The 55,443-nt window shown below is 69.6% G+C and carries 57 protein-coding genes and 1 pseudogene (1 of these 58 only partly in view); 34 read left to right on the forward strand and 24 right to left on the reverse strand.

What is annotated here, in order from left to right; all coding sequences use genetic code 11:
- Positions 1–156 precede the first annotated feature (156 nt).
- The 5 genes from ACWEIJ_RS19795 (at position 157) to ACWEIJ_RS19815 (ending at position 3,828) form a co-directional block, all read left to right on the forward strand.
- Positions 157–1,056, forward strand: coding sequence for an NADP-dependent oxidoreductase (locus ACWEIJ_RS19795; protein ID WP_449838632.1), 900 nt, complete (start codon positions 157–159; stop codon positions 1,054–1,056).
- A gap of 76 nt (positions 1,057–1,132) precedes the next feature.
- The gene (locus ACWEIJ_RS19800; protein WP_449838633.1) at positions 1,133–1,897 is read left to right on the forward strand and encodes a trypsin-like serine protease; all 765 of its coding nucleotides are present in this window, start codon (positions 1,133–1,135) and stop codon (positions 1,895–1,897) included.
- A gap of 204 nt (positions 1,898–2,101) precedes the next feature.
- Positions 2,102–2,743: an RNA polymerase sigma factor gene (locus tag ACWEIJ_RS19805; RefSeq protein WP_449838634.1), complete on the forward strand. Its 642-nt coding sequence runs from the start codon at positions 2,102–2,104 to the stop codon at positions 2,741–2,743.
- 34 nt (positions 2,744–2,777) lie between these two features.
- Positions 2,778–3,428, forward strand: a complete 651-nt coding sequence (locus ACWEIJ_RS19810) for a hypothetical protein (RefSeq protein ID WP_449838635.1) — start codon at positions 2,778–2,780, stop codon at positions 3,426–3,428.
- A 130-nt stretch (positions 3,429–3,558) separates the two neighbouring features.
- The gene (locus ACWEIJ_RS19815; protein ID WP_449838636.1) at positions 3,559–3,828 is read left to right on the forward strand and encodes a hypothetical protein; all 270 of its coding nucleotides are present in this window, start codon (positions 3,559–3,561) and stop codon (positions 3,826–3,828) included.
- Positions 3,829–3,859: 31 nt separating this feature from the next.
- On the opposite strand, the gene ACWEIJ_RS19820 is transcribed toward ACWEIJ_RS19815, so the two are convergent.
- A complete protein-coding gene (locus tag ACWEIJ_RS19820; RefSeq protein WP_449838637.1) occupies positions 3,860–4,882 on the reverse strand; it encodes an LLM class flavin-dependent oxidoreductase in 1,023 nt (340 codons plus the stop codon).
- Positions 4,883–5,091: 209 nt separating this feature from the next.
- Between ACWEIJ_RS19820 and rph the strand changes: the two genes are divergently transcribed.
- Complete coding sequence (gene rph, locus ACWEIJ_RS19825) at positions 5,092–7,692, forward strand: rifamycin-inactivating phosphotransferase (protein WP_449838638.1); 2,601 nt, start codon at positions 5,092–5,094, stop codon at positions 7,690–7,692.
- A gap of 211 nt (positions 7,693–7,903) precedes the next feature.
- On the opposite strand, the gene ACWEIJ_RS19830 is transcribed toward rph, so the two are convergent.
- On the reverse strand, positions 7,904–8,464 hold the full coding sequence (locus tag ACWEIJ_RS19830; protein ID WP_449838927.1) for a TetR/AcrR family transcriptional regulator: 561 nt from the start codon (positions 8,462–8,464) through the stop codon (positions 7,904–7,906).
- Positions 8,465–8,576: 112 nt separating this feature from the next.
- Between ACWEIJ_RS19830 and ACWEIJ_RS19835 the strand changes: the two genes are divergently transcribed.
- Positions 8,577–9,122 (forward strand): hypothetical protein, encoded by a 546-nt coding sequence (locus ACWEIJ_RS19835; protein WP_449838639.1) that lies wholly within the window; start codon positions 8,577–8,579, stop codon positions 9,120–9,122.
- Positions 9,123–9,145: 23 nt separating this feature from the next.
- On the opposite strand, the gene ACWEIJ_RS19840 is transcribed toward ACWEIJ_RS19835, so the two are convergent.
- The 4 genes from ACWEIJ_RS19840 to ACWEIJ_RS19855 all read right to left on the reverse strand — a co-directional run bounded on the left by ACWEIJ_RS19840 (position 9,146) and on the right by ACWEIJ_RS19855 (position 11,607).
- Positions 9,146–9,757, reverse strand: coding sequence for a CBS domain-containing protein (locus tag ACWEIJ_RS19840; protein WP_449838640.1), 612 nt, complete (start codon positions 9,755–9,757; stop codon positions 9,146–9,148).
- A complete protein-coding gene (locus tag ACWEIJ_RS19845; protein WP_449838641.1) occupies positions 9,754–10,026 on the reverse strand; it encodes a universal stress protein in 273 nt (90 codons plus the stop codon). The genes ACWEIJ_RS19840 and ACWEIJ_RS19845 overlap by 4 nt, the downstream gene beginning before the upstream one ends.
- A 136-nt stretch (positions 10,027–10,162) precedes the next feature.
- Positions 10,163–11,041, reverse strand: coding sequence for a universal stress protein (locus ACWEIJ_RS19850; RefSeq protein ID WP_449838642.1), 879 nt, complete (start codon positions 11,039–11,041; stop codon positions 10,163–10,165).
- Entirely contained in the window at positions 11,038–11,607 is a 570-nt protein-coding gene (locus ACWEIJ_RS19855) for a CBS domain-containing protein (protein WP_449838643.1), read from the reverse strand. The genes ACWEIJ_RS19850 and ACWEIJ_RS19855 overlap by 4 nt, the downstream gene beginning before the upstream one ends.
- A 205-nt stretch (positions 11,608–11,812) precedes the next feature.
- Here ACWEIJ_RS19855 and ACWEIJ_RS19860 point away from each other — a divergent pair, with 205 nt between their 5' ends.
- Positions 11,813–12,040 (forward strand): SHOCT domain-containing protein, encoded by a 228-nt coding sequence (locus ACWEIJ_RS19860; protein WP_449838644.1) that lies wholly within the window; start codon positions 11,813–11,815, stop codon positions 12,038–12,040.
- A gap of 157 nt (positions 12,041–12,197) precedes the next feature.
- Here ACWEIJ_RS19860 and ACWEIJ_RS19865 read toward each other — a convergent pair whose 3' ends face one another.
- From ACWEIJ_RS19865 to ACWEIJ_RS19875, 3 genes are all read right to left on the reverse strand, one after another.
- Positions 12,198–13,571, reverse strand: a complete 1,374-nt coding sequence (locus tag ACWEIJ_RS19865) for an MBL fold metallo-hydrolase RNA specificity domain-containing protein (protein ID WP_449838645.1) — start codon at positions 13,569–13,571, stop codon at positions 12,198–12,200.
- A gap of 149 nt (positions 13,572–13,720) precedes the next feature.
- The gene (locus ACWEIJ_RS19870) at positions 13,721–16,471 is read right to left on the reverse strand and encodes an RICIN domain-containing protein (RefSeq protein WP_449838646.1); all 2,751 of its coding nucleotides are present in this window, start codon (positions 16,469–16,471) and stop codon (positions 13,721–13,723) included.
- 79 nt (positions 16,472–16,550) lie between these two features.
- Complete coding sequence (locus tag ACWEIJ_RS19875; RefSeq protein WP_449838647.1) at positions 16,551–17,999, reverse strand: arabinofuranosidase catalytic domain-containing protein; 1,449 nt, start codon at positions 17,997–17,999, stop codon at positions 16,551–16,553.
- Between the two features lie 257 nt (positions 18,000–18,256).
- On the opposite strand from ACWEIJ_RS19875, the gene ACWEIJ_RS19880 reads away from it, so the two are divergent.
- Positions 18,257–19,069, forward strand: a complete 813-nt coding sequence (locus ACWEIJ_RS19880; RefSeq protein WP_449838648.1) for a Kae1-like domain-containing protein — start codon at positions 18,257–18,259, stop codon at positions 19,067–19,069.
- A gap of 21 nt (positions 19,070–19,090) precedes the next feature.
- Here the strand turns inward: ACWEIJ_RS19880 and ACWEIJ_RS19885 are convergent, their stop codons facing one another.
- A complete protein-coding gene (locus ACWEIJ_RS19885) occupies positions 19,091–19,501 on the reverse strand; it encodes an Hsp20/alpha crystallin family protein (RefSeq protein WP_449838649.1) in 411 nt (136 codons plus the stop codon).
- 220 nt (positions 19,502–19,721) lie between these two features.
- On the opposite strand from ACWEIJ_RS19885, the gene ACWEIJ_RS19890 reads away from it, so the two are divergent.
- Positions 19,722–20,057, forward strand: coding sequence for a spore germination protein GerW family protein (locus ACWEIJ_RS19890; protein WP_449838650.1), 336 nt, complete (start codon positions 19,722–19,724; stop codon positions 20,055–20,057).
- A gap of 72 nt (positions 20,058–20,129) precedes the next feature.
- Positions 20,130–20,384, forward strand: a complete 255-nt coding sequence (locus ACWEIJ_RS19895) for a hypothetical protein (protein WP_449838651.1) — start codon at positions 20,130–20,132, stop codon at positions 20,382–20,384.
- Here ACWEIJ_RS19895 and ACWEIJ_RS19900 read toward each other — a convergent pair whose 3' ends face one another.
- Positions 20,385–20,879: a glutathione peroxidase gene (locus ACWEIJ_RS19900; RefSeq protein WP_449838652.1), complete on the reverse strand. Its 495-nt coding sequence runs from the start codon at positions 20,877–20,879 to the stop codon at positions 20,385–20,387. It abuts the gene before it with no gap.
- A gap of 90 nt (positions 20,880–20,969) precedes the next feature.
- Between ACWEIJ_RS19900 and ACWEIJ_RS19905 the strand changes: the two are divergent.
- Together ACWEIJ_RS19905 and ACWEIJ_RS19910 are read left to right on the forward strand one after the other, a co-directional pair.
- Positions 20,970–21,083: pseudogene (locus tag ACWEIJ_RS19905) on the forward strand (respiratory nitrate reductase subunit gamma); the annotation flags it as partial.
- A gap of 121 nt (positions 21,084–21,204) precedes the next feature.
- Positions 21,205–22,332 carry a globin domain-containing protein gene (locus tag ACWEIJ_RS19910; protein WP_449838653.1) on the forward strand — a complete coding sequence of 376 codons (1,128 nt, stop codon included), beginning with the start codon at positions 21,205–21,207 and terminating at the stop codon, positions 22,330–22,332.
- A 114-nt stretch (positions 22,333–22,446) separates the two neighbouring features.
- On the opposite strand, the gene ACWEIJ_RS19915 is transcribed toward ACWEIJ_RS19910, so the two are convergent.
- Together ACWEIJ_RS19915 and ACWEIJ_RS19920 are read right to left on the reverse strand one after the other, a co-directional pair.
- Positions 22,447–24,405, reverse strand: coding sequence for a condensation domain-containing protein (locus ACWEIJ_RS19915; RefSeq protein WP_449838654.1), 1,959 nt, complete (start codon positions 24,403–24,405; stop codon positions 22,447–22,449).
- 36 nt (positions 24,406–24,441) lie between these two features.
- Positions 24,442–25,182, reverse strand: coding sequence for a TylF/MycF/NovP-related O-methyltransferase (locus ACWEIJ_RS19920; RefSeq protein WP_449838655.1), 741 nt, complete (start codon positions 25,180–25,182; stop codon positions 24,442–24,444).
- 680 nt (positions 25,183–25,862) lie between these two features.
- On the opposite strand from ACWEIJ_RS19920, the gene ACWEIJ_RS19925 reads away from it, so the two are divergent.
- The gene (locus ACWEIJ_RS19925) at positions 25,863–26,180 is read left to right on the forward strand and encodes an aminotransferase class V-fold PLP-dependent enzyme (RefSeq protein ID WP_449838656.1); all 318 of its coding nucleotides are present in this window, start codon (positions 25,863–25,865) and stop codon (positions 26,178–26,180) included.
- A 181-nt stretch (positions 26,181–26,361) separates the two neighbouring features.
- On the opposite strand, the gene ACWEIJ_RS19930 is transcribed toward ACWEIJ_RS19925, so the two are convergent.
- Together ACWEIJ_RS19930 and ACWEIJ_RS19935 are read right to left on the reverse strand one after the other, a co-directional pair.
- Entirely contained in the window at positions 26,362–26,772 is a 411-nt protein-coding gene (locus tag ACWEIJ_RS19930) for a hypothetical protein (RefSeq protein ID WP_449838657.1), read from the reverse strand.
- Between the two features lie 199 nt (positions 26,773–26,971).
- Positions 26,972–27,244, reverse strand: a complete 273-nt coding sequence (locus ACWEIJ_RS19935) for a hypothetical protein (protein WP_449838658.1) — start codon at positions 27,242–27,244, stop codon at positions 26,972–26,974.
- 114 nt (positions 27,245–27,358) lie between these two features.
- On the opposite strand from ACWEIJ_RS19935, the gene ACWEIJ_RS19940 reads away from it, so the two are divergent.
- Positions 27,359–28,276: an NADP-dependent oxidoreductase gene (locus tag ACWEIJ_RS19940; RefSeq protein WP_449838659.1), complete on the forward strand. Its 918-nt coding sequence runs from the start codon at positions 27,359–27,361 to the stop codon at positions 28,274–28,276.
- 6 nt (positions 28,277–28,282) lie between these two features.
- Here ACWEIJ_RS19940 and ACWEIJ_RS19945 read toward each other — a convergent pair whose 3' ends face one another.
- Positions 28,283–28,678, reverse strand: a complete 396-nt coding sequence (locus ACWEIJ_RS19945) for a MerR family transcriptional regulator (protein ID WP_449838660.1) — start codon at positions 28,676–28,678, stop codon at positions 28,283–28,285.
- A 182-nt stretch (positions 28,679–28,860) separates the two neighbouring features.
- Between ACWEIJ_RS19945 and ACWEIJ_RS19950 the strand changes: the two genes are divergently transcribed.
- Both ACWEIJ_RS19950 and ACWEIJ_RS19955 read left to right on the forward strand, forming a co-directional pair.
- Positions 28,861–31,749 carry a TIR domain-containing protein gene (locus tag ACWEIJ_RS19950; RefSeq protein ID WP_449838661.1) on the forward strand — a complete coding sequence of 963 codons (2,889 nt, stop codon included), beginning with the start codon at positions 28,861–28,863 and terminating at the stop codon, positions 31,747–31,749.
- Positions 31,750–32,068: 319 nt separating this feature from the next.
- Complete coding sequence (locus tag ACWEIJ_RS19955; RefSeq protein WP_449838662.1) at positions 32,069–32,638, forward strand: DNA-binding response regulator; 570 nt, start codon at positions 32,069–32,071, stop codon at positions 32,636–32,638.
- Between the two features lies 1 nt (position 32,639).
- On the opposite strand, the gene ACWEIJ_RS19960 is transcribed toward ACWEIJ_RS19955, so the two are convergent.
- Complete coding sequence (locus ACWEIJ_RS19960; RefSeq protein ID WP_449838663.1) at positions 32,640–33,176, reverse strand: toll/interleukin-1 receptor domain-containing protein; 537 nt, start codon at positions 33,174–33,176, stop codon at positions 32,640–32,642.
- Positions 33,177–33,531: 355 nt separating this feature from the next.
- On the opposite strand from ACWEIJ_RS19960, the gene pdxY reads away from it, so the two are divergent.
- The 5 genes from pdxY to ACWEIJ_RS19985 all read left to right on the forward strand — a co-directional run bounded on the left by pdxY (position 33,532) and on the right by ACWEIJ_RS19985 (position 38,429).
- The gene (pdxY, locus tag ACWEIJ_RS19965; RefSeq protein WP_449838664.1) at positions 33,532–34,383 is read left to right on the forward strand and encodes a pyridoxal kinase PdxY; all 852 of its coding nucleotides are present in this window, start codon (positions 33,532–33,534) and stop codon (positions 34,381–34,383) included.
- 587 nt (positions 34,384–34,970) lie between these two features.
- A complete protein-coding gene (locus ACWEIJ_RS19970) occupies positions 34,971–35,219 on the forward strand; it encodes a response regulator transcription factor (protein ID WP_449838928.1) in 249 nt (82 codons plus the stop codon).
- Positions 35,220–35,393: 174 nt separating this feature from the next.
- Positions 35,394–36,572 (forward strand): HesA/MoeB/ThiF family protein, encoded by a 1,179-nt coding sequence (locus ACWEIJ_RS19975; protein WP_449838665.1) that lies wholly within the window; start codon positions 35,394–35,396, stop codon positions 36,570–36,572.
- Between the two features lie 4 nt (positions 36,573–36,576).
- Entirely contained in the window at positions 36,577–37,836 is a 1,260-nt protein-coding gene (locus ACWEIJ_RS19980) for a hypothetical protein (protein ID WP_449838666.1), read from the forward strand.
- Positions 37,833–38,429: a DUF3105 domain-containing protein gene (locus ACWEIJ_RS19985; protein ID WP_449838667.1), complete on the forward strand. Its 597-nt coding sequence runs from the start codon at positions 37,833–37,835 to the stop codon at positions 38,427–38,429. Before ACWEIJ_RS19980 ends, ACWEIJ_RS19985 begins: the two co-directional genes overlap by 4 nt.
- A gap of 35 nt (positions 38,430–38,464) precedes the next feature.
- Here the strand turns inward: ACWEIJ_RS19985 and ACWEIJ_RS19990 are convergent, their stop codons facing one another.
- From ACWEIJ_RS19990 to ACWEIJ_RS20000, 3 genes are all read right to left on the reverse strand, one after another.
- Positions 38,465–38,881, reverse strand: a complete 417-nt coding sequence (locus tag ACWEIJ_RS19990) for a Rieske (2Fe-2S) protein (protein WP_449838668.1) — start codon at positions 38,879–38,881, stop codon at positions 38,465–38,467.
- A 202-nt stretch (positions 38,882–39,083) separates the two neighbouring features.
- Positions 39,084–40,838, reverse strand: coding sequence for a sensor histidine kinase (locus ACWEIJ_RS19995; protein WP_449838669.1), 1,755 nt, complete (start codon positions 40,836–40,838; stop codon positions 39,084–39,086).
- Entirely contained in the window at positions 40,828–41,520 is a 693-nt protein-coding gene (locus ACWEIJ_RS20000; protein WP_449838670.1) for a response regulator, read from the reverse strand. The genes ACWEIJ_RS19995 and ACWEIJ_RS20000 overlap by 11 nt, the downstream gene beginning before the upstream one ends.
- 90 nt (positions 41,521–41,610) lie before the next feature.
- Here ACWEIJ_RS20000 and ACWEIJ_RS20005 point away from each other — a divergent pair, with 90 nt between their 5' ends.
- The 4 genes from ACWEIJ_RS20005 to ACWEIJ_RS20020 are packed head-to-tail and all read left to right on the forward strand — an operon-like array spanning position 41,611 to position 45,082.
- Positions 41,611–42,204: a hypothetical protein gene (locus ACWEIJ_RS20005; protein ID WP_449838671.1), complete on the forward strand. Its 594-nt coding sequence runs from the start codon at positions 41,611–41,613 to the stop codon at positions 42,202–42,204.
- Positions 42,194–43,252 carry a peptidoglycan-binding protein gene (locus ACWEIJ_RS20010; protein ID WP_449838672.1) on the forward strand — a complete coding sequence of 353 codons (1,059 nt, stop codon included), beginning with the start codon at positions 42,194–42,196 and terminating at the stop codon, positions 43,250–43,252. Before ACWEIJ_RS20005 ends, ACWEIJ_RS20010 begins: the two co-directional genes overlap by 11 nt.
- Positions 43,249–43,932 (forward strand): ABC transporter ATP-binding protein, encoded by a 684-nt coding sequence (locus ACWEIJ_RS20015; RefSeq protein WP_449838673.1) that lies wholly within the window; start codon positions 43,249–43,251, stop codon positions 43,930–43,932. The genes ACWEIJ_RS20010 and ACWEIJ_RS20015 overlap by 4 nt, the downstream gene beginning before the upstream one ends.
- On the forward strand, positions 43,925–45,082 hold the full coding sequence (locus tag ACWEIJ_RS20020; RefSeq protein ID WP_449838674.1) for an ABC transporter permease: 1,158 nt from the start codon (positions 43,925–43,927) through the stop codon (positions 45,080–45,082). The genes ACWEIJ_RS20015 and ACWEIJ_RS20020 overlap by 8 nt, the downstream gene beginning before the upstream one ends.
- 69 nt (positions 45,083–45,151) lie before the next feature.
- Here ACWEIJ_RS20020 and ACWEIJ_RS20025 read toward each other — a convergent pair whose 3' ends face one another.
- Entirely contained in the window at positions 45,152–45,931 is a 780-nt protein-coding gene (locus ACWEIJ_RS20025) for a spherulation-specific family 4 protein (RefSeq protein WP_449838675.1), read from the reverse strand.
- 274 nt (positions 45,932–46,205) lie between these two features.
- Between ACWEIJ_RS20025 and ACWEIJ_RS20030 the strand changes: the two genes are divergently transcribed.
- Genes ACWEIJ_RS20030 through ACWEIJ_RS20050 form a run of 5 tightly spaced genes read left to right on the forward strand, consistent with a single transcriptional unit; the run spans position 46,206 to position 50,679 of the window.
- Positions 46,206–47,417, forward strand: coding sequence for a cytochrome P450 (locus ACWEIJ_RS20030; protein WP_449838676.1), 1,212 nt, complete (start codon positions 46,206–46,208; stop codon positions 47,415–47,417).
- A 7-nt stretch (positions 47,418–47,424) separates the two neighbouring features.
- Positions 47,425–48,108: a TetR/AcrR family transcriptional regulator gene (locus tag ACWEIJ_RS20035; RefSeq protein ID WP_449838677.1), complete on the forward strand. Its 684-nt coding sequence runs from the start codon at positions 47,425–47,427 to the stop codon at positions 48,106–48,108.
- On the forward strand, positions 48,105–48,299 hold the full coding sequence (locus ACWEIJ_RS20040) for a ferredoxin (protein ID WP_449838678.1): 195 nt from the start codon (positions 48,105–48,107) through the stop codon (positions 48,297–48,299). The genes ACWEIJ_RS20035 and ACWEIJ_RS20040 overlap by 4 nt, the downstream gene beginning before the upstream one ends.
- Positions 48,296–49,480: an NAD(P)/FAD-dependent oxidoreductase gene (locus ACWEIJ_RS20045; RefSeq protein ID WP_449838679.1), complete on the forward strand. Its 1,185-nt coding sequence runs from the start codon at positions 48,296–48,298 to the stop codon at positions 49,478–49,480. The genes ACWEIJ_RS20040 and ACWEIJ_RS20045 overlap by 4 nt, the downstream gene beginning before the upstream one ends.
- Positions 49,477–50,679, forward strand: a complete 1,203-nt coding sequence (locus ACWEIJ_RS20050; protein WP_449838680.1) for a cytochrome P450 — start codon at positions 49,477–49,479, stop codon at positions 50,677–50,679. Before ACWEIJ_RS20045 ends, ACWEIJ_RS20050 begins: the two co-directional genes overlap by 4 nt.
- A gap of 190 nt (positions 50,680–50,869) precedes the next feature.
- Here the strand turns inward: ACWEIJ_RS20050 and ACWEIJ_RS20055 are convergent, their stop codons facing one another.
- A complete protein-coding gene (locus ACWEIJ_RS20055; protein WP_449838681.1) occupies positions 50,870–51,322 on the reverse strand; it encodes a radical SAM protein in 453 nt (150 codons plus the stop codon).
- A 93-nt stretch (positions 51,323–51,415) separates the two neighbouring features.
- Between ACWEIJ_RS20055 and ACWEIJ_RS20060 the strand changes: the two genes are divergently transcribed.
- Entirely contained in the window at positions 51,416–52,117 is a 702-nt protein-coding gene (locus tag ACWEIJ_RS20060) for a hypothetical protein (RefSeq protein WP_449838682.1), read from the forward strand.
- A 46-nt stretch (positions 52,118–52,163) separates the two neighbouring features.
- Here ACWEIJ_RS20060 and ACWEIJ_RS20065 read toward each other — a convergent pair whose 3' ends face one another.
- On the reverse strand, positions 52,164–52,652 hold the full coding sequence (locus tag ACWEIJ_RS20065; RefSeq protein WP_449838683.1) for a MarR family winged helix-turn-helix transcriptional regulator: 489 nt from the start codon (positions 52,650–52,652) through the stop codon (positions 52,164–52,166).
- Positions 52,653–52,784: 132 nt separating this feature from the next.
- On the opposite strand from ACWEIJ_RS20065, the gene ACWEIJ_RS20070 reads away from it, so the two are divergent.
- Entirely contained in the window at positions 52,785–53,918 is a 1,134-nt protein-coding gene (locus tag ACWEIJ_RS20070; protein WP_449838684.1) for an ABC transporter substrate-binding protein, read from the forward strand.
- A gap of 134 nt (positions 53,919–54,052) precedes the next feature.
- Positions 54,053–54,688: a TetR/AcrR family transcriptional regulator gene (locus ACWEIJ_RS20075; RefSeq protein WP_449838685.1), complete on the forward strand. Its 636-nt coding sequence runs from the start codon at positions 54,053–54,055 to the stop codon at positions 54,686–54,688.
- Between the two features lie 24 nt (positions 54,689–54,712).
- Here the strand turns inward: ACWEIJ_RS20075 and ACWEIJ_RS20080 are convergent, their stop codons facing one another.
- Positions 54,713–55,443, reverse strand: partial view of an alpha/beta fold hydrolase gene (locus ACWEIJ_RS20080; RefSeq protein ID WP_449838686.1) — the 3' portion only. 151 nt of this gene lie beyond the right edge of the window; the window shows 731 of its 882 coding nt (coding positions 152–882); its start codon lies beyond the right edge, outside the window; its stop codon occupies positions 54,713–54,715.

Genomic DNA, 55,443 nt, shown 5'->3' on the forward strand with positions numbered 1-55,443 from the left:
GCGGAACCGTGGAAGCGCAGACCCGCCGAGTGCGAGCCGGGAATGGTGAAGTCGCTGCCCACCGTGTACATCGCTTCACTGGGGCCGAAGCCGGTATGGACCTGCCCGCCCTGCAGGGGTGTTCTCCCGATCCCTACCCCTGAAAGGTGCACCGCCATGCGCGCTGTTCGTTTCCACGAGTTCGGCGACCCGCACGTCCTCAAAGTCGAGGAGGCGCCGGAGCCGCACGCCGGGTCCGGCGAGGTCCGGATCAGGGTCCAGGCCGCCAGCGTGAACCCGGTCGACTGGAAGATCCGGGCCGGCTACCTGGCCGAGTACATGCCGACGACGTTCCCCGCGATCACCGGCAGCGACGCGGCCGGTGTCGTCGACGAGGTCGGTGCCGGCGTCACCGGTGTCGCGGCCGGTGATCGCGTGTTCGGCCTGTCGCAGGGCACGGCCGCCGAGTACGCGGTGCTCACGGCGTGGGCGCCGGTGCCGGACAACTGGACGGTCGAGCAGGCCGCCGCGGCCGGTCTGGTCTCCGCGACCGCGATCGAGGGCCTCAACGCCCTCGGCGACCTCTCCGGCAGGACCGTGCTGGTCGAGGGCGCGGCGGGTGGCGTCGGGTCGGCCGCCGTGCAGGTCGCGGTCGCCCGCGGCGCCGCGGTGGTCGGCACGGCGAGCGAGGCCAACCACGACTTCCTGCGCGACCTCGGCGCACTGCCCGTCACCTACGGCGAGGGGCTGGCCGGGCGGGTCGCCGCCGTCGCGCCGGACGGGGTCGACGCCGCGCTCGACACCGCGGGCTCGGGCTCGCTGGCCGACATCGTCGCGCTGGTCGGCGACGCCTCGCGCGTCGCGACCGTGGCGGACTTCGGCGCCGCCGCCCTCGGTGTCGCGCTCGTCGCCGGCAACGCGAACGCCGCCGCGAACCTCGCCGAGGCGTCCCGGCTCGGGGCGGCCGGTGCCTACACGCCGCACGTGGAGGCGAGCTACCCCCTGGAGAAGGCCGCCGACGCGCACGCGCACGTCCAGGGCGGGCACACTCGGGGAAAGGTGCTCATCACGCTGTGAGCCGTCATCTGTGAAGCCTGTTCTCGCAGCGTGTGCGGAGGTTGAATCCGCGCACGCCGTCGAAGGAGGCATCACCATGCGTCTGATCAGAGCAGCCGCGGTCACCACCGCGGTTCTCGTCGCGTCCGTGCTGCCCGCGTCCGCGATCAACTCCTACAACGCCGCTCCCGCACCCGAGCGCACCGAGGTCGGTGCCCTCATCGCGACCTGGGACGACGACGACAACCCGGCCACCCCGGACCGCGTCGACTGGGTCTGCAGCGGGACCATGATCGACGCCGGCACGTTCCTCACCGCCGCGCACTGCACCAGCGACTGGCCGGCGAACGTGCACTTCTTCGTGTCGCTGGACCAGGACGTCCAGGCCGCACTGGACCACGCCACCGGCACCCCGGCGCAGATCGCCGCCGCGGTCGCGGTGCCCGGCACCGCGCACACCCATCCCGCCTACCCCGGCCCGGCGGACGACCCGCACGACATCGCCGTGGTGGAGGTGTCCGCGCAGCAGATGAAGGCGCGCTGGTCGTTCACCCCGGCGACGCTGCCCACCGCGAACCGGCTGGGCGAGCTCGGCCCGCGGGGACTCGACGACACGCCGTGGCTGGTCGCCGGCTACGGCACGCAGGAGGCCCACCGCGGCCCCGGCGGTCAGACCCACCCCGGGTGGTGGCGTCCGGATGAAGGCGCCGGTGACCTTCAACGCGCTGAACAACGCCTGGGTGCGGCTCGCCATGACCGCTCCGCAGGGCAACGGCGGTGCCTGCTACGGCGACTCGGGCGGCCCGAACTTCGCCACGATCAACGGCAGGCTGATCCTCGCGGCCACGACGATCACGGGTGACACGCCCTGCTACGCGACGAACGTCGTCTACCGGCTCGACACCCCGGGAGCGAGGGACTTCCTGCGCCCGTTCGTCACCCTGCCCTGATCCCACACCGTCCACACCGGACCGAAGCGCGCGTCCGGTGTGGACGGTGATCGGGTTCCATCGCACACATCCGGCCCGATCGCAAGGGCTTGGCACAGCGCGAAGGTTCGTTCAGGATGCCGCGCGTGCAGAGTGCGGCCGGGTTCGGCGACAGCGGTGAGATGTCCGGTCTCGCATGGTCACCGCGGCGCACCAGAGCGGAGATCTCCACCGCGGACGCGGTTCTCGCCGCGGCACGGCGCGGTGACGAGGACGCCTTCCGAGCCCTCTACCGGGACGTCCAGCCGAAGCTGCTGCGGTACCTCCAGGTGCTGGTCGGGGCCGACGCCGAGGACGTGGCGTCCGACGCCTGGCTGCAGATCGCGCGGGACCTGGGCTCGTTCCGCGGTGACCTCGACGGGTTCCGCGGCTGGGCGACCACCATCGCCCGCAACCGCGCACTCGACCACCTGCGCAAACAGCAGCGCCGGCCGGTCGTGGGCGCGGCCGTGGAGGACGTGGCCGAACCCGCCGCACCGGCGGACACCGCCCAGGCGGCACTGGACTCGGCGGCCACCGGCGCCGCGCTGGCCATGATCGCCAGGCTGCCGCGCGACCAGGCGGAAGCCGTGCTGTTGCGGGTCGTCGTCGGTCTCGACGCGAAGTCCGCCGCCAAGGTGCTCGGCAAGCGGCCGGGAGCCGTCCGCACGGCGGCGTACCGGGGCCTGCGCGCACTGGCAGAGCACCTCACCCCACCAGGGAAAACACCTTCGGAGTGACAAAAAACGGAGCCCTGACGCTGAAGGACGTGAGATGAGCACCGACCGTTCCCGCCGCATCGACCGGCGCACCGCGGAGCATCTGCTGCGCGGCGCACCGGTTCCCGGGCACGACCGCGTGAGCGACCTGCTCGCGGCGGCGTCCGCCCCGGCCCGCGACCGGGAGCTGGCCGGTGAGCAGGTCGCCGTGGCGGCGTTCCGCGACGCTCGTCTCGCCGCAGCCCCTCAGCGACGGAGACCCCGGATGCTCAAGATCGCCCTGGCCAACCTGCTCTCGGTGAAGATCGCCGGGGCCGCGGCGCTCACCGCCGGTGGCATCGCACTGGCCGCCGCCACGGGCACGTTGCCAGGTCAGCACCGCGTGGAGCCCACGACCCCGGTGAACACGAACGTCGTCAGCACGACGTCCGTCACCAGCCCTGCGACGTCGAAGGCGCAGGAGGAGAAGCGGGACGACCACCCGTCTCCCACCCCGTCGCTCAAGGGCCTGTGCCAGGCCTACACCGCGGGCGCCGGCGCCGAGCACGGCAAGGCGCACGACAACCCCGCGTTCAGCGCGTTGGAATCGGCGGCGGGCGGCGCCGACCGGGTCCCCGCCTTCTGCGCCGACCTGCTCTCGGACCAGCCGGGCAAGCCCGGCCACGCGCAGGACAAGCCCGGCCGTCCCACGCACCCGAACCGCTGACCAGCACCGGAACCTCCGGCGACCCCGCACTCCCCCACCGGGGTCGCCCGCTCCGGGACGGGCGGCGGCCTGCCCCTCACGCCGCCGCTCGTCCACCCCTTCCCGCCGCACCAGACGTGGAGAGAAGCCCGTGCCCGACGCCTGTCCGCACGCCCTGTCCGCCGGCAGCTACCTGCTCGGTCTGCTCACCACCGAGGAGACCGACGAGTTCCGGCGGCACAGCACGCGCTGCACGACGTGCCAGCGGGAGATCGTGGCGCTGATGCCGGGCGCCCTCTTCCTGCAGGAGCTCAAGGCCGACGTCCTGGCGGCCGAACAGCGACTGTGCGCGGATCGGCCGTTCCTGTCCACCGTCGCGGCGCGGGAACCGCGGTGGGTTCCCGGCTGCCGCGCCGTCTGACTCGGCCGCACGTGCTGTCCGGAGTGGACTGTCAGCGCCAGCCGAGTGCCGGTGCCACGTGCACGAGGATGTTCTCGATGACGTGCGCGCAGTAGTCCGGCCCGAGCTGGTTCGGCACGGTGAGCAGCAGCGTGTCGGCCTCCGCGATCGCCTCGTCGCCGGCCAGCTGCTCGACCAGCACGTCCGGCTCGGCCGCGTACGAGCGCCCGAAGATCGCCCGGTTCGGTCCGTCGATGAACCCGACCTGGTCGGTGCTCTCGCCGTCATCACCGAAGTACGCGTGGTCGAGGTCCGTGGTGAGCGCGAAGATGCTGCGCGACACCGACACCCGCGGCTCGTGCTCCCACCCGGCCTCGGTCCAGGCCTTGCGGAACGCCCGGATCTGCTCCGCCTGCTGCACGTGGAACGGCGCACCGCCCTCGTCGTACTTCAGCGTCGAGCTCATGAGGTTCATGCCCTGCTCGGCCGCCCACACGGCGGTGCCGTTGGAGCCGGCGCCCCACCAGATGCGGTCGCGCAGGCCGGGTGAGTGCGGTTCGAGCCGCAGCAGGCCGGGCGGGTTCGGGAACATCGGCCGCGGGTTGGGCCGCGCGAACCCGTCGCCTTCCAGCGCCTTCAGGAAGACCTCCGCGTGCCGGCGGGCCATGTCGGCCTCGGTCTCGCCCTCGGCGGGCTGGTAGCCGAAGTGCCGCCACCCGTCGACGACCTGCTCGGGTGATCCCCGGGAGATGCCGAGCTGCAGCCTGCCGCCGGCGATGAGGTCGGCAGACCCGGCGTCCTCGACCATGTACAGCGGGTTCTCGTAGCGCATGTCGATCACGCCGGTGCCGATCTCAATGCGCTCCGTCCTCGCCCCGATCGCCGCCAGCAGCGGGAACGGCGACGCGAGCTGCCTGGCGAAGTGATGCACCCGGAAGTAGGCGCCGTCCGCGCCCAGCTCCTCGGCGGCCACGGCCAGGTCGATCGACTGCAACAGCGTGTCCGCCGCGGACCTCGTCTGCGAGTGCGGGCTGTCCGACCAGTGCCCGAACGACAGAAACCCGATCTTCTTCATACCGAGCACAACGCTTCCGGTGTGCTCCGGCATTCCAGGCTGCACGGGCTCCACAAACGACAAAGGGAAGGAGATCCGCTCTCCCTCCCACTTCAACATATAGCGCACCCCGGGGCTTGCGGCAAGACCCGTGTCGTGCCGCAGAATCTCCCGCCTTGGCGCACAGTGGGTTGCGTCGCGCACAGGGATTCATCGGGGGAAGGCAGCAGATGACCAGCTATGTCCTGGGTTTCGACGAGGTCGACCGGACGCGGATCGAGGTGGCCGGAGGCAAGGGAGCACACCTGGGGGAACTGTCGCGCATCGCCGAAGTCCAGGTACCGCCGGGCTTCTGCGTCACCACGGACGCGTTCCGGCGAGTGGTGCGGGACACACCGTCCATCGAGGACGGTCTGCGCCGGCTTGAGCTGCACGACGCGGCCGACCAGCAGGCGATCCGCGCGACGAACGCGCAGCTCCGGCAGGCGATCGAGGAGGCCGTGATCCCCGGCGACGTGGTGGCGGAGATCACCGCCGCCGTCGCCCGCCTCGGTGAGCAGGCCGCCTGCGCCGTGCGGTCGAGCGCGACGGCGGAGGACCTGCCGACGGCGTCGTTCGCGGGACAGCAGGACACGTACCTCAACGTCGTGGGCCCCGAGGAGATCCTGCGGCACGTGAGCCGGTGCTGGGCCTCGCTGTTCACCGAGCGGGCCGTGACCTACCGGCTGCGCAACGGCTTCGACCACCGCAGGGTCCACATGGCCGTGGTCGTGCAACGAATGGTGTTCCCGCGGGCGGCCGGGGTGCTCTTCACCGCCGACCCCGCCACGTCCAATCGCAAGGTCGTCTGCGTCGAGGCCGGCTTCGGTCTCGGTGAGGCCCTGGTGTCGGGGCTGATCAACCCGGACGTCTACCGGCTCAGGGACGGCGAGATCGTCGAACGGACGGTCGGCGCGAAGAAGCTCGCCATCCGCGCCCTGCCCTCCGGCGGCACGCAGGAGCAGGCGGTCGACCCGGCGCAGCGGGAGCAGGCGGCGCTGACCGACGACGAGGTCCTGCGGCTGGCCGCGCTGGGCAGGCGGATCGAGCAGCACTTCGGGCGGCCGCAGGACATCGAGTGGTGCCTGGACGACGACGGGTTCCACGTCGTGCAGAGCCGGGCGATCACCACGCTGTTCCCCGTGCCGGAGACCGACGACCAGGAGAACCACGTCTACGTCTCCGTCGGCCACCAGCAGATGATGACCGACGCCATGAAGCCCCTGGGCCTGTCCGTGTGGCAGCTGACCACGCCCCGTCCCATGGCCGTGGCGGGCGGGCGCCTGTTCGTCGACGTCACCCCGATCCTGAGCAGGCCCGCCAGCCGCGCCGGGTTCCTCGGGGTCGCGGGCAACTCCGACACGTTGATGGGTGACGCGCTGCGGACCGTGCTCGACCGCGACGGCTTCGTCCCGTCGCTGCCGGACGAGGGCCCCGGCCAGGCGATCCCCGGTGTCGCGCCGGCCACCATCGAGACCGATCCGGACGTCGTCACCGAGCTGATCGCCAACGCGGAGGCGTCCATCGCGGTGCTGAAGCGCGAGATCGGGCAGAAGTCCGGGACCGAGCTGCTCGACTTCGTCCTGGCGGACTTCCAGGAGCTGCGGCGGATCCTGTTCGACCCGCGCAGCAGCCAGGCGGTCATGGCGGGCATGCAGGCGACCTGGTGGCTCAACGACAACCTGCGGGAGTGGCTCGGCGAGAAGAACGCGGCCGACACCCTCACGCTGTCGGCTCCGCACAACGTCACGTCGGAGATGGGCCTCGCGCTGCTCGACGTCGCGGACGCGATCCGCCCGCACGCGGAAGTCGTCGCGTTCCTGCAGAACGTCTCGGACGACGACTTCCTGGACGACCTCGGCAAGCTGCCGGGCGGACCGGAGGCACGCGCCGCCATCGAGGGCTACCTCGACAGGTACGGCATGCGCTGCGTCGGCGAGATCGACATCACCAGGCCGCGGTGGAGCGAGCGCCCGGCCGCGCTGCTGCCGATGATCCTCACCAACGTCCGCAACTTCGAGCCCGGTGAGAGTGCGCGTCGCTTCGAGGACGGACGGCAGCAGGCGTCGCGCAAGGAACAGGAGCTGCTGGAGCGCCTGCGTCTCCTCCCCGACGGTGACCGGAAGGCCGACGAGACCAAGCAGATGATCGACCGGGTGCGGACGTTCATCGGCTACCGCGAGTACCCGAAGTACGCCATGATCAGCCGCTACTTCGTCTACAAGCAGGCCGTGCTGCGCGAGGCCGACCGGCTCGTGCGGTCCGGCGTGATCGACGAGACGGAGGACGTCTTCTTCCTGACGTTCCAGGAACTCCAGGACGTCGTGCGGACCGGAGAGGCCGATCGCGAGCTCATCCGCGGGCGCCGCGAGGCGTTCCGGTCCTACGAGTCGCTGACGCCACCGCGGGTGCTCACGTCGGACGGCGAGGCGATCACCGGCACGTACCGGCGCGACGACGTGCCCGCCGGGGCGCTGGTCGGGCTGGCGGTGTCCGGCGGCACGGTCGAGGGCCGGGCCCGCGTGGTCCTGGACATGGCCGACGCCGACCTCGAACCGGGCGACATCCTCGTCACCGCGCACACGGACCCCAGCTGGTCGCCGTTGTTCGTCGCGATCTCGGGTTTGGTGACGGAGGTCGGCGGCCTGATGACGCACGGCGCGGTGGTCGCGCGGGAGTACGGCCTGCCGGCCGTGGTCGGGATGGAGCACGCCACCCGCCTGATCGCCGACGGGCAGCGGATCCGGGTCAACGGCACGGACGGGTACGTGGAGATCCTCGCCGAGGCGTGAGGCTCAGGCGGCCAGGCGTGAACGCCGACCGGTCCGGGGCCGGGGCGTGAGGCTCACGCGGCCAGGCGTGGCCTCAGGATGCCCTCCACCGCGGCGACCAACATGTCTCGGTGAAGCGCGAGGTACAGGCGGCCAGGCGCGACCGCAGGATGCCCTCGACCGCGCCGACGAACGTGCCGCCCACCGGTCCGGAGTCGGCGAGGCGCGAGGCTCACGCGGCCAGGCGTGACCGCAGAATGCCCTCCACCGCGGCGACGAACGTGTCACCGACCGGTCCGGGGTCGGTGAGGCAGCCCGCCGCCATCGCCCCGTCGCGCAGCATGACGAAGTGCCTGCCGTCGGGCTCGGCGGGAGCCTCGCCGACCCGCGCGAGCAGGCTCGTCACGGTGTCCTGGAACCACTGGCGGTGTGCCAGCACCGCCTGGTGCACGGGATGGGCGGGGTCGGGGTACTCGGCCGCGGCGTTGAGGAAGGCGCAGCCGCGGAAACCCGCCGTGCGGATGTGCTCGGCGATTCCACGCGCGACCCCCCGCACGGCGTCGGCGTCGTCCGCGGCTGCGGCCACGGCGGCGTCGACCTGTGCGCGGGTCGCGCGGTCCGCCTCCCCGAGGTAGGCGACGACCAGCTCCTCCTTGCCGGCGAAGTGCCGGTACATCGTCGCGCGGGTCACCTTCGCCTCGGCGAGGACGCGGTCCACCCCGACGGAGTGCAGCCCCTCCGCGTAGAACAGCCGGGCGGCGGTGCCGAGCAGGCGCAGGCGGGCGTCGGACACGGTGCGGGTCACCCGGCCACGCTAGCAGAGAGAACGTTCGTTCTTGACAACCGCGGCGGCCGCTGACAGCCTCCAGGTAGAAAGAACGTTCTCCCTACCCCAAGGACGACCCGTGAGCCTCGGCACCGCCAACCTCGCCCCCGCCCTCCGCACGCTGTACCTCGTCCGCTTCGGTTTCGCCCTGGCCTGGGCGGTGCTGCTGTTCTTCACCGGAACCGGAACCGCGACCGGGATCGGCCCGGTCAGCGGCGCGCTGCTGGTCCTCTACCCGCTCTTCGACGTGGCCGCGATCGTCGTCGACAGCCGCCGGTCGGGGGCCGGACGAGCATCGGCGGCCCTCTACGCCAACATCGCCGTCAGCACCCTGGCGGGAGCGGGCCTGGCCTTCGCCGTGACGTCCGGCATCCCGGCCGTGCTGCGCGTGTGGGGTGCCTGGGCGATCGTGTCCGGGCTCGCGCAGCTGGCCGCGGGCCTGGTTCGCCGGAGCCTCGGCGGGCAGTGGCCGATGATCGTCAGCGGCGCGATCTCCACGCTCGCGGGCACGTCGTTCATCGTGCAGGCCGGTGGCGCGGACGCGACGTTGCGCAACCTCGCGGGCTACGCGGCGATCGGCGGCGTGTTCTTCCTGGTGTCGGCACTGCGGCTCGGTCGCGCGTAGCTCGGCCCCCGTCCACCAACGGCTCAGACCCGTTCCGGTGCGGTGAAGCGGACGTCGGTCACCCCGGCGACCGCGCGCGCCAGCACCTCGGCCACGTGCCGGTCGGTCGCGTCGTCCATGCTGTCCACAATGGACACGCGACCGGCGTGCACCTCGACCTGCCACCGGTGCGCGGCGCCCAGGACGCCGAGGCGGTGCCGGATCTCCGCCTCGATGATCCAGTCCTCGCGGCTGATCGAGCGGAGCAGGTCGCGGCGGGTCACGATGCCGGCGAGGCGGCCCTCGTGCACGACCGGGACGCTGCGCACGCCGTGCTCCAGCATCAGGTCGGCGACCTCCGCGAGGTCGGTGTTCGGGGTGACCGTCACGGTCGGCTTCGTCATCACCTGCGCCACGACATCGCCGGGCGCGTGCCGCGGCACGGGCGGTTCGCCGTGCACCAGCCGGCGGGGGTCCTCCGGAAGCCGGTCGCGCAGCAGTTCGGCCTCGCTCACGACGCCGACGAACGTGCCGGCGGGGTCGACCACCGGCAGCGCGGTGAAGCCGCGGCCGGCCAGCAGCCGGGCCGCGTCACGGGCACCGGTCTCCGGGCCGACCACCACGACCTCGGTCGTCATCACGTCTCTGGTCCTCATGTGCGTGCTCCTTCAGCCGAAGATCTCGGTCTGGCGCGGGTGGCGAGCACTCTCTCCTGGGCGGCCTTGAACGCCTGCGGCGAGAGCTCCCGCCAGACCTCGGCGGGCAGCGGCCCGACGATCCCGCCGTAGTCCGCGCGCCAGGCGCAGACCGCGTCGACGCGGCACCCGCGCCGACGTGCGTCCTGCACGGCCCATTCCAACGCCGCCCGCGCGGCCGCCGATCCGTCCACACCGACCACCACGGGCCGGGACTCGTTGTCGCTCATGCACTTCAGCCTCTCGGCCGGCGTGCTCACCGGCGAGTGGCCGGAGGCCTGCGGCACTCGGGACCTTCGTCCCACCCGGCCGCGGACAGGCCGGGGCGGCCTTCCCCACCACGGGAAGGCCGCCCCGGTGTTCCTCTCACTCTGCCGGTCGGACGATCGCCAGCGGGCACGGCGCGTTGTAGACGAGCGCCTGGCTCGTCGACCCGAGCAACATACCGGCGAACCCGCCGTGCCCATGGCTACCCACCACCACGAGCTGCGCCTCCGCGCCATAACGCATGAGCGCCCGCACCGGACGGTCCCGCAGCACCACGCGGTGGACGGCGACGTCCGGGTACTTCTCCTGCCACCCGGCCAGGTGCTGGGCCAGCAACCGCTGTTCGTCCGCCTCGACCTGGCCCCAGCCCACGGTGAACCGCGACGCGCTGTACGCGCTTTCCACCATGAAGTCCTGCCAGCACATGACCGCCGTCAGCGGGCAGCCGCGCATCGAGGCGGCCTCGAAGGCGAACGCCAGTGCGGCCTCGCTCGTCGGCGAGCCGTCCACACCGACCACCACCGGGCCATCGGGCACCGAGGTGCCGCGGACGACCGCGGTCGGGCACTTGCCGTGCGAGGCGAGGGCGAGCGCGACCGAGCCGACCAGCAGGCCGGTGACGTCGCCGAGTCCCTGCGAACCGAGCACCAGCAGCCGCGCGTCGTAGGACTCGTGGATCAGCGTGTGCGCCGCGTTGTCGCTGACGACCTCGGTGCTCACCTCGACGTCCGGTGCCACGGCACGGGCGGCGGCGACGGCCTCGGCCAGCCACGTCCGCGCCTGGTCCTCGATCGCCTGGCGGATCTCGTTGCCGGTCAGGATGATCTCCGGATATCCCCGCACGGGCACGGAGTACGCGTGCACCAGCCGCAACGGGGCGTGGTGGCGGGCGCAGTCGTCGGCGGCCCACTTCACGGCGGCCAGCGCCGACGACGAGCCGTCCACACCGACCACGACCGGGGCGTCGGGTCCCTTCATCGCTTTCCCTCCGTCACCACGCGGACGCGCAGCACTCCGGGCACGGCACCCGTGAGCGCGGTGAGCACGCGTTCGGTCTCGTCGTCGGCGTTGCCGGCACCGACCACGGCCTCGCCGTCGGTGACCACGACCGTCCACTTGCGACCTCCGCCGTAGAGGTCGAGCACGCGTTGTGCCTCCGCCGCAACGGTCGTGTCGGTGCGGGCGAGCGCACGGACGAGGTCGCGGCGGGTCACGACGCCGACGACCGCGGAGCCGTCGACGATCGGCAGGCACCGGATGCGGTCGTCCACGAGCACACGGGCGATCACGCTCCCCCGCGCGTCCGCGTCCATCGCCACGGCGGGGCTGCTCATCACCTCGCCCGCGGTCCTGCCGCCGTTCTCGTCGAGGTAGCCGTTGCGCAGCAGGTCCGCTTCGGTGACGACGCCGATCAACCTCTTGTCGTCGTCCACGACCGGCAACGCGGTGAACCCGTGCGACACGAGCAACGCCGCGACGCCGCGCACCGGCACCTCCGGTGTCACCGTGATCGCCGGACTGGTCATGATGTCGCGAGCACGCATGGCGTCTCTCCTTTCCGCGTCCCGACCCTAGGAACGGCTCAGGCCGGTGTACGCGGCCGTTGGTCCCGCACCGCCCGGGCCCTTGGTGCGTGTTCCCGCGATCAGGGCGAAGGGACTCACTCGGCGCGGGCCGTTGGACTCTGCGAGCGGACCTGGGCGGCGCTCCACGCTGGAGTCCCGGAGCTCAGCGAGTGAGGAGCACACCGTGCACTGGTACTACGACACCCCGATGGGCTGGGGCGGCTTCCTGATGATGGCGCTGTTCACGCTGCTGTTCTTCGGCGGCCTGATCGCGGTCGGCGTGACCCTGCTGCGCCGCAACGGTGACCGCGACGACGGCTCCGCGCTGCGGATCCTGGAGGAACGGCTGGCCAGGGGCGAGATCGACACCGACGAGTTCGAGCGGGTCCGCAGGACCCTGCGCTCCCGCTGACGGACGGAGGTGACGGCACGCCACCGGACACCGGCCGGGCGCCGCCCGCCTCCGCCGTTTCCGGCCGCAAGCGCAGGACGAGTGGACTTTCCACGACTTCCGGCCCGGCCTGGAGCACGACCGCCCGGCCCGTCCGCGTCGTTCCTGTCCCAGCCGGTCACACCACGACCCGCTCCCCGTCCCGCGGCACCACGGCCGTCCACCCGAGCCCGGTCTCCAGCCGGTCCGCCAGGGTCGCGGCGCTCTCCGGTTCGCCGTGCACGACGTAGGTGGTCGCCGGCGCGGGTCCGGTGGCCGCCCACGCCACCAGCTCGTCCGCGTCGGCGTGCGCGCTGAACGCGTCCAGCACCTGGACCTCGGCCTTCACCGGCACGTACCGGCCGTGGATCTTGATCTCGCGGGCGCCGTCGACGAGCGAGCGGGCCCGCGTGCCCACCGCCGCGTATCCGACGACGAGGACGGTGTGCTTGTCGTTGGGCAGCATGTGCTTGAGGTGGTGCAGCACGCGGCCACCGGTGGCCATGCCCGACGCGGAGATGATGATCGACGGTCGCTTCGGGTCGTTGGCCTGCATCGACTGGGTGGCCGTGTGCAGCTCCGCCAGCTGACCGGGGTCGAACGCGTCCTCGCCGCCCATCAGCTCCGGCCGGATCTCCGGCCAGCTCTTCGCGACGGCTTTGCGGTAGATCCGCAGGGACGCCAGCGCCATGGGGCTGTCGACGAACACCGGCAGGTCCGGGATCTGCCCCGACCGCACCAGCTTCGCGAGCTCGATCAGGACGACCTCGGTGCGGTCCACCGCGAACGCCGGGATCAGCACGCTGCCACCACGGGCGGCCGTGCGCCGGACGGTCTCCGCGAACAACGCCGTCGTGGCGGCGTCGTCGTGCGGGCGATCGCCGTAGGTCGACTCGATCAGCAACGCGTCGCAGGCGGGCCTGGGCTCGGGTGCGCGCAGCACCCGGTGCGCGGGCCTGCCCAGGTCGCCGCTGACCACGACGCTCCGGTCGCCCAGCGTCAGGTGTGCCCAGGCCGAGCCGAGGATGTGGCCCGCACGCCCGAACTCCAGGTCCACGCCGTCGGCGATCGAGCGCGCGGCCCCGAAGTCGATGGGCCGGAACAGCTTCGTGGCGCGCTCCGCGTCGGCCGCGTCGTACAGGGGCAGGGCAGGCTCGTGCTTGGACCAGCCGAACTCGTTGGCCTGCCTGGCCTCCTCCACCATCAGGTGCGCGCTGTCGGCGAGCACGATCGCGGCCAGATCGGCCGTGCCCTCGGTGGTGAACACCGGGCCGCGCCACCCGTGCCGCACCAGCACCGGCAGGTAGCCGCTGTGGTCGAGGTGCGCGTGGGTGAGCACGACGGCGTCGAGGCGGTCCAGGTCGAGCGGCGGCCGCCGCCAGTTGCGCCGCCGCAGCGGGGCGAGGCCCTGGAACAGACCGCAGTCCACCAGCACCTGGGACTTCCCGGTGTCGAACAGGAACTTGCTGCCGGTGACCGTGCCGGTGCCACCGAGGAACGTCAGGGTGCTCATCTCTCGTGCCTCCTCGTGCTGGACCCACACGGTCCTTCGCCGGCCGCCGGTGATCACAGCGGCGCGAGGCCCTGCGGCACGAGGACTTTCGTCCCGCACGCGGTTGACGCGTGGAGCTCCTCGTGACGGCTGCCGAGGGGAGGCAAGGTTCAGTTGCGCAGACTCCATTGCTGGTTCGGGCCGCCGTTGCACGACCACAGGATGATCTTCGTGCCGTTCGCGGTTCCGGCTCCGCTGGCGTCCAGGCACAGTCCGGACTGGCCGTTGGTGATGGTGCCGTTCGCGTTGACGTTCCACTGCTGGTTGGGCCGGCCGGTGCAGTCCCAGATGATCACCTGGGTGCCGTTCGCGGTTCCGGCTCCGCTGGCATCGAGGCACTTGGTGCCGTACACCTGCAACTGCTTGCCGGAGGTGCTGCTCCAGCGCTGGTTGCTGCCGGTGCCGCAGTCCTGCAGCTGGACCTGCGTCCCGTTCGCGGTGCTGGAGTTCGGCACCTCCACGCACCGGCCGGACTGGCCGCCGACGATTCGCGAGCCGGGTCCGGACGGGCCTGACCAGAGCGACGAGTCGCCGAAGCCGGGCGGTTCGGGTTCGGTGCCGGAGCCGACGGTGTCGGTGGTCGTGACCGTGATGGTGGCGTCGGGCAGTCCCGCCGAACTGGCCGTGATGGTGGTCGTGCCGGCGTAGTAGGAGCGGAACTCGATGGCGGCCTTCCCGTCGAACGCCTGGCGGCCGGGGGTGAAGGTGTACGACTTGCCGCCGGGCAGGACGCCCGGACCGCTGGTGACGGTCAGCTTCACGGTGCGGGTGTCGTTGACCCACGCGCCCGACGCGTTGCGCATGGTCACCACGAGCTGGGTGTCCGTGCTGCCGTCGTCGGTGACGGTCGCCGACGAGTTCCTGCCCGTTTCCAGCGTCATGGCGGTCGCGGTGCCCCTTGTGGACTGTTCGCGGCCGACCGGTGCGGGGTCGGCGATGTTCGTGGTACCCGACCACTTCGCCTTGTTGGCCCGGTACCAGTACCACTGGTCCTTGGGCAGCCGGTAGTAGTCGATCATGCCCATGCGGGCGAAGCCCGGGTCCAGGATCGTGCCGTGGTCGAAGCCCGCCCAGATGGCCAGTCCGGCGCTGCCGGTGGTGAGCTTGAACCTGGTCGGGTCGGCGGGATCCTTGACGTCGCCGTAGGTGGGATCGTACGCACCGGGCCGGTCGGAGGTGTACGACCCGTACTCGGACACCACGTTCGGCATCCACGTGTTGGTCATCTTTCCGCCGTCACCGTTGTAGCCGGCGACGTCGCAGACCGAGAGCTGGTCGAGCGAGTTGCGTTGCACGCCGCCCAGGGCCGCCTTGCGGGTCGGGTCGAGCTGGTGCGAGTAGTCGCGCATCCGGCTCGCCAGCGCCCTGGCCTTGTCCGCCGTGGCCGAGGAGGTGAAGAACACCTCGTTGCCCATGGACCAGTTGATGACCGAGGGGTGGTTGCGGTTGACCCTGATCATGTCGCGCAGGGCGTCCAGGGCGCTCTGCTCGAAACCGGCCTGATCGGCGGCCTTCTGCGGGTAGCCGTCGGCCTCGTAGTCGCTGACCGTGCCGGTCGGGGTGGGCTCCCGGCCGGCGGTCGCGGTGGCCCAGAAGGGGGCTTCCGACCAGAACATGACGCCGAGCCTGTCCGCGGCGTCGGCGAAGGACGGGTCGTGCGGGTAGTGCGAGCCGCGGATGAAGTTCATGCCCGCCTCGCGGATGGAGCGCACGTCGCGCTCGAAACCCGAGTCGGTGACGGCGTTGCCCCACCCGCCGTGGTCCTGGTGGACGTCGGCTCCGACGAGCAGGGTCCTGACACCGTTGAGGTAGAAGCCGTCCACCTTCCACTGAGCGCTGCGGAAGCCGAACGTCGTGGTGTAGGTGTCGACGACGGTTCCGCCGGCCACGACGGAGGTGGTCACCGTGTACAGCACGGGGTTGTTCGGCGCCCACAGGTTCAGCCCCTGCATCATCGCGGCGGTGTCGGAGACCGATCCGCTGAGCGCGTCGAGGGTGGCCGTGCTCGCGGCACCGATCGTCCGCGCGGGTGAGGTGAACGTGGCGAGGACGGTGCTCGAACCCTGCCCGCGCACCTCCTGCCGAGCCTGCACGTCGACCGGCGCGGAGCTGTCGTTGCGCACCTCCGTCTGCACCCGCACGTTCGAACGGCGGGCCGCGACGTTCGCCCGCAGCTCGCTGTCGCTCGGGTACTGCGACAGGTCGATGTTGCGGTAGTAGGCCGCATTGCTCGTGTCCCACAAAGGATTCGTGAGCGCGGGCGTCGTGACGAACGTGCCGGACCAGGCGACGTGGACGTTGCCGGTGACGTTCAGGAAGACGTCCCGGTAGATGCCCCCGGCGAACTGGTGGTCGCCGGTCCGCGGGGCGAGGTCGGCCCGCCACCGGTTGTCCACGCGCACCGCGATCACGTTGTCGCCGGTGCGGACGGCGTTCGTGATGTCGAAGACGAACCCGGTGTACCCACCGCGATGCGTACCGATCGTCGTGCCGTTGACCCACACGTCGGTGACCGAGAACGCTCCCTCGAACTCCAGCTCCACCCGCTGTCCGCTCCAGGACTGGGGAGCCGCGAAATGCTTGCGGTACCAGCCCGTCCCCACGTAGAAGGACCGCCCGCCGTTCGTGCCGCCCACGTCATAGGGAGCGTCGAAGCCGTGCGGCAGAGCCACCGGCCCCCACTTCGAGTCGTCGAAACCGGGATTCTGAGCTCCCGCCGCATCGGAGCGGAGGAACCTCCACTCGCGGTTGAAGTTGATCTTCTGCCGAGGGCCGGCGTCGGCCTGGGCCGGCGCGGGTGTCACCAGCACCACCGCGACACCCACCAGCACAACGGTCAGGAAGAAAGCGCATCTCTTCACGATGTCTCCACACGAGCCAGGGCGGCGGGGTGAGCACCGTCGGCCAGCGGCCGGCTCGGACTCGCCCCGCCGCGGACCGTCATCCGCGCAGGCTCCACTTCTGGTTCGCGCCGCCGTTGCACGACCAGAGGATGATCTTCGTACCGGCCGCGGTCCCGGCACCGTTGGCGTCCACGCACAGGCCCGACTGCACGCCGGTGATCGTGCCGTCCGCGTTGACGTTCCACTGCTGGTTCGCACCGCCGTGGCAGTCCCAGACGATGACCTGGGTGCCGTTGCTCGTGCCCTGCCCGTTGGCGTCGAGACACTTGTTGCCGTAGACCTGAAGCCGCTTGTCGGACGTGTAGGTCCAGCGCTGCCGATCGGCGGTCTGGCAGTCGCCCAGCTGGACCTGGGTCCCGTTGGAGCTGTTCGGCGCCTCGGCGCACCGGCCGGACTGGGCACCCACGATCTGGACCCCCGGCTGCGGGTTGCCGCCTCCGGGCGGGGCGTAGCCCGCGGCGACGATGTTGGCCTGAACCGCCGCCTCGGTGGCGTCCGACGGATAGCCGGCGGTGAGCACGCCCTCGAAGAACGTACCGGCGCCGGAAACGCTGTTGTCGCCACCGATGCCGAGCAGGATCGCACCCTGTTTGCGCATCGGGTTGTAGCCGTTGGGACGCCGTCCGTTGAACACGGTGGTCAGCCCGCCCGACTGCGCGTCCCCGCTGCGGATCGCCCAGTGGTTCGGCTCGCCCTTGACGATCCCCGTCACGAACCGGTGGTTGATGGTGGGATTCGGGTTGTAACCCTGGTTCACGCCCGAGAACAGCCCGAACTCCAGGTCGCCCATGACCCACGGGCCCGGGCCGTCGCCGTAGCCCCACTGCCGGTCCGCGCCGAAGTAGACGGTCTCCATGATGGCCGGGCCGTCGGCGCTGTTGGTCGTCTGCGCGTTGCCGTAGTCGAAGCAGCACCAGTTGCTGTAGTGGGTGCCGTCGACGACGGCGTAGATGCCCTCCGGTTGGTCACCGGTCGCGATGCCGTTCGTCTTGTTGTTGCGGTAGCCGGTGCCGGGCGACACGTAGACGCCGTAAGCCTTCTTGCCGCTGATCACGACCGGGGCCGCGGTCGCGACGGCGAGGTTGTCCCAGCCACCGGGGGCGGGGCCCTTCCAGGTGCCGGGCGGTGCCTGGGTGAGGTGGTTGCCCCGGCCGGACTGGTCGTAGATGACGCTGATGAGGCAGGTCGTACCGGTGCAGAACGAGTCCTGGGCGGCCGCGTCGGCCACCGCGCCCGCGCTGAGCACGCCGATGTCGCGCGTAGCACCGTCCGAGGAGCGTTTCACCTGATAGAGCGGTCCGTTGTAGGCGCCGTACAGCGCCCTGGTCGTACTGTGCGCGGCTACACATGGCGTACCACCCGAGGCGTAGATGTCGCACGGTCCGGTGGTGGCTGCCTGACTGCTTGGGGCGTCGGAGAGCACTGCGACGACGAGGGTCAGCGAGGTGATGACGGCCGCCGCGGTGCGGCCTGATCGTTTTCTCATCTGTCGGCCCTTCCTGATCGAACCGGTTCGCGGCGGCTGGATGGGATTCTCCCCAGCTCCACTGGGTGGCAATACCGCCGTCATTACTCTTTTGACCGGGAATTCGAACCGGTTCGACGATTTCGACGAAATGCTTGAGCTCGGATCGACCGACGTCGTGTCTGGGGTCCCTGCTCGCGCGGGACCTAGTCCCCTCACCACACCCCGGTGCCGGTGCCAGGTTCAGGGGACAGGCCATCGGCGAGGGCGGGAGAACCGTGATCACGACCGAACGCATCGAGGTGCACGGCGCCGTGCAGGGCGTCGGGTTCCGGCCGCACGTGCTGCGGCTCGGTGTCCGCGCGGCGCTCGGTCCGCACACTGGTGACCAGGACTTCGGCGCACCGTCCATTCCGGACACACGGCCGACGCCGGAGACCGCTCTCGTGCGGCGGATGATCGAACTGCAGGCCAACAGCCCGCTCGCGTCCCGCGCCGGCAGGTTGTTCGACGCCGCCGCCGCGTTGCTGGGCGTGTGCGACGAGAACTCCTACGAGGGTGAAGCGGCTGTTCTGCTGGAAGCGGCGGCTGCCGGTCACCGCGGTCCGTCGTTCGACTGGACGCTGCACCGCCGCGACGGCATGTGGGTGTACGACCCGGTGCCGACGCTGCGCGACCTCGTCACGTGCGGCGACTCGACGGGCGTGGCCGCGGCTCGGTTCCACACCACGATCGCCGAGGTCACCGCCGCGCTCGTGCGGGAGGCCGCGGGCGGAGTGCGGACCGTGTGCCTGGGCGGCGGGGTGTTCCAGAACCGCCGGCTCGTCGACGCCGTCACGCGCGAGCTGGGCGAGTTCCAGGTGCTCGTCGGCGAGCGCGTGCCGGTCAACGACGGCGGGATCAGCTACGGACAGGCCGCCGTGGCGGCGGCCCTGCTGGCGGCGATGCGCGCGCTGCCGGAGGGGGCGGAGGCCACGAACATCGGCGAGGTGACGCACGGCGCACCGGGCCGCGTTCTCGCGCACACGCTGGCCGGGTCGTCGCGCGTGGCGGACGTGCTGGTCGGCGAGCAGCTGCCCCGGATCTGCTGATCCGGGACAGCGGGCGTGCGGTCAGTCCTCCTGGACGTCGATCTGGATCTTGCGCTCGCTCGGTGGCGCGGCGACCGGCACGCGGACCTCGAGGATGCCCCTGCGGTACTCGGCGGAGATCTTCGAGGTGTCCGCGCCGGGCGGCAGCGACACGCTGCGGGAGAACGAGCCGTAGCGGAACTCGGAACGGTGCTGGTCCTTCTTCGTCTCCTCCCGCTGGGCGGTGATGGTGAGAGTGCCCTCGGTGGCGCTCACGTCGATGTCCTTCGCGGCGTCCAGGCCGGGCAGCTCCGCGCGGACGACGTAGGCGCCCTCCTCGATGAAGTCCTCGATGTGCATCGGGTGGCGGGTGCCGAACGGCCACGTGGCGTCGAACATCTCCCACAGGTCGGGCAGCAGAGAGCTTGCCTGACGGCGAGCCGGCGAGGTCATGTCGTCTCCTTTCCTGTTGCCCTGCAGCGTTTTCAGCCCATCACCGGGGGTGCCCCGCCGGACAGGGAGCCAAGCGCACGACAGGAAGGCCCTTCGTCACTGGGGTCCGCGTGGCGCTCCGAGTGCCTTCGGACTCCACTCGCACCGGGACCTGAGGCCCTGTCGTGTCACGGTCTCGGGCTCGACGCTGGCAGCATCCACACGACTCCCAGGAGCGCTGATGAAGGTCGACGAGCTGATCGCGAGGACGAGGGACTCCCTGGAGGCGAAGAAGGTCTACGCCGAGCCGTACGAGAAGGACGGGATCACCGTGATCGCCGCCGCCACCGTCTCCGGCGGGTCGGGCGGCGGCACGGGACGCGACGACAAGGGCCAGGAGGGCGAGGGCGGCGGCTTCGGCCTGACCGCGAAGCCCACCGGGGCGTTCGTCATCTCCGGCGGCGAGGTGCGCTGGGAGCCGGCGATCGACGTGAACCGCCTGATCGCCACCAGCGGCGCGATCGCCATCGCCGCTCTGTTCGTGGCTTTGCGCATCGTCAAGGCGAAGGCGCGGTGACCCCGCTACCCCGGTGACACCTCCCCCGTTCCCGGCTCGTCGCCGCCCGCGCCGAACCGGAACGGCGGGTAGGTGTCCGTCATCAGCGCGGTGCTCGGCGCGGCGCAGTGGTTGGCGCTCCGCCACCTCGACGGATCGTCCACGTGGGTGTGGGCCGACGCGTTCGCCCGGTGCGGTGGCCTGGCCGTGGTCACCGCCTTCACGACGCCCCTGTGGCAGCCGGGCCGGCCGCCCGCGCTCATCGGCGCCGCCGGCGGCCTGCTGATGGCGGCCACGATGGCCGCCATCACCGGTATCGCGCTCGTGCGCCTCAGGCACGGCCGCTGATCAGCCGGTCTGGCGCAACGCGGCCTCGATCGCCTCGGTGATCGCCGCGTCCTCCGGCTCGACCCTCGGCCGGAACCGCGCCAGCACCTGCCCGTCCCTGGACACCAGGAACTTCTCGAAGTTCCACTGCACGTCGCCCGCCGCGCCCTCGGCGTCGGCGTGCCGCACCAGCTCCTGGTACACGGCGTGCCGCCCGGGACCGTTGACCTCCACCTTCTCGTACAGGGGGAACGACACCCCGTAGGTCGTCGAGCAGAACGTGGCGATCTCCTCGGACGTGCCCGGCTCCTGGCCCGCGAACTGGTTGCACGGGAAGCCGACCACGGAGAAGCCCTCCGCGCCGTACTTCTCCTGCAGCCGCTCCAGGCCCGCGTACTGAGGGGTGAGGCCGCAGCGCGAGGCCACGTTGACGATGAGGGACACCTTGCCCCGCACGGCGCTCAGGTCGCCCGGCTCGCCCGCGAGGGTGGCCACCGGGATGTCGTAGATCTCCATGCCGCCAAGGTAGTGCGGAGTTCATGTGACCGGTGGAGGCGGGGCATGACCAGGGTCGTGGTGATCGGCGACGTCGGAGGTCACGCGGAGCAGCTGCGGCACGTGTTCTCGATGCCGCTGGGCTATCTCACACGGCCGTACGTCGTCTACCGCAGCCGCGACACCGGACTCGGCACCCGCGCGCCGCGGCGCGGCTGGGAGCGCCCCGCGGGTCCCGGGACGTTCGTCCCGCCGCGAACGCGACGTTGCGATCTGCGATCACCCGCGGGTGATCACGGAGCCTGAGGAGGTGATCACGCCGTCCCCACTCACCGAGGAGCCACCTGTGCTTTCCGCTGCTTCAGCCGCCGTCGTGCGCGCGACCCTGCCCGTCGTCCGCGAGCACGCGACCGAGATCACCGCGGCGTTCTACCCGTCGATGTTCGCCGCGCACCCGGAGCTGCTGAACCTGTTCAACCAGGGCAACCAGGCCAGCGGCAAGCAGCAGGTCGCGCTGGCGGCGGCGGTCGTCGCGTACGCGCAGCACCTGCTCGACGGGACGCCGTTCGGCCCGATCGCGGACCGCATCGCGCACAAGCACGTCTCGCTCGGCGTGCGGCCCGAGCAGTACCCGATCGTCGGCAGGCACCTCATCGGTGCCGTCGCCACCGTGCTCGGGGACGCGGTGACGCCGGAGGTCGCGGCCGCGTGGGACGAGGTCTACTGGCTGTTCGCGGTCTCGCTGATCGCCGCCGAGGCGCGGTTGTCCCAGAGCGCGGGCGTCACCCCGGAGACGTTGTGGCGCCCGTGGCGCGTGGCGAAGCGCGACGACGAGGCCGTCGACACGGTGTCGTTCACGCTGGTGCCGGACGACGGCGGATCGGTGCCTTCGTTCGAGCCGGGGCAGTACGTGTCGGTGGCGGTCGACCTGCCGGACGGGCACCGGCAGCCGCGGCAGTACTCGCTGTCGCAGGCACCGGGCCGCGGCGAGCTGCGCATCACCGTGCGGCGGGTGCCCGGCGGTGCGGTGTCGAACTTCCTGCACGACCACGTGCACGCCGACGACACGCTGCTCGTCGGCCCACCGGCCGGTGAGGTCACGCTGGAGCACGGTTCGCGGCCAGTGGTGCTGATCAGCGCGGGCATCGGTATCACGCCGATGTTGTCGATGCTCGACCACATCGCCGCCACGCAGCCGGAGCGCACGGTCGTCGCCGTGCACGCCGAGCACTCGTCGGACCGGCACGCGCACCGCGCCGAGTACACCCGCTTCCAGCCGTTGACCTGGTACGACCACGGCGATGAAGAGGGTCGCGTCGACGTCGACCTGATCCCGTTGCCTCCCAACGCGATCGCGTACCTGTGCGGTCCCATCGCGTTCATGCGCGACATGCGCGCGGCACTTCTGCGCCGCGGTGTGCCCGCCGACGACGTCCGCTACGAGGTGTTCGGGCCGGGCATGCTCGAACGGTGAGCCGCCGGCGGCGCAGGGCCGCCTTTCCGGGAGCAGGCCTTCCAGTTGTTCCATCGGACAGGCTCAGCCCGTGTACAGCCGGCGACTTTCCGCACTTGCACGCGGCCGGCCGGCTCACGAGGGGCCGGGACCGTGCAGCCTTCCGGCGAGCCGTCGAAGCGGCGCCATGCCGATCAGATCGCCGAGGCGGATTCCGCGGTAGCCACTGTGCTCCAGGTGCGACAACAGCGCCGGGATGGCCAGGAACTGCCCGCCGGCCTGCACGTACGTGCCGGACATCGGCGGTGCCGCTCCCCCGTGGCAAGCCGCGAACGCCGCCGCCAGCGCCTCCTCTCGAGGCCCCTGCGGCAGCGACGGTCCCCGGACGACGCCGCTCTCGCCGGTAGCCAGCACCGGCTGCGCCGCCCAACCCCGCGGATCAGCGACATCGGCCGGTTCCGTCGCGCAGATGACGTAGCGCTGCGGAACCATCACCGATGGGAATTCGACGGCCAGTTCCCGCATGTGGTCGTCGAGATCACCGACGTCCGGGCCGGTGTCGCCGGTCGTGACGTACGCCACCAGAACCGGATCGTCGCCGTCGGTCGCGACCACCCGCGCCGCGCGTACGCCGGGATGCCGGGTGAGCAACTCCGTGGTGTCCGCCAGACTGATCCACGACTGGCGGACACTGACCCACTCCGGTCCCCGCCAGTACGCCGGCAGATCCACCAACTTGACGAGCTCGGACAGCGGCGGATCGGCCACGGAGGACACCTCGTCGGCCAGTGCGAGCAGCTGGTGCACGAAGCTGAGGGCGGCCGCCGGCGGCAGCAACGACACCGGGCTGGTGAGGACCACCAGCATCGAGTCGCGGACCGGCGCCACCTCCACCTGGAGGCCTGCGAATTCCGATTCGACCGGCATCTGCGCCAGCGCCGGCTCGCTGGTCGCCCCGGCGGCCGGGACGTGCATGGAATCGGGAAGAAAGTCGAGGTAGTCGAACGAGACGGCCGACGCCGTCCTCGCACCGATCCGCGCCGATTCCCGCGCGTCCAGCATGACCTGGTCGCCGACGTCGTGCAGGCCGTGTTTCACGCTGGCCACCACCGCGGCGAATCCGCGCCTGGCGATCTCCGAGAACGGCGGGTCACCGGTCAGGTCGAGAAAGGTCCGCACGGTCTGCGCATAGCGTCCCTGACTCGACCTGAGCCGGCTCGACATGCGGTTCGCGACAGCCACGTCGATCGTTCCGCGCCGGTGACCGGTCCAACCGGCCACCATGATGCCCAGAAGGCCGACCAGTACGGCGGCCGGCGTGACCCGGTACTTGCGGGACGCCGCGCGGCAGTGATCGGCCAGCTGTTGGGAGACGACCTGGGTCTGGAAATTGGACAGGTCCAGCCGCCCGCCGACCGTGTAGATCGGCAGCGTGGCGTGCGGCGATGTGGCCATCCCGGCGCGCAGGTACTCCATCGCCGCGTCGGTGCGTTGACGCAGTTGCGGTCCGGCCTCGGCCGCAGCCTGGTCGGCCGGCTGCCACGTGGGCGGCGGCAGGTCGGTTGCCAGGCCGTCCGGCTCAGCCACCAGCCGCATGACCTCCGCCCGCAGCATGCTGATGGAGTAGCCGTCAGCTGCGATCTTGTGCACCGCGACCAGAGCGAACTTCGCCAGCCCGTGCAGGCAGCCGGCGACCACCCGCATCGGACCGTCCACCGACATGTCGAAGATCTTCTGCAGCCTGTTCTGCAGTTCGGCGAAGGGGAACCGGGACGGCTCCCGCTCCAGATCCACCACGGTGACGTGCGGTTCGACCTGGGCGAGCACTACCTGCCGCGGCAGGCCGGCCTCGTCCTGCCGGTACACGGTGCGAAGGATTTCGTTGCGGTCGACAACGGCGGCCAGCGCGTCATTGAGGACTCGCATCGGTAGCGGTTCCGGGAATTCGAGCAGGGTGTAGAGCACCGGCGCGGCCTGGTCTTTCGCCAGCACCGCGACCTGCCAGAACCAGTGCTGCCCCCAGGAAATCGGACTTTCACGCACTTGACGTTCCACCGGACACCACCCGTCTTCCGCGTGCGACGCCAAGACCATCCCGCCCCATCATGATCACGAAGGCCAACCTGAGCATCAACCGGTGCTTCGTCGCCAGTAGATCGAGTAAGGGTCGATGAAGCAGATCTTGTCGTCGATGCCGTGCTTTTCCCGGTATTCGTGCACCGCAGCAGCACAGCCGGGTATGCCGTAGTCGTCCACGATCACGTATCCACCGGGCGAGAGCTTCGGGTACAGGTGGTCGAGCGCGTCCATCGTCGAGCTGTGCAGATCACCGTCCAGTCGCATGACCGCGAGGTGGCGCATCGGCGCGCTGGGAAGAGTGTCGGCGAACCAACCGCTCAGGAAAGCCACCTGCTCATCGAGGAGTCCGTACCGGCTGAAGTTCTCACGAACAGTCTCCTCGTCGACCGCGAGCATGTAGTTCTTGGTGTGCAACGCGAGTTGCTGATCCATCGGGTGACTGTCGGCCGATGTGGTCGGCACGCCTTCGAAGGAGTCGGCCACCCAGACCGTGCGATCCCGCACTCCGTGCGCCTTGAAGAGAGACCGGGCGAAGATGCAGACGCCCCCACGCCACACGCCCGTCTCGATGAAGTCACCCGGCACACCATCGGCGAGCACACGTTCCAGGCAGAACTGGACGTTGTCCAGTCTTTCCGTGCTCACCATCGTGTGCGCGATGTTGGGCGCCTCGGGATCACTCCCGCCGAAGACCGCCTGGCCGTCAACCCACGCGACCGGCTCACCCCGGTAGACGACGCTGGTCAAGGTCCGCTTCATGAGATCCAGGTACAGCTGACCGTCCGTCTTCATCCGCCCCCTCCAGTATGTGAACCGCAGACATTGCACAGCCGCGCCGACTCGTTGATCGCCGAGACAAACGCATCATCACACTGCGGCCGATTTCAGTGCAACGGAACGAAGAACGCAACTGTTTTGACGCCCCCTGATATGCCCCAGGGTTTCGAAGGATATCTCGCGTTCTCGCTCAGCGCGCACGAGACAGCACTCGGCGCAAATCCGACGTCGCGTGCGACATCGACTGCGGTTGCCACGACCCCCGATTACCCACATTTCTCCATTTGCACCATACCCCAAACGGGCGAACAGGCCTGTTACCGCCAGTGTCCGGGTACTGACGGTTGTCGAATCCGTCGAATCATTGTTCTGAGCCACTACAAATCGTCACGACCGCACCCATGTCGCGCCGGTGCGCCGTATCAGCCCATGTGACGCCCGCCGACACGACCCACGACGGCGAGATGTCGATGCCGAGCAATTCGACGTCCTTGGCCGTCGAGGACCGGCCGAGCAGAACCAGCCGGCCGCCCAGCCGGACAAAGACGAGATCGACGGCGAACGGGGCCGCCTCCTTGAGCCGCGGACCCTTCGGACAACGCTGGCCGGCCCGCGTCCTCCGGAGATGCCGCTCGGTCGATCGCGGGCTCCTGCGGCACGGCGGCTATGTGGCGGGCACGAGTTCAGCGAGTCGGGTGCGACGGAAGCCGACCGAGCGCGTCCTCGCCGGGCTCCGCGACCTCGCACACGTGCGGCTGTGCGGCGTGAACACCCCGGACGACCGCGAGCCGGCCTTCGCAGTCACCGTAGCGGGCATGACGCCCCAGAGCGCCGCCTCGCGACTGGCCGACCGGGGTGTGTTCGTCTCCGCCGGCCACAACTACGCGCTGAAGTGCGCACAGGCCCTCAACCTGTCGAGGGCAGAGGGCGCCGTGCGCTTCGGCCTGGTGCATTACCACTCCGCAGACGACGTCGACCGCATCCCGCAGGCACTCGCGGATCCACGTCCGTGACTCGTCTGCTCGCCTCACCACAAGATCATCCGCATCGACCAGAGGGCTTCACCTTGGCGACCTGCACTGCCACGCTCAGGTCAAGCCGAGGCGGTCGATCTGATCGGGTGAGACGGGCCGAGGACGAACTCGCAAAGGTGCTCGGGCGGCGAGTGATCGGCGGATTTTCGGCCCTGCGAAGTCAGAAGCCCTGCCGGCTGGCGAGGACTCGGCGCACGGTCGCCACCACGGTGTTCGCTGATGGAAGCACGCGCTTCGGTCGTGGTTCGTCGATCCAGCGCCAGCCGGTGCCGTCGGTCGGGATCACGGTGTGGGTACCGGCGTGGCACACGTCGGGCAGGCCGGTGAGCAGATCCGGTGGTACCGGCTGGGTGAGGAACGTCCACCGGGTGCCTTCGGGGTTCGCGATGACCGGGCCCGCGAGCATGGCCATGCCGAGTTGCGCCTGGACCTGAGTCGCGAGAGGAACGGGTATGGTGATCGCGTCGAGCGCCTGGCCCAGTGCGACGGCGAGTTGCCGCTCGACGACCGCGATGGTCACGGGCCAGCCGAAGCGCTCCTCGTAGTGCATGCGGGCTGCCGCAAGTTCCACGAGCCATTGAGGTAATGCGGAAGTCTTCATTTTTCACACACCTGCCGGGTCGCAGCGATGTCGACTTCAGGTATAAGCGACAAACTGCGGCAACACCGAAAAACCCCGGTAAAGAACCGCGCACTCCCCCGGCCGCGCGCCGGTGAATGGTTCGTCCGTCCTCGGCCGGGCGGGTGTTCGCGCCTGCGTGACGAGGCGATCAGCGCGTTGGTCGTGTTCCTGGCCCATCTGCCGGTCGATCTGGCTCCTGACCCCGCCGGGCCTGCTCTCGGGCCTCGCCCGCGCTGCGGCCGAGGCCGCGTTCGGCGTCGAAGGCCTCGACGAACACGGTCACCTCGGCGGGTCCTGAAACTCGCTCATGGACATCCGGCCGTGGAATGCGACCGAACGCCCGCCTCAGGCGCCAGCGTTGGCACTGGTCGATGGCTGCCACCGCAGCCATCAGTTCAACGTTCGTCAGCGCGGTGATCATCCGCTCCTCAGGACAGAGCAGAGTTGCCCGCGTCACATCGGGTGGAAGTTGACACCGGTGTCAACACATAGCGTCGAAATCGTCCGTGATTCGACGTTTCAGGAGCTGTTCACGATGAGCAAAGCGTTGGGGTACACGACTTTCGGCGATGCCGGCGTCCAGGAGTTCTTCGAGCGGCCGGATCCCGCACCCGGTCCCGCCGAAGTCCTCGTCCGCGTCGCGGCGGCGGGAGTGAATCCGGTGGACCACAAGCTGCGGTCCGGACACGCCCCCGCGTTGAACGGCCACCTGCCCTTCCCCCAGGTCCTGGGAGTGGAAGCGGCCGGAACCGTGCTCGCGGTCGGCGAGGAGGTGACCGGCCTGGCCGTCGGCGACCGGGTCACCGGGTTCGCCTTGACCGGCTCGGGCACGTACGCGAGAACGACGCTGCTGCTCGGCGACGCCACAGCCCGCATCCCGGACGCGCTGCCGGACACCTGGGCGGCGACCATCCCCGTCGCCGGCACCACCGCGCTGGACGTGCTGGACCAGCTCGACCTACCCGCCGGATCCTCGTTGCTGGTCAACGGGATCGGCGGCGGCGTCGGCATCGCGCTGGCCCAGCTGGCCCGGGACCGAGGGCTGATCGTGACGGGTACGGCGAGCCTGGCGAAGCGGGATCTCGTCACGTCGGCCGGTGCGTCCTTTGTGGACTACACTGGCGGCGGCGTCGTGGACCGGCTCCGCGCACAGGTCCCGGACGGCTTCGACGCCGCGGTCGACAACGTCGGCGGCGAGTCGCTGCGTGAGATCGCCCCGCTGGCGGCGAAGCTCATCTCCGTCGGGGACCCGTCCGTGACCGAACTCGGTGGCGTGATGGTCCACCGCCGCCTCGACAGGGCAGGCCTCGAACGCGTCGCCGAGCTGATGGTCACCGGAAAGCTCGACCCGCACATCACTCAGACGTACCCGCTCGAACGCGCGGACGAGGCGTTGGCACTCGTCGAGTCCCTACACGCCACAGGCAAGCTCGTCATCGACATGAGCCTCTGACCACGCTCACCCTGCACCGATCCCGGCCCGGTGCAGGGTGTTGATCTCGATCAGCTCGTCGAGGACGGCCCTGGCCTCGACGAGCCGGGTGATGTCGGCGGTCAGCCGGTCGCGCTCCTCGTGCATCGTCTTGAAAGCGTCTTCGGCGACGTCCTTGGCGTCGCTGTCCACGCACGGCAGCAACCGGGCGATCACCTTGCTGCTCAGCCCCGCGTCGAACAACCGCCGGATGATCTCGACCCGTTCGACCTCCGTCGCCGCGTAGTGCCGCTGCCCGCCGACGGAGCGCGTGCTGTGCATCAGCCCCTGCTGCTCGTAGTACCGCAACGAACGAGCGCTGACCCCGGTCAGCCGGGCCAGTTCCCCGATCTTCATCGTCGCGGCGGAGGACGTCGTGGTCACGACAACCAGCCTACGGCGCGGACACTGGACACGAAGCGAGGCCGACCAGGAAACGCCGATGCCACCGCAACACCGTGCCCGGAGACACCAACCGGTGCTCTCGCAACCACACCCGGCACCGGGTCCTCGTCGCCGTACAGGATCAAGCGACCTGACGTCCAGAGGTGTGCCATCCTGTCGGCATGCCCGCCGACGAGGGCTCCTACGACTTCTTCGTCAGCCACTCGCCCGCCGACCAGGACTGGGCGAGCTGGATCGCTTGGCAACTCGAGGAACGGCTGCGACTGGACGGCAGGCAGCCCAAGGCTTTCCTCCGGGCCTGGGACGTCGTCAGTGGCCGGCACGACGCGATCAGCACGCATCTCGCGATCAAGGCGTCCGCGCGGCTGGTGGCCGTGTTGACACCGGACTACCTGGCGAACGCCGAGAACGGCATGGAGGAACTGCTCGCGATGTGGTCCGGCGATCGGCAGGGGCTGCTCCGCCGGGTGGTGCCGGTCCGGGTCAAGGCGTGCACGCCCGACGGCCTGCTCGCCTCGATCGTGCCGCTGGACCTCGTCGGCCGGGACGAGACCGAGTCCGCCGACGCGCTGCTGACGGGGATCGTCGCGTCGCTGCACGGCCGGGCCAAGCCGATGGAGGAGCCGCCGTTTCCCGAAACGCCATCTCCGGGAAAACGCGCCACACCCCGGTTTCCCGGTCCGGTGCTGGTAGGAGAACCGCCCACCATCCCACCGCGGTGGTTCCGGGACCGCATCGCCGAGGTGCACGACATCGAGCTCCACCTGGCCGATCCACGCACCGGACTTGTGACAGTGGTGGGTCACCGGGACGGGCTCGGCAAGACCGCGCTGATCCACCGGATCTGGGAGCGCGTTCGCGAAGGCTCGTCGCCATTGCGGGCCTACGGTCTGGTTTACCTGTCCGCGCGCGGGTTCCGGCCGGTGACCGCCGGTCGGGTGATCGACGCGCTCGTCGAGCTCCTGCCCGCGCACGAGGCCGAGCGGCTCAAAGCCGTTGCCCTGCAGCCTCTTCCGGCGGTCGAGAAGCTGGTGGAGGTGCTCGACGCGCTGGCAGGGCGCACCGTGATACTCGCGATCGACGCGATCGAGGAACTGCTCGACGACGACGAGAACATCGCCGACCCCGCCCTGCGTGAGCTGATCAACCACCTCGTGCCGCGGCCAGAGAGCGGCGTGCGGCTGCTGCTCGTCGGCCGGCGTGCGATGGCGGAACGCTTCCCCGCCACGACTCAGCGGCGTGACCTGGAAAGGGGACTGCCGCCGGAAGAAGCCTTCGCACTGCTCGAGGTGATGGACGTCGACGGCACGCTGAACCTGGGCGCCGTGCCGGAGCACGACAGGGCCCGGCTACACCGACTGACACGAGGTTCGCCACGTGCGCTCGAACTGGTGTACGCGGTTCTCGCCCACAGAGATTGTTCTTTCGCCGAACTGCTCGACCACATCGGGCAGGCGGAGGAACCAGAAGTGATCTTGCCTCTGCTCACCCTGGCCTGCCGCAGGCTGCCGCCGCTCGAGCGCTCGGTGCTGCAGGCGCTCGCCGTCTACGGACGCCCGGTTCCGGCGGCGGCCGTGGAGCACCTCGTGCCCGACCGGGAGGCCCGCGGCGCCCTCGAAGGACTGCGCCGACTGCGATTGGCGCAGCAGGAAGGTATGTACTTCTCGGTGCCCGCGCCTGCCGAACGCGACTTCCTGATCGGCCTGGTGGGGCCGGAGACGAGCCGCACACGGGAAGTTCTCCTGCACCTGGCGGCGGACTACTTCGCGGGTGAACGGCACCGCGAACCGACAAGGTTCACCGATCTGCGGCCACAGCTGCTCGAGATCGAGCTGCGGCTGCGCGCGGGTGACCGCACGAGGGCGTTCGCCCTCATGGCGGTTGTCGACGACGAGTACCTGCGGGGCTGGGGTGCCAGCTCCGCCCTGGTGCCGTTGCTGCGGATGCTTCTGCGCGGCGACGGCAACACGAGACTGCTGGAGATCGACGCCGAGTCGCTGCTCGCCCGCGCTTTGATGCAGGAGGAAGACCATCGAGGCGCCGTGGAAGGTCTTGAACACGCCCTCGGGCTCGCGTCCCGCGGACACGCACGCAGGCGGATCGTGTTGCGGGAGCAGCTGACCGAGGCGTACCTCCAGCTCGGAGAACTGCGGCTGGCGGCTGCGCACAACCGCCGAGCCTGCCTCGCGTCGATCACCCAGATACGGCCGAGACACGCCGTCACGGCGATCGCGGGCCTCGCGGTGTGCCTCGCTCGGCAGGGGCGGTTCGGGCCTGCGTTGCGTCGCTTCCGGTCGGCACGAACCATGCTGGCGTTGTTCGGCAAGACCGCGGATCGCGTGCACCGACCGACGATCCTCATCAGTGAGGCCTGGGTGCACATTCAACTCGGCGCGCGCGATCGGGCCAGGGCCCTGCTGCGCGAAGCCAAGCGGGACGCCATCGCGCTCGGCGACCGTGACGAGGAGGGCAGTTGCCTGCTCAACGAGGCACAACTGGCCCTGGACGACCACAACCTGGAGCATGCGGTCTCGCTGGCCGAGGAAGCATCGGCCATCGGCGTGCACAACGGGGATTACCCGCTGTGCCGTCTTGCCATGGAGATCCTCGCGATGGCGAAGCTCGATCAGGGCGATCTTCCCGCGGCCACGCGCGCCGCAGCCATCGCACAACGCAACCGCGGCTCGGTTCTCGGCTACGTCCTGGTGGGCCTGGCCGCGTACCGACGACATGACGCGGACGACGAGGCGCGAGCCGCGTTCCACCAAGGTCGCGTGGCGGCGAGCAAACGGCACAGGCTCAACGAGCGCGACTTCCAGTTCCTCGACACTTGTGGGCTGGTCGCCTGCGGATTGGCGCTCCTGGGCGAACAGTCCTTCCTCGCCACCGCGCTGGATTCCTTCCGCACCGCTCGCGAGATCACGAACGGCGCCGGCGCCGTGACCAGAATCCTGTTCCTGCTCAAGCAGTTCGAGCCACGCGCCGACCCCAGAACGCTCGAACGAGTCCGTTCAGCGGCCAAGGGCGAGCGAGTTCAGCCAAAAGACTAGGGCGAGCGCAACCACGACGAGGGTGACGATCACGAGGAAGAACACCGCACCACCGCGGCCGCCGTCATCGCTCGTCCGCTTCTTCCCGCCAGGGGTTCTGAACTGCGCGTTCATTCCGAATGCCTCCGCCAGGACGACGCTAGGAGCACGGCGGGGCGACGGTCCATGACGCACGGATGTCGTCAGGACCCCGCCGACCTGCGCGTCGATGGCGGTCCTGGCAAATGAGGAATCTCTGGGAAATGATCTGTGCGACCGAAGTCCCCGCCCTCTGGAGGCCGCACTGTTCGTCCGAGTAGCGGTGTCCGATCCTCTTCCCGTGTTCCGGCAGGGTGTGGCGGCGTGTCTCGACAACGTCACCGTGGAGTCCGAGACACCGTCCGACCTGCGCGCGTGGGCCCACAGCGTGGAACGCCGCGTCGTCCTGCTGTCGGTGTGCACGTCCGAGGACTGGGAGCTGCTGGCAGACCTCTGCCGGGCACCGGAGGGCGTCGTCGTCATCGCGCTGCTCGACGACGTGAGCGTCGCCAACTACCTGCGCGCCATCACGGCGGGCGCGGCCGGGGCCACCTCACGTGCGGTCTCCCCGGCAGAACTCCGTTCGGTGTTCCGCGCGGCGGTCGAGGGCAGCACGCTGCTGCCCACCGCCGTCGTGCGCGCCCTCGCCACCGGAAGCACCGCCTCCTCGCCAGCGAGCGACCACCCGTCATCGCAGGAGATCGGCTGGCTCCGGGACCTCGCGAACGGCGTCAGCGTCGTCCGCATCGCGGAGAGCGCGGGCTACTCAGAGCGCATGATGTTCCGGCTGCTGCGCGACCTGTACGCGAGACTCGGCACCCGCGGCCGGACGGAAGCGTTGATGCTGGCCAGGAAACGCGACTGGATCTGACTCACGCGCCGGGGAACGGCGGCTCCGACACGGGCTTGGCACGGCCGGCAAGTGCCGCCGCCACTCCGTTCACCAACGTCGTCCGCGCTTCGTCCCGGGTCACGCCGAACAGGTCGATGCCGACAACCTGCCCCAGAAACCCAGGACGATCGCAGTCCTCGACCCGCACCACCAGCAGCTTCCGCTTCAACCCCAGCGGATCAGCGGCCCAGGCGACCTCCCACTCCGCCGTCCCGTACACCGACGTCAGGTAGGACCGCGACAGCACCGCGAGCGTCCGCTCCGCCCTCTGGACTCCTTCTTGCATGACATGCGTCCAGTTGCTTCCCGGCACGAAGTCCCACGCCTCGATCAGCACCTCGAGACCGGCGTGCTCCAGCTGCCATGCAATCCACTTCGCCCACGCGCGGTCGGCCTGGTTGTAGGACACGAACACGTCCCAGTCGGCGCTCATGCCCACCAGGATGGCAGCGTTGAACGAGAAGAAGCGGTGGAGAGTCAGGTCCGGTGGTAGTCGTTGCACACGACAGGTCGTCATCGCGGTGATGTTGGCGGTGTTCACCGTCGCTTGGTGGGGTGCTGCGTCGCACGTTGACGCGTGGGATGCGCCGTCTGATCGTCCGGCCTTTCCGCGGTGCGTCTGCGGACCTTGCATCCGCTTGGCGGCCGCTGATCCTGTGCTCGCTGTCGACGCATTGGTGCGCGTGCACGAGTTGGGCTACCAGTGGTGACCTCTCCGGAGAGTCTCCGCGGCGAACTGGAGCGAGCCTCTGGCGCCGTGCGTGCCGAAATCCGCCGAGGCGGTCGATCTGATCGGGTTCGACAGGCTGAGGACAACACCAACGTGGTTCAGCGGTACCGCGACGTCAAGGTGTCCGTTCTAAGGTGGACGGATGAAGGTTCTGTCCATCCAGTCGGTCGTCGCCCACGGCCACGTCGGCAACTCCGCTGCCGTGTTCCCGCTGCAGCGCCTCGGGGTCGAGGTCGTCCCGATCCCCACGGTCAACTTCTCCAACCACACCGGGTACGGCGCGTGGCGCGGCCCGCTCCTGCCGCCGTCGGACGTGGCCGAGATCTTGCTCGGGGTGGAGGAACGCGGGGTGTTCGGGCAGGTCGACGCCGTGCTGTCCGGCTACCAGGGTGGCACGGGCATCGCCGATGTGATCATCGACGCGGTGCGCAGGGTGAAGGCCGCGAACCCGGCAGCGCTCTACGCTTGCGACCCGGTGATGGGCAACGCCAAGTCCGGGTGCTTCGTCGCGCCCGAGATCCCCGTGCTGCTGCGCGACCGGGTCGTGCCGGTGGCAGACATCATCACCCCGAACCAGTTCGAGCTCGGCTTCCTCACCGGCACCGAGCCGGTGAGCGTCGAGGAGACACTGGCGTCGGCAGACCTCGCCCGCGCGATGGGCCCGTCGACCGTGCTGGTCACCAGCGTCGAGCGGCCCGACCGGGAGGAGGGCACGATCGAGATGCTCGTCGTGGACACCGCTGGGTCCTGGCTCGTGAGCACCCCGCATCTGCCGTTCAAGGCGAACGGGTCCGGCGACGTCACGGCCGCGCTGTTCACCGCCCACTACGTCCAGACCAACGACGCGGCGCTGGCGCTGGAGCGCACCGCGTCGAGCGTCTTCGACCTGATCGATCTCACCTACCGCTCCGGTGAGCGCGAACTGCGGCTGGTGCAGGCCCAGGAGTTCTACGCGACGCCGCGGATGCAGTTCAAGGCCGAGCAGGTGCGCTGAGCCCAGGGCGATGGCCACCAGCTGGCTCTGCACCGGGCGCGCGACAGGAGTGACGCCTACTTCGTCGTCAACGAAGCGATCACCCGCAGCCTCGTTCACCCGCCCCTGAGCCCCACGCCGGCAGCGCCGGCGGTCACGTGGCGCAGCTCGGACGCGATCGGTGAAGGTCGCGCGAATGAATACGGCGAGTTCGAGGATCTCCGGCCAGTAGTCACAGTGCGGCTTGCCTCTGTCGCCTGGCTGCGGGCGGAGGTGCTTGGCGAGCAGGCGCTGTGCGGAGAGGCGGACGTCGCGCTCCAGCACCGCCTCGGCGTGCGCGGCCTCGGAATCCAGCGGCGACGGGGTCTGGCGGTCGGCTGCCGATGCGTCGGCGGGGCCGCGAGGTTTTGGGTGGTCCGGCCTCTGTCGACAGATTGTCAACGGATTGTCGACGGAGGCTGCGAGGCTCTGACAACGAGCCATCTCGACACGTTCACCGAAGCTGATCCACCACCCCCATCCCGAAAAGACACCACACAGGAGGTGGCCGCCCAAGCCGGGCGGGAGGGAGGATTGTTGTGTCGAACCACGGGAGTCCAACCGAGCGCATGACTCGGCATTCTTTGACTCCGCGTGAACTAATGGTGCTGGCTCTGCTCGCCGAGGGGCTTGCAGCGAAAGCGATCGCGCACAGGCTGCGCGTCTCCTCTCGCACAGTACACAAGCATCAGGAGAATCTCTACCGAAAGTTGGGGACGTCGGATCGTCTCGGCACAGTGCTGTTGGCACAGCGGCTGGGATTGGTGTCGACGCCCGAGATGAAGCGCTACGCATCTACGCACAATGACGTATGTTGACACCGCCACGGGTCTGACATTCTTGCCACGGAAACCATTCCACCGCGAATTACGGAAGGGAGGTGACCTGTCATGACGATCAAGATTGAGATCCGGGAGCTGGAGCGCCTGGAGACCACGGTCAACTGTCGCGCCCAGGGAACCTGCGGCTGATCCGTCACAGGTTCCAGACGAGTGGCCGCGGAGGAGCAGGCCTCCTCCGCGGCCATCATGGTGAAAGAGGAAGAGATGAAGCACCCGAAGATCAAATATGCGATGGGCGGAACCCGCCTTTCCCCAACGAAGATCATTCTTGGCGCGCTGCAATGGGGCATCGGGGTTGAACTCACCGATGAAGCGGACGGCAAGGTCTGGCAGCTGCTCAAGCTGATGGACGGCTCGAACACCCGGGATCAGGTCGTCGCCCGAATGCGGCTCGATTTTCCGAGCATGGACGAGAACAGCGTCGGTGCCGCGATCGACGCCCTGATCGCGGCCGGGTTCGTGGAGGACGCTTCGGCGCCGGTGCCGCCGGAGCTGAGCGCCGAGGAGCTGGAGCGCTACGAGCGCAGCCGGCACTTCTTCGCTTGGATCGATCGGACGCCTCGGGTGTCGCCGTGGGAGATCCAGGCTCGGCTCAAGCGCGCGCGGGTGTGCGTGCTCGGAGTGGGCGGCGCGGGCAGCGCGGTCGCCGCCGGGCTGGTCTCCGCCGGCATCGGCACGCTCACCTGTGTCGATCACGACGTGGTGACGGTCTCGAACCTGAACCGGACCCTGTTGTACTCCGAGGCCGACATCGGCTCGCTCAAGGTTGACGTGGCCGTGCGCCGGTTGCGTCAGCTCAATCATCACGTCGACATCCGCGGCCGGAACATGTTGATCGGCGGCAGTCACGATCTCGACGAGTTCATGAACGACCACGATCTGGTGGTGCTGTGCGCCGACGAACCACGGCACAAGATCGGGTTCTGGGCGAACGAGTCGGCGTTGCGCACAGGAACGCCGTGGCAGCTGTGTCTGTACGCCGGTCCGATGGTGGTCACCGGGATCTTCCTTCCCGGCCAAACCGCGTGCTGGGGATGCATCCCGGGCAGTGACGGCGGATTTCCCGACGTCCCGGAGTTCGAGCTGCTCAACGGCAACGGCCCGAACGCCGTGGTCGGGCCCAGTGCGAACCTGACCGGGCACACCGGCGCGCTGCTGGCCACCTACTTCCTCGCCGGACTGCCGGTGCAGGCCGTTGGTCAGGTTCTGCACCACAGCCTGACGCGCCTCGACCACGCTTACTTCGTCGGCCCAGGACCGAAGGTGTGCGACATCTGCGGCCGCGTCGGCGGTGAGCGGCAAGACGCCATGAGCAGTGGGCGGGCGTAGGGAGATGAGCGGGGAAGCAGCGCCGACCGCCGCAACACTCGACGACCTGCAACGGTCGTTGTCCGAGCGCACGTGCCTGACATTGCGGCCGCTGACCGGGGTCTACGAACGCGACGAATACATCTTCGGAGACCCCGCGTCCGGACGCTTCTTCTCCGTACCGCGGCAGGGCGCGACGATGTTGCGCGGGCTGACCGAGGGGCTGACGATCGGTTCGGCGGCTGCTCAGGCGTCGACGGAGACGGCTCAGGTCGACGGTCTGGACTTCGCGCGGATGCTGCTGTCGATCGGTTTCGTCGACGAGGTGGACGGCGTTCCGGTGGCGAATCGGAGCAGCTCCCCCAGTCACGTCCCGTTGAACGCCGTCGCCGCGTGGCTCGGCCGGCTGCTGTTCTCCCGGCCGGCCCTGGTCGCGTACGGAATCCTGTTCCTGCTCGTGCTCGCGATCTGGTTGACCCACCCGGCGCTGCAGCCGAACTTCGAGGATCTTTTCCTCCATCCGCAGCCCGCGGTGTCGTTCGGCATCGTGTTCGCTCTTTCCATCGGGACTGCTATGGCACACGAGTTGTGCCACTGGTGGTCGGCTCGATCCCTTGGCGTTCCTGCGCGCATAAGAATCAGCCGCCGCCTCTATTTTCCGGTCATGGAAACCGACGTCACGGGCTTGTGGAGCCTGCCGGCGAAGCTGCGCTATCCGCCGTTTCTGGCAGGCATGGCTCTTGATGTCGTGCTCCTCGCTTTCGCAGTCGGGACCCGACTGGTCTGGAGCCTCGGTCTGGTGGACGTCCCCGGGGTGATGCTCCGGATTCTCGGAGCGCTGGCGGCGATCAAACTGTTCGACCTGATGTTCCAATGCCTCGTTTTTCTGCGCACCGACCTGTACGCGGTGATGATCACCGTGCTCGGGCTGCGCAACCTCGCGGCGGTCAACCGGCTGTACCTCAAGAAACTGTTCCGCATCGCCAAGCCCGCGGACATCGCGCAACTCGACTCCGCGCACAGCCGCGACCTTGCCGCCTCCAGGTGGTATTCGGCGTGCTATCTGATCGGCCTGTTGTGGGCGGCCTGGTTCTTCAAAGCCTGGTTCTACCCGTCCAGCTTCGTGATCATCACCTGGATGTCGAAGACCCTCCGGAACGCGCCCCCTGGCAGCGACTACTGGTGGCAGGCCGCAGCGGTGGCGGCCATGGTCAGCATGAACATCATCTGGCCACTCGCCGTGTTGTTCAGGGAACGCGCGGCGCGGAAAGGAGCACTCACATGAGCCCGTTGCTGAAGAAAGGACACCGACAGGGCTTCCAGAACGTCATCGTGGTGGCCGCCGTCTTGGTCGCGGTCGGCGTCATTTCCGCCGGCCTCGGCATGTTCCCCGGCCTGCAGTTCGGCGGCACATCGGTGACGATCCTGCCGTGCGGGCAGCTTCCGGGCCGCGCGGTGCCGTCGCAGGGCACGCGGCACCTGTCCTACCTCGGCGAACAGCACGAGTCGTACAACAGCTCACCCCCCACCTCGGGACCGCACATGCCGTGGATGATCAGCGTGGGCGTGTACTCCGAGGCCATTCCCGACGAATACCAGGTACACCTTCTCGAACACGGCAACGTCCTGGTGCAGTACCCGACCGACACCCCTGCCGACACTCGCGACGCCCTCGAACAGATCGCGCGGTGGCGCCCGGACAAGGTTGTGGTGGCGCCCAATCCCGCACTCAGCGGCACCATCGGCGTGACCGCCTGGCAACGCATCGACCTGCTGGACAGGTTCGACGATCAGCGCATCCGCAATTTCGTCACCGCGCTCGCCGGTCGCTACGACCACGGCTGGCAGCCGGGAGCCGGTGACTGTCTGAACGGGTGACCTGCGGGGGTGCCAAACACGGCCGACTGACGGGGTCAGGCCAGCACCACCTGGTCGCCGTCGAGCTTCACCGAGATCGCGCGCAAGGCCGACGCGGCAGGGCCCTTCTTCACCGCGCCGTCAGCGGCCGCGAACTGACTGCCGTGAGCGGGGCAGGTGATGACACCACCGGACGGCTTCCCGACCGTCGCGCCCTGGTGGGTGCAGGTCGCGTCATAGGCCTTCACCTCGGTCGCCGAGACACGGGCGACGACGATCTTCTTACCGCCGGGACCGTCGACGACCACGCCGCCACCCTCCGGCACGCTCGCGAGCGGCACGAGAGACGAGCCGGGCGCACCCACCTGGTCACTCGACCCGGTCGGCTCCGTCCCGCTCCGCGCCGGCGCGGAGCCGGCGCCCGACGAACTGCATGCCGTCACGAGGCCGACCGGAACGGCGATGGCCGCCATGATTCCGCACAGTGCCGTTCGCCTGCTGAGTGGATTGTCGCCGTTCACTGTCGATCCTCCGTGGTGGTGTTCGGGAGCCACGGTCGGAAGGTAGGACAGTCCGCGCCGTTCTTGCCCTCACCAGGACGATTTCCGAATAAAACGGAACCGTCCCACGTGGACAGGCACTCCGTTTCGTCGAACTTCGGTACGTCGCCCTGGATCAGGAGGACGTTCGCTCGACCGTTCCCCGTGGGAGGCGAACGGTGAACAGCGCACCGCCCGGCGACTCGGCGGTCACACTGCCGCCGTGGGCCTCGACGAGGTGTCGCACGATGGGCAGGCCGAGTCCGCTGCCGCCGGTGTGCCGTGCCCGCGACCGATCCGCTCGCCAGAAGCGGTCGAAGACGTGCGGCAGGTCGCCGGGGTCGATACCGGGGCCGGTGTCGCGCACCGTGATCACCGCTTCGCCGCCCTCGGCGAACGCGGTCACCGTCACCTCACCGGCGACGGGGGTGTGCCGCAGCGCGTTCGACACCAGGTTGCCAAGGGCCTGTCTCAGGCGTGCCGCATCGGCGACGATCACCGGATCGCCTGCCGTCGAGCCGGTCAGCCGAGCTGTCCCCACTCCGCGGTGGGTGGTGACGACCTGGTCGACGATGTCGGAGAGGTGCAGCGGTTCGGGGTTCAGGCGCAGCTGTCCGGCGTCGGCGGCGGCGAGGTCCTGCAGGTCGCTGACGATCCGTTGGAGCAGCAGCGTTTCGCCCAGCACGACCGAGGTGAGCCCGCGGTCCAGCGGCAACAGGCCGTCCTCCGCCGCTTCCAGGCGGCCGCGGATGGTGTTCAGCGGGTTGCGCAGTTCGTGGGCGATGTCGCCGACCATCCGGCGGCGCTGCTCGTCGAGCTCCTGGCGGCGGTCCTGCAGTGAGTTGAAGGCCTGCGCCAGATACCCGATCTCGTCGTGCGTGCTCACCGGTGCGCGCTCGTCCCGGACCGCCGCCGCGGTCAGTCCGCGCAGTGGCAGGGAGAGCCGGGACGACACGAAGATCATCGCGAGCATCGCGACCGCGACCACCGCCAGCACGACCAGCGCGATCCGCACCCAGCCGTCCCGGTTCAGGGTGAGCTCGTTGCTTTGCGCGGTAGCCGGATCCAGGACGAACAGCAGCGCGGGCGGCGCGACGAACGCCGCCAGTTGCTGACGACGCGCAGAGTCCACACAGGACCGGCCGGCCAGGGTGTCGTTGCCGGACGTCGGCGTGAGGTCGAGGCCGACCGTGGACGGGGGCAGGCCCTGGCGTTGCAGGCAGTCGCGGAGCAGGTCGTTCAGCTGGGCGAGGGCGGCCTTTTCGGTGCTGGTCGGAGCCTGGAGTTCCTCCAGGTCGCACTTGAACAGCCTGACCTGGTCGTCGAAGTCGGGAGCGGCGGTGATCCTGACGCGGCCGGTCGGGAGCTCCCGCACCTGGTAGCGCACGCCGTCGCCGTGCAGGCAGAACGTCACCTTCGCGGCCAGCGTCTGCTGCCGGACCCGTTCGTCAGGGGTGAGCTGGAACGGTCCTGTCGCACGGGGATCGACGCGGTCCGGTGCGATGTCGGGGACCAGCTCCGAGTCGACCTTCAAGGGATCGATCACCGCGCTGGCCTCGGCCGGCAGCGACAAAGGCACCTTCCCACCGGAGTCCGCGAGCACCTGTCTGTCCATTGTGGTCAGAACCACTCGGCGTCCTGATCGGGCGGACGCGACCCGCACCTCCTCGGCGGCATCGGACCACTCCGGGTTCCTCGCGGCGAAGCCGAGCAGGTCGTTGTAGACGGCGGCCGCCCTCGACAGCGCCGCTCCCCTTTCCTGCTGGATCTCCCGTGTCGTCGTGGTGACCGCGAGCCAGGCGGTGGCCGCGATCGACCCGATCGCGATGAGCACCGAGATGGCCGTCAGCCGCACCACCAGCGTGCGGCGCAGCGGGATCCTAGGAGCCATCGGTCAGCTTGTAGCCGACGCCGAACACGGTCACCAGCCGCGTCGGCCTGCTCGGATCGCGCTCGATCTTCTTGCGCAGGTTGAGCACGTGCGCGTCGACGATCCGCGGCGTCACGTACGCGTCGGTACCCCTGGTCAGCTCGAGCAGCTGCTGCCGGGTGAACACCCGGTCCGGTTGCCGCACCATGATCTGCAGCAGCTGGAACTCGCCGTACGTGCACTCGACGGGCGTGCCGTCGACCGTGACCTGGTGCCGTACCGGGTCGACGACGAGGTCACCCACCCGGTGCGCCTGTGGCTGGGCCGCGAGTTCCCTCGGTCTCGCGCGACGCAGCAGCGTGCGCACGCGAGCGGTGAGCTCGCGGGGACTGTAGGGCTTGGTCAGGTAGTCGTCGGCGCCGAAGTCGAGTCCCCGCACCAGGTCGTACTCCGACGAGCGGGCGGTGAGGACGAGGATCGGCACCTCGGATTCCGCGCGCAACGCACGACAGACGTCGAGACCGTCCATCCCCGGCAGCATCACGTCGAGCACGAGCAGGTCCGGCTGCTGTTCACGGGCCCGCGTCAGTGCGATCGCGCCGTCGTGCACCACCGTGACGGAATGGCCTTCCGCCGTGAGGTAGATCCCGATCACCTGCGCCTGGTTCGGGTCGTCCTCGGCGACCAGCACGTGAGCGCACATGCCGCCACTCTATGGGCAGGCGGATCAGGTCGGACACCACCGGCACCTCGCTCTGACAAGATCCTCACATCTGTTGGCCAGGCTTTCGGCATGACCAGCTCTTCCCGACGTGCGGTGCTCGGCGCCGCGGTGCTGACGGCCGTGCTCACCGGATGTGCGCAGAAAGCGCCCGAGGCGCCGTCCGTCGCCGAACTCCCCGACAAACCCGGCTCCTCCTCGGCATCCTCGAGCGCGACCCCGGACAAGGGCTCCGTCAAGGACACGGACAAGCATCCGCAGCAGACGCTGGACACCACGGACACCGAGTGGTGGGGCTGGTGGAACACGTGGGGCAAATGCCTGGCCGCCAAAGGGGTGCCGACCTACTCGAAGCGCAACGACCAGGGCGAGGTCACCTTCCCGACCCAGGAGGGAAACGGCGGCAGGGACACCACCTACAAGGACGCGTTCGCCCAGTGCGACGTCCTGCGGCCGCTGCCGAACCCCTTGCTGTCCCCCGACACCAACCCCCGCTACCTGGACCAGTACCGCGTCGAGATCAAGTGCCTGAACGACAACGGTCTGAAGGTCACCCCGTTGCCCAACGGCGGTGGCTACAACTACGACGGCACACCGACCATGTCCCAGGACCAGCAGACCAAGGTCGAGTTCGACTGCCGCAAGAAGGCCTACGGTGCGCAGTAGAACGATGGTTTTCGCGGCGCTGGCGGTGATCGCCGTGGCGTCGGCGGCGTGGTACCTCTGGCCTGCCCGTTCCGCCGCACCGGCCCCTCAGGCGACCGGCGCGGAAACGCGATCCACCACCACGGTCACCAGAACGACGTTGACCACGTCCGACACGGTCGGTGGCACGCTCGGCTACGGCAGGCTGCGCACCCTCAAGACCGCCAAGCCCGGCCTGGTCACCTGGCTGCCCCAGCCGGGGGCGGTGGTGTCCCAGGGCGAGCGGCTGTTCTCGGTCGACGACAAGCCGATCACCCTCATGTACGGCGGCACGCCGTTGTTCCGCAAGCTCGACTCCATCGGCATGATCGGGGGCGACGTCACCGTGGTCGCGGACAACCTGAAGGCGCTGGGGTACCGCTTCGACGCGCCGAAGTCCGGGGTGAAGAAGGAGACCGCGCTCACCCAGTCCCTGGTGGACGCGATCAAGCGCTATCAGCGGTCGATCGGCGTCGAGCCCAGCGGGGTGTTCGACGTCGGTGACGCGGTCGTCCTCGACGGACCGGTCAGGGTAGGTGCCGTGCAGGCCCAGATCGGCGACAGCGCCTCGGTCCCGCTGATGACGGTCAGCGGCACTGCCAAGGCGGTGACCGCGGAGCTGGACGCCTCCGCCGCCACCCGCGTCAAGACCGGTGACGCGGTGACCATCACGCTCGCCGACGGCAGCACCACCCCTGGCAAGGTCGGCTCGGTCACGGCGCCCGAGCAGGCCGCGGGCGCCGACAGCTCGACACCGGCCAAGATGAGCGTGCTCATCGGTTTCGACAAGCCTCCAGCCGACGGGACGGCCGACTCCGGCCGGGTCCAGGTCGCGTTCACCGCGCAGACCAAGGCCGACGTGCTGGCCGTTCCCGTCGGCGCGCTGCTCGCGGTCAAACAGGGCGGCTACGCCTTGCAGCTGCCCGACGGCCGGCTCCTCCCGGTGACCACCGGGCTGTTCGCCAAGGGCATGGTCGAGGTCAGCGGCCCGGACGTGACCGAAGGCCTGAAGGTCGTGGTCGCGTCATGACCCCCGTTCTCGCGGTGCGGGGCGTGGGCAAGACCTACCCCGGCGGTGTCGTCGCGCTCGACGACGTCACCCTGAGCATCCACGCCGGGGAGTTGCTCGCTATCGTCGGGCCGTCCGGCTCCGGCAAGTCCACCCTGCTCACCGTCATGGGCACGCTCGACCGGCCGTCGTCAGGCAGCGTCGAGATCAACGGACGTGACGTGGCGGCGCTGCCCGATGCGGAGCTCTCCGCGGTGCGCGGGCGGTTCATCGGATTCGTCTTCCAGCACTTCCACCTGATCGACGGCCTGTCCGCGACCGCCAACGTGATCATCGGCCTGCTCTACAGCGGTGTGCCGAGGCGGCGTCGCCGAGAGCTCGCGCTCGCGGCGCTCGACCGAGTCGGCCTCGCGCACCGCGCCGGGCACCTGCCGGGTCAGCTCTCCGGTGGTGAACGTCAGCGCGTCGCGGTGGCGCGGGCACTGGTCAAGGAACCCGCTCTGCTGCTCGCCGACGAACCGACCGGCGCGCTCGACACCGCGACCGGGACCGCGCTGATCGACCTCCTGGCGACGCTCAACGCCGAGGGCACCACCATCGCGGTGATCACCCACGACCGGGACGTCGCCGCGCGACTGCCGCGCCGGGTCGAACTCCGCGACGGCAGGCTCGTGGCCGACTCGGAGCGTGCGCGTGCGTGATCTCATCGCCGCCGGGCTGATCGGCCTGCGGGCGCGCAAGGCCCGTGCCGCCCTGTCCGCGCTCGGCATCTCGATCGGCATCGCCACCCTAGTGCTCGTCACCGGCATCCCCGCGTCCAGCCAGCGTGCGTTGCTGGACGAACTTTCGGCCCTCGGCACCAACGTTCTCGCGGTGTCGTCTCCCGGCAAGATCGAACCACCCGTGCCGCTGCCGGTCGAGTCGCCGGCGATGGTGCGGCGGATCGCCCCGGTGACCGAGGCGAGTTCGGTGGGCAAGACGACCGCGCAGGTCACCCGCTCGGACCGGTCGGACCCGTCCGAGGTGTCGGGGGTGAGCGTGCAGGCCGCCGAACTCGGTCTGCTCCCCGCGGTCAACGGCCGGATGCAGGCGGGCCGCTTCCTGGACGAGGCGACGCAGTCGTTTCCGACCGCCGTGCTCGGCGCGGTGGCGGCCGCCCGGCTCGGCGTGGGGCCGGAGGGAGCGCCGCAGATCTACGTCGGCGGCACCTGGTTCACGGTGATCGGTGTGCTCGCTCCCATGCCGCTGTACCCGGAGCTGGAGCGGTCGGTGCTGGTCGGCTGGCCGGCCGCGCAGCGCTATCTCGGGTTCGGCGGCCATCCCAGCACGATCTACCTCCGTGCCGCCGAGTCGGCCGTCGAAGACGTCCGCGCCGTGCTGCCCGCCACGGTCAACCCTGCCCGGCCGGACGCCGTGCAGGTCACCAAGCCGTCGGACGCGCTGGCGGCCAAACGCGTCACCCAGACCGCGCTGTCCGGCCTTTTCCTGGGCCTGGCGGGGGTGGCGTTGCTGGTGGGCGGGATCGGGGTCGCCAACACCATGGTCATCTCGGTGCTCGAACGCCGCCGCGAGATCGGCCTGCGCCGGGCCCTGGGCGCACGCCGCGGCCAGATCCTCGGCCAGTTCCTCGCTGAGTCGGTTGCGCTGTCAGGGCTCGGCGGCTTGCTCGGCACCCTGCTCGGATCGGTCGCAGTGGCCGGTTACGCCACCCGGCAGCACTGGCCCGTCGTCCTGGAGCCGGGACTCCTCGCCGCAGGCTGCGCCGGGGCGTTGCTGATCGGAGTGGTCGCCGGGCTCTACCCGTCGATGCGGGCGGCCGGGGTGATGCCGACCGAAGCCCTCGCCACCTGAGAAGGTCGCCAACCTCGGACGCCGATCGCGACGACGCAGCACTGCCACCTGGCTTGACCGCCGGGCCGGTCATCGACCCACCGCTCCCCGTTCCGCACACCAGTAGGTGGGCAGGGCTTCCCACGGGTTGGGCATGCCGTGATCGGTCACGTAGACCTGGCCGGCGTGCCGCTGCCTGGACTTGGTGACCGCGTCCCGCATCTGCTTCGCGTCGGACGCGTCGAACACCAGGTGCCAGAACCGGTTCGCCGGGTAGCGGTATTCCCAACCGGTGGGCGACCATCGCACGTAGTCCTGGTACCTGCCCTCGAAGGTGAGCAGGGTGTCGGCGGCTCGCACGTAGCACTCGTCCGTGTTGGTTCCCGGGTTGAGCACCACCAGCGCCTTGGGCTTCAGCTTCTTCACGTAGTCGTGCAGCGCCTGGTAGTAGCCGAGTTCGTCGCAGGTGTTCGACACCTGGTCGAGGAAGATCCCGTCGGTTCCGTACCACCTGAACGCGTTCGAGATGTCGGCCATGACCTCGGCCGGATCGCGACCGGCATATCCTGTGTCCACATAGGACAGGAGGGTTATTCCTGCCGACCTGGCGCGGCGCACGACCCGGCCGACCTCCGGCAGCGGGACCGGTCCGGGGCCGGATGCCGTTATTCCCACTATCGCCGTTCCCACCGTCGGCCTCGCGTTCGCCAGCCGCGACCACAGTGCCGTTCCGGCGGCGTCCGTTCCCCAGTAGGCGGGAACCGCGAGACGCTGCGCCGGACACGCCGACGCTTCGGCGGTGTCCGTGACGATCGCCAGAGATACGGCGACCCACACACCGACGACCCGCACCCACAACGGATATCTCATCACCCGTGTCGCCCTTTTCTTGTGGAGCAACGGTTTGTGATCACCCAGCGTTGCCGAGCCAGTCTATGGGTGAAATCTCCACGTCTGCCAGAACCCTGATTCCCCGATCGCACGCCGCAGCACCGCGATGGCGGTGACGGTGACGGCGGCTTCGCCCGGAGCTCCACTTCACAATCGGAGGGCTCACCTTAAGTCAGTCGCTTGACTTAAAGCTGCTGGGTCGGCACTCTGATCGGTGCGGGACGAACACGGGCCGCCGCGGAAGGAGACGTCGATGCCCCAGGTGGAAGAGCCGTTGCAGTACCCGATTCCGACTGAGAGAGCACTGGAACCGCCGGTCGAGTGGGCCGAACTGCGAGACCGGTGCCCGGTCGCGCACGTGACGCTGCCCAGTGGTGACGCGGCCTCGCTGGTGACCCGCTACGACGACGTCAAGCAGGTCCTGTCGGACCCGCGGTTCACCCGGACCGGGCCGGGCAGGGGTGCGCGGGTCTCGGCTGTTGAGGACGGAGGGGTGTTCAACAGCGAGATGGCGTCGGTGCTGCCACAGCACGGTGAGGAGCACCTGCGGTGGCGGCGGATGATCGGCAAGTGGTTCACCGCCAAGCGGATGAACGCGCTGCGGCCCGGCATCGAGGCGATGGCCGAGCAGCTGATCGACGACATGGTCGCCAAGGGCGGACCGGCCGACCTCAAGGCGAGCCTGGGTTTCCCACTGCCGGTCTGGGTGATCTGCGACATGCTCGGCGTCCCGGACGCCGACCGGGACCGGTTCGCCCACTGGTCGGACATGCTGCTCAGCATGACCCGTTACTCCCAGGAGGAGATGCGGGCGGGGCAGATGGAGTTCGGCGCCTACATGGCCGCGCACATCGCCGCGAAGCGCGCGGAACCGGGTGAGGACATCCTCAGCGCGCTCATCGCGGAGACCGACGCGGACGGCAACCCGTTGTCCGACATTGTGCTCATCTCGACCGGCATCGGCCTGCTGGTCGCCGGGCACGAGACCACGGCCAACATGATCGCCAAGATGGTCGCGATGCTGCTCGCCGACCGCAGCCGCTGGGAATCACTGCTCGCCGACCGGTCGCTGATCCGCGGCGCGGTCGAAGAGGCGTTGCGGATGGACGCCAACTCAGGTTTCGGCATGGTGCGGTACTTCGACGAGGACGTCGAGCTCGCCGGCACGGTCCTGCCGGCCGGCACCACCGCGGTGTGCAGCATGGCCGCGGCCAACCGGGACGAACGCGCGTTCACCAACGCCGCCGAGATGGACCTGACCCGCAGCCCGAACCCGCATCTGGCCTTCGGCGCCGGCGCCCACGCGTGCATCGGACAACCGTTGGCGCGCACCGAACTGCAGGCGGTGCTCGACGTACTGCTGCGCAAGCTGCCCTCACTCGCACTCGCGGTCGACGAAGACGACCTGCGCCGCGTCGAAGGGCTCGTCGTGGGCGGACTCCGAGAGCTGCCAGTGCGGTGGTGACAAGACGATGAGCACGACCAGCGACGCAGCGGGGAAAGCGGTGCGGGGCGAGCGGGCACAGGCGACCAGAGAGCTGATCCTGGTCGCGGCGGAACGACTGTTCGCCGAGCACGGCGTCTTCGCGGTCTCCAACCGGCAGGTCGGCGAGGCCGCCGGGCAGGGCAACAACACCGCCGTCGGCTACCACTTCGGCACCAAGGCCGACCTCGTGCGGGCCATCGCACGCAAACACGCCGCGCCGATCGAGGAAGTCCGCCGGCGCATGGTCGCCGAGATCGGTGACAGCACGAACGTGCGCGACTGGATCTCCTGCCTGGTGCGCCCGGTCACCGAGCACCTGGAAGCGATGGGCAACCCGACGTGGTTCGCCCGGTTCGGCGCACAGGTGATGACCGACCCCGCGTTCCGGCCGATCATGGTCGACGAATCGCAGTCCTCGCCGTCGCTGGTACGCATCGTCGAATCGCTGCACCGATGTCTGCCCGACCTGCCCGCCGACGTCCGGGCCGAGCGCGGCGACATGGCCCGTCAGTTGCTGGTGCACATGGTCGCCGAGCGCGAACGTTCCCTCGCCGAAGGCACTCCCACTCCCCGGTCCAGCTGGCACGACGCCGCGACCGGACTGATCGACGCGCTCGTCGGAATGTGGCTGGCGCCGATCACGAAACCAGAAGAGAAGAAGGAATCATGAAGGTGACCGTCGACCAGGACAAGTGCTGCGGCGCCGGCACGTGCGTGCTGCTCGCGCCGGACGTGTTCGACCAGCGCGACGAGGACGGGATCGTGGTCCTGCTGGACGAGACCCCGTCCGCGGAGCAGCACGACATCGTTCGCGAGGCGGCCAGCGTCTGCCCCGGGGTCGCGATCTCGGTGATCGAGTGAACGCTCCGGACGGCGTGCTCGTGGTGGGCGCTTCGGCTGCCGGCCTCGCCACCGCGGAAGCCTTGCGCCGCAAGGGCTACCTCGGGCCGTTGACCATCCTGGGCGCCGAACCGCACCTGCCGTACGACCGGCCGCCACTGTCCAAACAGGTCCTGGCGGGCGCGTGGCAGCCGGATCGGACCCAGCTCCGCCGGCCCGACGTGCTGTCCGCACTGGACGCCACGTTCGTGCTCGGCGACCCTGCGGTGAGCCTCGACTCCGTGAACCGGACCGTGCACACGTCCTCTGGGCTGACGCTGACGGCGGAAGCCGTGGTCGTGGCCACCGGACTGCGGCCGCGCACCCTGCCGGGCCAGGACGGTCTGGCCGGTGTGCACGTGCTTCGCACGCTCGACGACGCACTGGCCCTGCGCAAGGACCTGCTGTCCTGCTCGCGGGTGGTGGTCGTCGGGGACGGAGTGCTCGGCGCCGAGATCGCCGCCACCGCCGCGACGATGGGGCTCGCGGTCACGATGGCCGGACCGCAGGAAGCTCCGCTGGCGCACCAGTTCGGCCCGCTGCCCGCGCGGCTGCTGGCCGACCTGCACACCGCGAACGGCGTCGAGCTGCGGCTCGGCACGGCCGTCACCGGCCTGTCCTCGCACGAGGGCCGGGTCACCGGTGTGCGCCTGGAGACCGGCGAGGTGCTGCCGGCGGAGGTCGTTGTCGTGGCGTTCGGCGCCGCACCTGCCACGGAATGGCTGGCGGGCAGCGGGTTGCCGCGCGACAACGGGATCGTGTGCGACTCGCGCTGCCGCGCGGCGGACGGGATCTACGCCGCCGGTGACGTGGCCCGCTGGCACCACGAGACGCTGAACATGTTGCTGCGCCTGGAAAACCGCACCAACGCGACCGAACAGGGCATCGCGGTGGCCGGAGCCGTCCTCGGTGACGACAAGCCGTACACGCCCGTACCGCACTTCTGGACCGACCAGTTCGACGTCAAGATCCACGTCCACGGCGTGCTCAGTCCGGACGCCGAAGTGACCGTTGTGGACGGTGACGTGGCGGACAACCGTTTCGTCGCAACGTACCGACAGAGCGGCATCGTCACCGGCGTGCTCGGCTGGAACATGCCCAAACAAGCCCGCCTGCACAGGCAGGAGATCGGGCACCCCGCACTCGCAGGAGGAAAGCCGTGACCGGCACCACGGAGGTGTTTCCCGGCGTCCGTGCGGAGAAGTGCCCGTTCGACCCGCCGCCGGCCATCCAGTCGCTGCGGGAGGAAGCGCCGCTCATCCGCGTCCGGCTGCGCAACGGCGTCGAGGTGTGGCTGGTGACCCGGTACGCGGAGCAGAAGACGCTGCTGGCCGATCCCCGGCTCAGCTCGGACGCCACCCGGCCTGGTTATCCGATCGAGGTCGACGTCGCGGCCGGCGGGGACGCACCCGTCAGCTTCATCCTGATGGACGACCCCGAGCACGCGCGGTTGCGGCGGATGGTGACCTCGTCGTTCACGATCAAGCGGGTCGAGACCATGCGGCCGGGCGTGCAGAAGATCGTGGACGACCTCATCGACGAGATGCTCGCCGGCCCGAAGCCCGTGGACCTGATGCAGGCTTTCGCGTTGCCGGTCCCGTCACTGGTGATCTGCCAGTTGCTGGGCGTCCCGTACGACGACCACGAGTCGTTCCAGGAGAACAGCAAGATCCTCATCAACAGGGACGCGTCCGGCGAACAGCGCCGCGCCGCCGGCGGCCGGCTCTTCCACTACCTGGACGGCCTCATCGGCCAGAAGATCGCCGACCCCGGCGACGACCTGCTCTCCAGCCTGGTCGAACGGATCGGCAACGGCGAGCTCACCCGGCCGGAGGCGGTGCAGATGGGCGTGCTCATGCTGCTCGCCGGACACGAGACCACCGCGAACATGATCGCGCTCGGCACCCTGGCCCTGCTGGAGAACCCGGAGCAGCTGGCGATGCTGCGGGCTGCGGAGGACCCCCTGCTGGTGTCTTCCGCCGTCGAGGAGTTGTTGCGGTACCTGCACATCACCCACAACGGCCGGCGCCGCGTCGCGCTCGAGGACATCGAGATCGTCGGCGAGACCATCCGCGCCGGCGAAGGTGTCGTCCTGGCAGGCGACATCGCCAACCGCGACCCGTCGGTGTTCCCGGACCCCGACGTCCTCGACCTGCACCGCAACCCCCGCCGGCACGTGGCGTTCGGGTTCGGCGTGCACCAGTGCCTCGGCCAGTCCCTGGCCCGGATGGAGCTGCAGGTCGTGTACAGCACCCTGTACAAGCGGATTCCGACCCTGCGGCTGGCCACCACGCTGGAGAAGATCCCGTTCAAGCACGACGGCTCGGTGTACGGCGTCTACGAACTCCCCGTGACCTGGTGACGCGCTGAGGGTGCGACGGTCGCCGGCTTCAGCCGGACCGAGGCTGGTCACCTGGTGAACCGGTGCGATCACGCGAGTGGTGCGGGACCGGCGCACCACCCGTGTGATCACTTCCGGCGTCGGTCTGTCCCGACCTCGCACTGGCCCGCTTCGTCGGCACCCTCGCATGACGTTCCTCAAAGCCGCGATCTCACAGACGTTGCGGCATGCTCGACGCGGTGATGTTCGTGCGGAGGATGAAGGTGCACCGCCGCGCCCAGTCCTGGTCCAGCGCCCAGCCGACGCTGTCCAGGATCCGGTAATAGGTGCTCGTGCCGTTCTTCATCCGGCGGGACGCGTCGTGCACCCGCCGCGGCCCGTCGACGGTGACGTCGATGCGCGTCACGCCCGCCTCACAGACGAGGTCCTCGATCAGCTGCCGGGTGAAGAGCGGGCCGTTCGTGGTGAGCTGAGACCGGTATTCCACGCCACGGGCGGCGGCGCGGGCGCGCAGTGTCCGTGCGATCGAGAAAACCTGTTCGCGGGCGAGCAAGGGCTCACCGCCGAACCAGTTCACGTTGATCTCGGTGGTGACCGGGTCGTCGATCACGGCGCTGCGGGCCCCGGTGTTCACCCGTTTGCCGGTCAACACGATGCCGTTCACTCGCGTTTGCTCACAGAGCGCCTCCAGACCGTCACGCTCAGTTCATACGACGGGGAATAGCGCCCACCCTGGACACGATCTTTCGAGGACGACATGACGCGGTGGATCACCAAGAACGGCAAGCGCATCCCGATCAACGGCGGTGGCAAGAGCGGGGCGGTGGTGGCGGCCGGGGTGCTGGCGATCGGCCTGTCCGCCGGCACCGGCGGTCTCGGTCTCACCGGCGAATCCGGCCTGGTTTCCGAGGTCGGCACCGCCGCCGAGCAGGCCGCGCCCGGCTCCGGGCCGGGCGGCACGGCGCGACTGCGGGCCCGCAAGTCCGAGGGGCAGAGGTCCGCGCGCAAGGGCGACAGCGAGGCGGCATGGCGGCGCCTGGGTGTCAAGCAGCTCAAGCGCACCGCACGTCAGCAGGCCGAGTGCATTGTGGCCTCGTTCGGGCAGATCCGCGACTTCTTCACCCGGACCCGCTGCACCTCCCTGGATCGGGCCCTGTTCCTCATCGGCGACGGCGCGGGCAACACGGCGGTGCTGTCGGTGGCCTGGGTCGGCCTGGCCTCCGCGCGTGACGCCGACGCGTTCGAATCGATCATGAACGTCTACGGCAGCGGCGACATCAAGCCTCTGGGTGCGTCACTACTGGGCCTCGCGGACATCCGTTTCACCGGCCAGAACTACGGCAGCCACCGCGACGGCAAGAACGTCACCATCGCCGAAACCGAACAGGTCGCAGGCCACTTCGATCCCGAGACCCTCGACGCCATCGCCGAGGTCTCCGCCTACCTGCCCCGCATCTGACCACCGGTCGCGACTCACAACGACCCGTGGATCAGCGGGCCGCGAGTCAGCGGCGCCAGGGCGGGTTGGTGACGGGGCCGTCCGAGCCCGTGAGACCGGCGAGGATGGTCTCGCAGGCCTCACCGAACGCGCGCGCCTGTTCGGGGGTGAGCCGGTCGAACACCGTGGCGCGGACGATGGCGACGTGCCCGGGAGCGGCGTTCTCGAGCGCGGTCATGCCCGCCTCGGTGAGCACGGCGAGTTGGCCGCGTTTGTCGCTGGAGCTGCCTTCGCGCCGCACCCAGCCCTCATCGGCCATGCGGCTGATGACGTAGGTGAGGCGGCTGCGCGCGACCTTCAGCTGTTCGGCGAGGTCGGTCATCCGCAGCCGGTGTTCAGGTGCCTCGGAGAGGAACACCAGCACCGAGTAGTACAGGTGACTGAGCCCCGCGTCGCGCCGCAACTGCTGGTCGAGAGTGTCCTCGAGCAGCAGGCTGAGGTCCTGGTAGGCACGCCACGTCCGCCGCTCCTCGGCGGTCAGCCACCGGGGTTCCATGCCCGCATCCTAGCAGCTACGTGAAATTTGAAGTAAGAACTTGAAATTTGAAGCACCTCGGCCTAGCGTCGCAGGTGCTTCAAATTTGCAGTAGAGGATGCCCCAGTGGGGCATGATCACCGAGGAGCTGGAGTGAAGTCCCCCCGCAAGGCGGTCCTCGCGGCATTGGCCGCGAGCGTGCTGGCAGCAAGCGGCGTCAGCGCGGCCGCAGACCCCGTCACGCGCGACACGAGCAGCCGCGAAGAAGCACAGTTGCAGAAGCTCTACGAGCAGGCCGTGACCGAAGGCGGCAACCTGGTCGTCTACGCCGGCGGCGACAAGCCCGGCCAGGCCGACTACCTGCGTGACGCGTTCGTCAAGAAGTTCCCGAAGATCAAGGCGAACGTGATCGTGGACTTCAGCAAGAACCACGACGCCCGCGTCGACAACCAGGTCGCCGAGGGCAAGGTCGTCGCCGACGTCGTGCACCTGCAGACCCTCGACGACTTCCCGCGCTGGAAGCGCGAAGGCGTCCTCGACCAGTACAAGCCGGTCGGCTGGGACAAGGTCTACCACCAGGTCAAGGACCGCGACGGCTACTACACCGGCGTGTTCTTCTTCGCCTTCTCCAACGTCACCGCCACCGCGCTCGGCAGCAACGCCCCGGTGGAAGCCACCGACTTCCTCAAGCCGGAGTTCAAGGACAAGCTCGTCTTCACCTACCCGAACGACGACGACGCGGTCCTCTACTACTTCAAGCAGCTCACCGACTCCTACGGCTTCGACTACCTGAAGAAGCTGCTCGCGCAGCACCCGAAGTTCGTCCGCGGCACCCAGGACTCCGCGGACCTCGTGGGCACCGCCCCCTACGTCGCGAGCTTCGGCACCTCGGGCGGGCGCACCGGCCTGGCCCAGCAGACCTACCCCGCGCAGAGCCCGTGGGTCGCCTGGCCGCAGACGGCGGCGATCCTCAAGCAGGCCCCGCACAAGGCCGCAGCGAAGCTGTACCTGAGCTGGCTGCTGTCCCGCGACGCGCAGCGCAACGACATCGGCACCTGGAGCGCCCGCACCGACGTCGCCCCGCCGGCCGGCACGAAGGGCATCTTCGACTACCCGAACATGAACCCGCTCGGCCTCGGCACCTTCATGAGCGATCGCACCGCTCTCGACCGGTACAAGGCACGGATCACGCTGTACGTCGGTGACGCGCAGGGACCCAACCCCGCCGACCCCGACAGCGTGCTCGGCCTCTACCCGATCGACGAGCACGGCACCCAAGGCGCCTGACGTCCCCGCACCGGTTTCTTCGACCTCCGCCAACGGGTGGATTCCGGCCCCGTCGGTGACCGGGATCCACCCATTGGCCGCAGAACAGCTGACAGGTGCTGCCGGGAGCGATTGACGTATGACCGTACTATCAAATGCGCCGACCGACGAGGTCACCCCAGCAGGCGGAGGAGCGCATGGCCCGGTACCCCAGTGACCACAAGGACGCCACGAGGCAGCGGATCGTGGAAACCGCAGGCCGTCGGCTCAAGCGCAACGGCATCGACGGCTCCGGGGTCGCCGCGCTCATGAAGGACGCCGGCCTGACCAACGGCGCCTTCTACGCCCACTTCTCCTCCAAAGAGGACCTGGTCGCCACCGCGATCGCCGAACAGCTGCGCGAACAACGCCTGCTTCTCGCCGACATTCCGCCCGGACGCGCGGGAATCGAACAGGTCGTGCGCAGCTACCTCTCCCCCGAGCACCGCGACAACCCCGAGGACGGCTGTCCGTCCGCCGCGTTGCTCGACGAGATCAGCCGGTGCTCGGAAGCGACCAGGCAGATGTACACCGAAGGCGTGCTCGCGTTCATCGACGATCTCGCCGCCCTGCTGGCACCGCACGACCCGCGGTCGGTGCGCACCACGATCGCCAGCGTCTACGCGCTGATGATCGGCACGCTCCAGCTCTCCCGCACGCTGACCGACCCGCAGCTCGCCGACGACCTTCTGGAGCAGGGCATGCGCAACGCCATCAGCGTGCTCGACACCGCGCCGGCGCCTGCGCGGTGACGGCGCCCAATCCCTTGGCGCCCCTCAGTCGCCGAGAAACTGGAGCACGTCGGACACGAACTCCTCGTGGTACTGGAAGACACCACCGTGGCCTGAGTTCGGGTAGACCTTGAGCCGGGAGTTCGGGATCCGGCGGGCCATGTCCGCCGAATGACTGCTCGACACCATGAGATCGCTGTCGCCGTTGGCGACCAGGACCGGCTGGGTGATCGCGGAGAGATCATCAGGCCGGGTCCGTCCAGCAGCCGTGATCGCCTTCAGCTGCGCCCGTCGCGCCTGAAGGGAGATCCGCTTGTCGCGACCCGCCCGGCGCTCCTTGAGCCGTGCCAGGTAGTCCTTGGCAGCCCGCTTCCCTTCGGCGGTGCGGGGGAAGAACAGGAAGGCCCGGACGTCGTTCAGAGTCAGTGCCGCCTTCACGTAGGCACCGACGGTGATCTTGGTGATCTCGTCGACACCGCCCCCTCCTCGTGGGCCGGTGCCCGCGAGGATCACCCGGCGCACCAGGTCGGGCGCCTGCAGGGCGACCATCTGCGCGACACCGCCGCCCAGCGAGAAGCCCAGGACATCCACCTGATCGAGCCCCATCGCACGGATGAACGCGATGGCGTCCCGCCCCATGTCCGCGATGTCCACCGGCACTGAGCCTCCGGACGCACCCACACCGCGGTTGTCGAAGGCGATGACCCGGCGATGCGCAGCGATGCCGTCCATGACCCTCGGGTCCCAGTCGTCGAGCACAGCCATCAGGTGATGCA

It is taken from the genome of Lentzea sp. NPDC004789 (genome assembly GCF_053601075.1).

Coding starts and splice junctions, on each gene's coding strand:
- ACWEIJ_RS19795 (WP_449838632.1), top strand. CDS start 157: ATGCGCGCTGTTCGTTTCCACGAGTTCGGCGACCCGCACGTCCTCAAA.
- ACWEIJ_RS19800 (WP_449838633.1), top strand. CDS start 1,133: ATGCGTCTGATCAGAGCAGCCGCGGTCACCACCGCGGTTCTCGTCGCG.
- ACWEIJ_RS19805 (WP_449838634.1), top strand. CDS start 2,102: ATGCCGCGCGTGCAGAGTGCGGCCGGGTTCGGCGACAGCGGTGAGATG.
- ACWEIJ_RS19810 (WP_449838635.1), top strand. CDS start 2,778: ATGAGCACCGACCGTTCCCGCCGCATCGACCGGCGCACCGCGGAGCAT.
- ACWEIJ_RS19820 (WP_449838637.1), bottom strand. CDS start 4,882: ATGAAGAAGATCGGGTTTCTGTCGTTCGGGCACTGGTCGGACAGCCCG.
- rph (WP_449838638.1), top strand. CDS start 5,092: ATGACCAGCTATGTCCTGGGTTTCGACGAGGTCGACCGGACGCGGATC.
- ACWEIJ_RS19840 (WP_449838640.1), bottom strand. CDS start 9,757: ATGAGGACCAGAGACGTGATGACGACCGAGGTCGTGGTGGTCGGCCCG.
- ACWEIJ_RS19845 (WP_449838641.1), bottom strand. CDS start 10,026: ATGAGCGACAACGAGTCCCGGCCCGTGGTGGTCGGTGTGGACGGATCG.
- ACWEIJ_RS19850 (WP_449838642.1), bottom strand. CDS start 11,041: ATGAAGGGACCCGACGCCCCGGTCGTGGTCGGTGTGGACGGCTCGTCG.
- ACWEIJ_RS19855 (WP_449838643.1), bottom strand. CDS start 11,607: ATGCGTGCTCGCGACATCATGACCAGTCCGGCGATCACGGTGACACCG.
- ACWEIJ_RS19865 (WP_449838645.1), bottom strand. CDS start 13,571: ATGAGCACCCTGACGTTCCTCGGTGGCACCGGCACGGTCACCGGCAGC.
- ACWEIJ_RS19875 (WP_449838647.1), bottom strand. CDS start 17,999: ATGAGAAAACGATCAGGCCGCACCGCGGCGGCCGTCATCACCTCGCTG.
- ACWEIJ_RS19885 (WP_449838649.1), bottom strand. CDS start 19,501: ATGACCTCGCCGGCTCGCCGTCAGGCAAGCTCTCTGCTGCCCGACCTG.
- ACWEIJ_RS19890 (WP_449838650.1), top strand. CDS start 19,722: ATGAAGGTCGACGAGCTGATCGCGAGGACGAGGGACTCCCTGGAGGCG.
- ACWEIJ_RS19900 (WP_449838652.1), bottom strand. CDS start 20,879: ATGGAGATCTACGACATCCCGGTGGCCACCCTCGCGGGCGAGCCGGGC.
- ACWEIJ_RS19915 (WP_449838654.1), bottom strand. CDS start 24,405: ATGGTCTTGGCGTCGCACGCGGAAGACGGGTGGTGTCCGGTGGAACGT.
- ACWEIJ_RS19920 (WP_449838655.1), bottom strand. CDS start 25,182: ATGAAGACGGACGGTCAGCTGTACCTGGATCTCATGAAGCGGACCTTG.
- ACWEIJ_RS19935 (WP_449838658.1), bottom strand. CDS start 27,244: ATGATCACCGCGCTGACGAACGTTGAACTGATGGCTGCGGTGGCAGCC.
- ACWEIJ_RS19940 (WP_449838659.1), top strand. CDS start 27,359: ATGAGCAAAGCGTTGGGGTACACGACTTTCGGCGATGCCGGCGTCCAG.
- ACWEIJ_RS19950 (WP_449838661.1), top strand. CDS start 28,861: ATGCCCGCCGACGAGGGCTCCTACGACTTCTTCGTCAGCCACTCGCCC.
- ACWEIJ_RS19960 (WP_449838663.1), bottom strand. CDS start 33,176: ATGACGACCTGTCGTGTGCAACGACTACCACCGGACCTGACTCTCCAC.
- pdxY (WP_449838664.1), top strand. CDS start 33,532: ATGAAGGTTCTGTCCATCCAGTCGGTCGTCGCCCACGGCCACGTCGGC.
- ACWEIJ_RS19970 (WP_449838928.1), top strand. CDS start 34,971: ATGACTCGGCATTCTTTGACTCCGCGTGAACTAATGGTGCTGGCTCTG.
- ACWEIJ_RS19980 (WP_449838666.1), top strand. CDS start 36,577: ATGAGCGGGGAAGCAGCGCCGACCGCCGCAACACTCGACGACCTGCAA.
- ACWEIJ_RS19985 (WP_449838667.1), top strand. CDS start 37,833: ATGAGCCCGTTGCTGAAGAAAGGACACCGACAGGGCTTCCAGAACGTC.
- ACWEIJ_RS19990 (WP_449838668.1), bottom strand. CDS start 38,881: ATGGCGGCCATCGCCGTTCCGGTCGGCCTCGTGACGGCATGCAGTTCG.
- ACWEIJ_RS19995 (WP_449838669.1), bottom strand. CDS start 40,838: ATGGCTCCTAGGATCCCGCTGCGCCGCACGCTGGTGGTGCGGCTGACG.
- ACWEIJ_RS20000 (WP_449838670.1), bottom strand. CDS start 41,520: ATGTGCGCTCACGTGCTGGTCGCCGAGGACGACCCGAACCAGGCGCAG.
- ACWEIJ_RS20005 (WP_449838671.1), top strand. CDS start 41,611: ATGACCAGCTCTTCCCGACGTGCGGTGCTCGGCGCCGCGGTGCTGACG.
- ACWEIJ_RS20015 (WP_449838673.1), top strand. CDS start 43,249: ATGACCCCCGTTCTCGCGGTGCGGGGCGTGGGCAAGACCTACCCCGGC.
- ACWEIJ_RS20025 (WP_449838675.1), bottom strand. CDS start 45,931: ATGAGATATCCGTTGTGGGTGCGGGTCGTCGGTGTGTGGGTCGCCGTA.
- ACWEIJ_RS20030 (WP_449838676.1), top strand. CDS start 46,206: ATGCCCCAGGTGGAAGAGCCGTTGCAGTACCCGATTCCGACTGAGAGA.
- ACWEIJ_RS20035 (WP_449838677.1), top strand. CDS start 47,425: ATGAGCACGACCAGCGACGCAGCGGGGAAAGCGGTGCGGGGCGAGCGG.
- ACWEIJ_RS20040 (WP_449838678.1), top strand. CDS start 48,105: ATGAAGGTGACCGTCGACCAGGACAAGTGCTGCGGCGCCGGCACGTGC.
- ACWEIJ_RS20060 (WP_449838682.1), top strand. CDS start 51,416: ATGACGCGGTGGATCACCAAGAACGGCAAGCGCATCCCGATCAACGGC.
- ACWEIJ_RS20065 (WP_449838683.1), bottom strand. CDS start 52,652: ATGGAACCCCGGTGGCTGACCGCCGAGGAGCGGCGGACGTGGCGTGCC.
- ACWEIJ_RS20075 (WP_449838685.1), top strand. CDS start 54,053: ATGCGCCGACCGACGAGGTCACCCCAGCAGGCGGAGGAGCGCATGGCC.